Below are 50,436 nucleotides of genomic sequence, written 5' to 3'. Positions count from 1 at the left end.
GCAGGCTGCAGCAGCACGTCGTCGAACGTCAGTGCGCTATCGCCGGTGATGGAAGTAATGATCTTCGCCAAGGGTCGGGCCCTTCCCTTCTGAGCATCAGAAAAACGGAAGCCCGTGAGCGGAACGACTCGTCGCCGGCTCACGGGTTGGCGAGGGTGATTACCACTGGAGTTGGGGATTGGGAAGGGTGGTTATCTGCAGGGCTGGTGCGCGCTGCCCCCCACCCTTAATCCCTCCCCGCAAGGGGGAGGGAGACGCAAACTGTGATGCCAGTGCCTTGGTCTCCCTCCCCCTTGCGGGGAGGGGACAGGGGTGGGGGTCCACAGCCACCGGCCCAACTGCCTTCCATAGACACGCGCCCCAGATTGGCTCCGCCCACCGAGAGCGCTACAGTATCCCCCGCGGACGCGCCTCGACGGTGCGAAGACCACGCACCGGGGAGGACGTCGCCGAGGGAACAAATCACGAACGAGGAGGAGTAGATGGCAAACGACAACGGCAGACAAGCCGGGCCCCGGTGCATCGCGCTGGTGGGGCCGTTCGCGAGCGGCAAGACTTCGCTGCTCGAAGCAATCCTCATGCGCACTGGGGCCATTACCCGACAAGGCCACGCCAGGGACGGCAACATGGTGGGCGATGCCGCACCGGAAGCCCGCTCGAACGGCATGAGCGTCGAGGTCAACGTCGCCGAAACCGATTTCATGGGCGACCGCTACAGCTTCATCGACTGCCCCGGTTCGGTCGAGTTCCAGTATGAATCCCTCGCCGTGCTCGCCGGCTGCGACATGGCAGTGGTGGTGGCGGAAGCCGACCCCAAGAAGGTCGCGGCGCTGCAGTTGATCCTCAGGGATCTCGAAGCGCGGAAACTTCCGCACCTCATCTTCCTCAACAAGATCGACAAGCTCTCGGGCCAGGTGCGCGACATTCTCCAGATGCTACAACCGGCGAGCCGGGTGCCGCTGGTGCTCAGGCAATTGCCGATGACCAAGGGTGGCGTGGTGACCGGCTGCATCGACCTGGCGCTCGAGCGGGCGCATGTCTACCACGAAGCCAAGGAAAGCGAGATCGTGGTACTGCCCGATGGCGAGAAGGCAGACGAGGTCGCGGCGCGCACGGCGATGCTCGAACAGATCGCCGATTTCGACGACGTGCTGATGGAGCAGTTGCTGGAGGATGTGCAGCCGGAAAAGGACCTGATCTTCAAGGACCTGGTCGAGGAAATGCGGGCGGGCAAGATCTGTCCGGTGTTCATCGGCTCGGCCGAGCACGGCAACGGCATCACCCGGCTGCTCAAGGCGATCCGCCATGAAGCGCCGACGGTGAAGGAGACCCGCGCCCGGCTGGGGCTCGCCGACGGACCCGGCAGCGTCGTCCAGATCATGAAGACCATGCAGACCGCGCGCAGCGGCAAGATGTGCGTGGCGCGCGTGCTGAGCGGCACCGTCGCCGACGGCGCGGTGCTCCGTTCCGCCGACGGTCGTGAAAGCAAGGTGTCGGGCGTGTTCCGGGTGATGGGCCAGGAAACACAGAAGCGCGACACGGCCAAGGAGGGCGAAACCGTTGCGCTCGGTAAGGTCGAGGCGGCCCGCACCGGTGACACGCTGTCTGCCGGGCGCATGGTGCCCGACCTGATGCCGCCACCCCAGAGCAGGCCGATGATGGCGATCGCCGTCTCACCCAAGGAGCGCAAGGACGACGTGCGGCTGTCGACGGCGCTGCAGCGCATCCTCGAGGAGGACCCTTCGCTGCACCTCACCCATGTGCCCGAGACCGGCGAAACCGTGCTCGAAGGCCACGGCGAGATGCACCTCCGCGTCGTTATCGAGCGGCTCACCGGGCGCTACGGCGTGCCGGTCACCACCTCGGTGCCACGCATCCCCTATCGCGAGACGATCCGCAAATCCGCCAATGTGCGTGGCCGCCACAAGAAGCAGTCGGGCGGGCACGGGCAGTTCGGCGACGTGGTGCTGACCATCAAGCCGCTGCCGCGCGGCGGCGGGCTGGGATTTGACGAAAAGATCACCGGTGGCGTGGTGCCACGGCAATATATCAGCTCGGTCGAGGCGGGCGTGCGCGAGTACTTCGGCATGGGCGGCCCGCTGGGCTTTCCGGTGGTCGATGTGGCGGTGACGCTGACCGACGGCTCGTACCATACGGTCGACAGCTCCGACATGGCGTTCCGGCAGGCGGCGCAGATCGGCATGCGCGAAGGCATGCCGCAATGCGAGCCGGTGCTGCTCGAGCCGGTGATGGAGGTGACGGTGCACTGCCCGAGCGAGGCCACCGCGCGCATCAACGCCATCCTGCCGCGTCGGCGCGGCCAGATCGTCGGCTCCGACACCCGCGACGGCTGGGACGGCTGGGACGACATTCACGCCTATGTTCCGGCCTCGGAGATGCAGGACCTGATCATCGAGCTCAGGTCAGCGACGGCTGGAGTCGGCAGCTTCGAGCAGTCGTTCGACCATCTGGCGGAGATCGGCGGACGGTTGGCCGAGGAGGTGGCGAGCAAGTATGGGCGGCAGGTCGCTTAGGCCGGCCCTATGTTGACAGCGTCCACCTGCGTTGCTCCGATGGTTCGGGGGCGCAGGTGGACAAGCAATTCTTCGTCTACATGATGGCGAGCGGCAAGCGCGGCACGATCTATACGGGCGTCACGTCCGACCTGATTGGCCGCGTCTGGCAGCACCGAAACCACGCGATCGCTGAAAGTTTTACTGCGCGATACGATGTCACGCAGTTGGTGTGGTTCGAGGAGCACGGGAACGCCGAGTCGGCGATCACGCGTGAGAAGCGGATCAAGGAATGGCGCCGGGCGTGGAAGGTGGAGCTGATCGAAGCGACGAACCCGCGATGGGATGACCTGTGGGACGAGATTGTGGGGTGACTCTTCCCCTGCTGCGTCTGCCAGTGTCTCGCTATTCCACCACCCACCGTCGTCATCCCGGCGAAAGCCGGGACCCACTGCTCGAACGGTAGGGCATACGCGGACCGGGCCGGTCCATCACGGCAGGGTCGGATGGTTTCGCGCTCGTTGCGCAGTCAGAGCACTGGGTCCCGGCTTTCGCCGGGATGACGGCCGGTGGGTGGGGTGGCGCAAGCGCTCAACAGCATCGGCCCGTAGCAGTGGCGCAGAGCGACTCTAAGCCTCGATGCCCACACCCTTCACCGGCTCCGGCAAATCCAGCGACTCGATCTTCTGAATCAGCGGCTCGATCCGCTCCACCGCATCGATGTGGCGCTGTTCCATGACGAAGTTCACCGTCATGTATTCGCGGCCGGGGCAGAAGGTGGCGATGTTCGAGGCCGGGTGATAGGCGCCGCAATAGATCGGCTCCATCATCCACTGGGTCACCGGGCCGAGCGTCCGGTGCGGCGGCACCAGGGTCAGCACGGTGTCGACGCGCCCCGAAAAGCGCCAGAAGCGCTCCCCGTAAAGGAACGGGAACCAGCTGTGGAGCTTCCTGTGCATCGCAAACAGCGCCAGCACCTGGGTCTGGAACGAGGTGATGTCCTTGCTTTCGATCTGGCTCACCACATCATCGACCGAGCGCACATACTCGACGAAGTCCTCCTTGTAGGGGAACTTCGCCTGCAGCGCCCGGACTCGGAAGAAATCGTCATCGGCATCGGTGCGACGGGTATCGAGCATCGTATAGGCGGCGGCGATCACCGCCTCGTTGAGGCGACGATCGGTATCGGAATGCAGCGCGTGGGTGACGATGGCGAAGTAGAGCGAGCGCTGCCGCACGCCGAGCCGGCTCGCCAGCCGGCGCAGCCGGTCGCGGCGCAGCGGCAAGGTCTTGAAGCCGAACGGCTTGTCGGGTGGCGACATGATGTGGGCGAAGAACAGGTGCAGCGACACGCCGATGCCGGCCTGCAGCGCGCCCTTGATGCGGTCGCCAAGGCTGACCTTGTTGTCCTTGTTGGACTGTATACCGTGCCCGGCGGTCTGCGAACGCGACAGCAGCGCCGAGTCCGATCCCTCGAGCACGCAGTGCGCGGCGCGCACCTGGATCACCGAGATGCGGCCCTCGGCATCCGGCCCGTCCTTCAGCGTCGCCGCCATGAAGCGGAACAGCGGCAGATCGGGGTGATCGAAGATATCGGCGCTTTTGCCGAGCCACTTGTCCGGGTAGCCGTCGAAGCTATCGACCAGCTCGACCGAGGTGATGGCGTCGAGCTGGCTCTCGGTGAACGGGTGCCCCGGACGGGCGCCGACGAAGCCGTGGGTCAGCTGCGGCGCCAGCGCCACCACCTGCGCCACCAGGTCCTTGAGCTTCTGCTTGTCGAACTTCTCCTTGGAGAAGGCGGTAAAGAAGATCGTGTCCTTGCCGGTGTACAGGAACCACTGGAAATTAGTGAACAGCGCCTGTGGATTCTTCTGGACTGCTGCAAAGGCAAGGTCGAGCGCCTCGGCATGATTGCTGGCGAAGCTCGACGACGAAAAGCTCTTCATGATTCAACCCGAACAAAGTGTGATCACAATAAGCCACGTGTGGGCTCGCAGGGTCAATCGCTTAGGACTCGAGCGATTAATGCCTCTGCTACGTGTTGCGTTGCGGCCCCACGCACCGTAAAGCTCACGCCGATAGTTTCAATCCTAACATTGCCTCGCCAGTGAGGCTTCCCCCGTGCGCATCATCCCCCTCGTCCTTGCGGTCGCGCTGTTCATGGAAAACATGGACTCGACCGTCATTGCGACCTCGCTGCCGGCGATCGCGGCGGATATCGGGGCCGAACCGATTTCGCTGAAACTGGCGCTGACCGCCTATTTCGTGGCGCTCGCCATCTTCATTCCGCTATCCGGCTGGATAGCCGACCGGTTCGGGGCCAAGAACATCTTTCGCCTCGCCATCGTGGTGTTCATGGCCGGCTCGATCTGCTGCGCCTTCTCGGATTCGCTGCTGACCTTTGTTCTGTCGCGGTTTCTCCAGGGCATTGGCGGTTCGATGATGACGCCGGTGGCGCGGCTGGTGCTGGTGCGCGCGACGCCGCGCAACGAGCTGGTGTCGGCCATGGCCTGGCTGACCATCCCGGCGCTGATCGGCCCGATCACCGGTCCGCCGCTCGGTGGCTTCCTCACCACTTATCTGAGCTGGCACTGGATCTTCTGGATCAACATCCCGATCGGCATCATCGGGCTTATCCTCGTCACCAAATACCTCAACGCCGCCGATGGCCGGAACGAACGGCCGGTGGACGTGCCCGGGCTGATCCTCTCGGCCATCACCTTTGCCGGCATCATGTTCGGGTTTTCGGTGATCAGCCTGCCCGCCATTCCCACTATCGCCGGATACGGCTCGATCGTCGTCGGGGCGATCGCCGGGCTGCTTTATCTCAGGCATGCCAAGCGTACGGCGTTCCCGATCCTCGACCCGAAAATGTTCCGGCTTCCGCTGTTCAGGAATGCCATCATCGGTGGCTCGCTGTTCCGCATCGGCATCGGCGCGTTCCCGTTCCTGATGCCGCTGATGCTGCAGCTGACCTTCGGGCTGACGCCGTTCGAATCCGGCCTCACCACCTTCATCGCGGCGATCGGGGCGATCCTCTCGAAGTTCGGCGCCGAAAAACTCTACGCGGCCTTCGGCTTCCCGCGCACGCTGATGGTCACGGCGGTGCTCGGCTGCACCTTCCTCGCCATCAACGGCTTGTTCACCCCGGCGGTGCCGCACTGGGTGCTGATGGGGGCGCTGCTGTTCGGCGGCCTCACCCGCTCGTTCTTCTTCACCGGCGTCAACGCGCTGGTGTTTGCCGACGTCGACGAGGCGCATGCCAGCCAGGCGACGGCGATCAACGCGGTGAGCCAGCAACTGAGCGTCGCGGCGGGCGTTGCGGTAGCGGGCGGCGCGCTGGAGATCGCCTCCAATATGCATGGCGGCGAACTGGTGCTGGCCGACTTCCACATTGCCTGGTTCGTCGTCGCCGCGGTCGCCATCTGCAGCGCCATCCCGTTCATGCGGCTGCCACCCGATGCCGGTAGCGACGTGTCGGGCCACAAGCTCAAGCCCATCACCAAGCCGGTTCCGGCAACACTCTGAAAGCTCCGATGTCCGCGCTTCGCCTGACCCCGCTGATCCTCGCCGTGGCGCTGTTCATGGAAAACATGGACTCTACGGTGATCGCGACCTCGCTGGCGGCCATCGCGCATGACATCCAGACCGAGCCGATCGCCCTGAAACTGGCGCTCACCACCTACATGGTGGCGCTGGCGATCTTCATCCCGATTTCGAGCTGGATGGCCGACAAGTTTGGCGCGAAACGCGTTTTTGCCTGGGCGATCGTGGTGTTCATGCTCGGCTCGGTGTGCTGCGCCATCTCGGATTCGCTGCTGACCTTCGTGTTGTCGCGGTTCCTCCAAGGCATGGGCGGAGCGATGATGACGCCGGTGGCCCGGCTGGTGCTGGTGCGGGTGACGCCGCGGCAGCAACTGGTCGATGCCATGGCATGGCTCTCGATCCCGGGCCTGGTCGGCCCGATCGTCGGCCCACCGATCGGCGGCTTCATCACCACCTTTGCCAGCTGGCACTGGATCTTCCTGATCAACGTGCCGATCGGCATCGTCGGTATCATCCTCGTCAACAAATACCTGCCGGAGTGGCATCGGAACGAACCACGGAAGATGGACTTCACGGGCTTCCTGCTCGCGGGGCTCTGCTTTGCCGGCCTCGTGTTCGGTATTTCGGTACTGACGCTGCCGGCGCTCCCGGCGAGCTTCGGCTATGGCTCGCTGCTGCTCGGCGTCGTGGCGGCGGTGGCCTACTGGTTCCACTTCCGCCGCACCGAGTATCCGCTGCTCGACCTCAGGATTTTCCGCCAGCCGCTGTTCCGGTTGACGATGATCGGCGGCACCATCTTCCGGCTGGGCACCGGGGCAATGCCGTTCCTGTTTCCGCTGATGCTGCAGCTCGCCTTTGGGCTCAATCCGTTCGAAAGCGGCATGGTGACCTTTGCCTCGGCTGTCGGCGCTTTCACCATGAAGTTCATGGCCGAGCGCTTCATCGCGCGCTGGGGTTTTCGTCGGGCGCTGGTGATCGCCTGCACCGTCACCGCCGGTGGCGTGCTGGCCATGGGGCTCTACACCCCGGATACGCCGACGCCGCTGATGCTGGCGCTGCTGGTCATCACCGGGTTCTTCCAGTCGCTTTTCTGGACCACGACCAATGCCTTCATCTTCGCCGACGTCGCCGACAAGGACGCCGGGCAGGCCAATGTGCTGAGCCAGGTGAGCGTGCAACTGTCGCTGGCCTTCGGCGTGGCGGTCGGCGGCGGCATCTTCGAGGGCGTCCACCTGCTGCATGGCGGCGCCCCGCTGCTCAGCGATTTTCACGTCGCCTTCTGGGTGATGGCAACGGTTACCTTGATCGCCGCGCTGATCTTCCTGCGCGTCCCGAAGACCGCGAGCATGCACAGCCACCAGGCCGAGGGCGGCGCGCCGGCCGAGTGATCAGGCCCGTGCGCCGGCGATCAGGCGCTCGGAAAAGCGGACAAGCTCGGGGCCAATGACACCCCAGTCGTAGGCGTCGAGGCGGCATACCGACGGCCGCTCGGCGGTTCGGACCCAGGCCGCTGCATCGCGCAGGACGGCGCCCGTCAGCTCGCCGTCGTAGAGATAGACCCACTGACCGCCCACCGCGTCGCGCAATTCCGACAGGCCGCCGAGCGCCGGCGCGATCACCGGCCGGTTGCGCGAGAGCGCGAAGAGCGCCGAGCCGCTGTTGAGAATTTGGCGATACGGCAGGATAGCCGCGTGGCTCGAGTCGACGATCCGCTCGAATTCGATCTCGTCGAGAGGAGCGGAGCGGAGATCGAAATGCAGCGCCGCAGCGGCGGCGCCCCGTCGGCGCAGTTCTGTCCCAAAACCGTCCGCGGCAAAACCTGCCACGCCGAGCTCGGTCTCGACATCCAGGTGGCGCGCCGCCTCGACCAGCCGCTCGAGGTTCTTGTAGGGCCTGATCTGGCCAACGAACTGCAACCTGGTTGTCCCCTCGGGTCGCCGCCAAGGCGCGGGTGGCGTGAGGGCGCCGGTGCGATAGTCGCCATGGCGGGTTACCAGGTGAGGCAGATTGCAATGCTCGGGGTGATCCGCCGCGAAAGTCTGGCGCGATTCCCGCGACAGAAAGACCAGCCCGTCGAGTTCGTTGGTGAAAGCCCGCCAGAGCTTGGGGTCGCCCGCTTTGCGATCGTGCGGAATGAGATTGTGCACCACCCAGATCCAGCGCACGCCGAACAGCCGCCGCGACGTGGTCATCAAGGCGATGCGGGCCCAGCTGAGCAGGCGCGACCTGAGATCGGGCGAGGCGTAGAAATCGTCGGGCCAGTGGAGGATCATGAGGCGACCGGCAAGGACTGGTGCGATGCGCCAGTTCAGCGTCGCCACCTCCCAGCCCGCCTGTTCGAATGCCGCGGCGAAGAGTTCCACGTAACGATTGTGCGGCGAGCTTTTCGGACGGATGGCAACCTTCACGCGCCGACTAGTCCGGGCTGTTGCCTTTGAAGCCGCGCGCCAGGAGGTAGGTCTCGGCGGAATCGGCGCGGCTGGCCTTGGGCTTGGCGTGGATGGTGGTGGTGAAGTGCCGCTTCAGCAGGTGCAGCAATTCATGCTCGGTGCCGCCCTGGAACACCTTGGCGACAAAGGTGCCGCCCGGCGCCAGCACCTTGATGGAAAAGTCGGCGGCGAGTTCGACCAGTTGCATGATCCGGATATGGTCGGTCGCGCGGTGCCCGGTGGTCGGCGCCGCCATGTCGGACATCACGATATCGGCCTTGTGCCCACCCAGCGCATTGATCAGCGCCGCGGGAGCGTCGTCGTCGTTGAAGTCCTTCTGCAGCAGGATGACGCCCTCGATTGCATCCATCTCGAGGTAATCGATGCCCACGATCAGCGGCTTTTCCGCAGTCGTGCCGACGATGGGCGCTGCCACCAGCGACCAGCCGCCGGGGGCCGCGCCGAGATCGACAACGCGCATGCCCTTCTTGAACAGGTGGTAGCGCTCGTCGAGTTCCTTGATCTTGTAGGCGGCACGCGAGCGCAGCCCTTCGGTCCGGGCCTTGGCGACATAGGGGTCGTTGAGCTGGCGTTGCAACCACAGGGTCGAACCAATCTTGCGGCCCTTGGCGGTCTTGACGTGAACCTTGAGACCCGTCGCCGATTTGCGTCCGGCGCCCTGCCCTGTTCCCTTCGGCATCAGCGGCTCCTGCGGTTGCTGGCGCGACCGGCCCGGTCGGCGTCGATGAGTGAAATGAGAATGCCCTCACGCAGGCCGCGGTCGGCGACGCGCACCCGCTCGGTCGGCCATTCGCGGCGGATCGCCTCGAAGATGGCGCAGCCGGGCAGCACCAGGTCGGCGCGATCCTTGCCGATGCAGGGATGCGCGACGCGGCGGTCAAAGCTCATGCCGAGCAGCGCCGTCATGGTGGCGTCGACATCGGCGCGGGTCATCCACAGGCCGTCGACCTTCTGGCGCTCGTAGCGCTCGAGCCCGAGATGGAGGCCAGCCAGCGTGGTGACGGTGCCGGAGGTGCCGATCAGGTGCACCGGGTGCTCGGCGATCATCTGGCGCAGCTTTTCGCGGCCGCGGAACTGGCGAAGCTGGCCGGCGACGAACCCCACCATGTCCTCGAAGGTCTCGGGCGTGACGTTGACCCCGCCGAACTTCTCGGCGATCGACACCACACCGACCGGCAGCGACTGCCAGGAACGGATCGACGACGACATGCGGCCCTGGCGGCGCGGCCGGCCGCCGCGGAAATCCAGCCAGGCGAGTTCGGACGAGCCACCCCCGATGTCGAACATCAGGGCGCCCGACGATGCCTCCTCGATCAGGTCTGCGCAGCCGGTGACGGCGAGCGAGGCCTCGGTCTGGCGGTCGACGATCTCGAGCACGAGGCCCAGTTCGCGCTCGACCCGGGCGATGAACTCGGGGCCGTTGGCGGCGGAGCGGCAGGCTTCGGTGGCGATCAGCCGCATGCGGGTCGGCTCATGCTCACGCAGCTTGTTGCGGCAGAGGCGCAACGCCTCCATGGTCCGCTCCATCGCTGCATCGGACAGCCGGCCGGTGGTCGACAGTCCCTCGCCCAGCCGGACGATGCGGGTAAAGCCGTCGAGCACGCGAAAGCTGTTTTCGTGCGGGCGGGCGATCAGCAGCCGGCAATTGTTGGTCCCGAGATCGAGCGCCGCATAGAGCGGCCCTCGCGACCGGCGCGAAGAGGGATTCCCTGCGGGGTGCGTCCGCCGCTCCGCTCCGCCAGATCCGGGTTGCCCCCCAGGATTCGCGGTGGTCTGGGCGGGGGTGTGGCCCTGCCCGTCACGGTGCCGCTCCAGGCTCTCGGCCCCGGCTGCGGCGGCGGACCGATCTTGATCGGTCAACCTTGCTCCATTTCCCCGCGCGGTCGCCGACTGCCGGCCGAAGCCGTGGGCGCCCGACACGGGCATATTTCAGTGTCGCCGCTGAGGGTAGAGGATGATCGGGGGCAACGCAACGCCCTGAATCTGCCGCAAACTTGAACGGCACCTGACGGACGCGAGAAGGCTGAAGAATGCCGCAAAAGGGGTGTTGATCAGATGATCGATTGCCGCTAGAAGGCGCGCACCAAATGCTGACGGCCACGCCGCCGGCATCCAGGCGCAGCGCTTGGGGAATAGTTCAATGGTAGAACTGCGGACTCTGACTCCGTCAATCTTGGTTCGAATCCAGGTTCCCCAGCCAGCCCTCTCTCTCGACTAGATCAGCGGCGTAGACCTCGGGTCGGCTCACGTAGGTGCCCCATGTCGCGTCCGCTCCATGCACGCGACAGATTTTGACTCCTGAGATGCCGCTTGCCGGGCCGATCGCCGACATGCTGGCGCCGGACGAGCTTGGGCATGTCGAGGCGGCAGGCGCGTACTGGAGGGTAGCTCCCCAACTTCTGGAATTGCCGATGCTGGTCCACCGCAAGCGGAAAGCTTGCGGCGCTGGGATGTGAGGCGTCCGGATCGGATCAGCATGCCAGTTTCCGACTGCCGAAGCCCTGCAAGCCTCTGAACGAAGCATCGCATTGGCGCGAGGCCCCGAGTGAGCAGCCCCCCGCGTGTCCGCGGGTAAGGCAAATTCCGCCGTGCCCCAAACTAGCGCACCCGCCTCTGCCAACCTGTCGCATCCACAGGTCCGGGCATCCCCCTTGACCAATGTCGTTATAACGTCATAACTCTATGACGTCAGGCGAGCATAGCGCTCACTGGCAGCACAGGGAGAATTCAAACATGCAGCTGTTCCAGGCTTTCACGCGCACCGCGGGGGCGGTCGCGGTCCTGCTTTCGAGCACCGCACTGGTCCAGGCCGCGGATGTGTCGTTCCTCACCCACTGGGCCCCGGATACGGTGGCCAAGCTGGAGGCGGCGGCCGCGACCTATACCGAGGCGCACCCCGATACCAAGATCACCGTCCGCGCCGTGCCGTTCGGCGACCTGCTGACGACGCTCCGCACTTCGGGTGGCGGCGCCGGTGGGGCGACCATTGCCGGCATCTATGACGCATGGCTACCGGATCTCGCCAAGGACCAGTTGGTCGCGGCGGTGCCCGATGCCATTGCGGCCGACACCAAGGCCAACTGGCCGGCCGGCGTGATCGGCGCGGCCTCGATCGACGGCGTGCTCTACGGCATCCCGAACGAGATCGACGTCTACGCGCTCAATTACAACAAGAAGCTGTTTGCCGAAGCCGGTATCACTGAGGCGCCCAAAACCTGGGACGAGTTCCTCGCCGCGGCCGAGAAGCTGACCGACAAATCCAAGGGCCAGCAGGGTTTTGGGCTGATCAACTCGTGGGCGGCGGGTGTGCTGCACCCGTTCTCGTCGCTCCTGGTTTCGAACGGTGGCGACCTGGTGGTCGACGGCAAGCCGGTGCTCGACAGCGAAGCGGCCAAGCAGACCTTCGAGCTCTACGAGAAGTTGATCAAGTCGGGTTATTCCGACCCCGCAATGGCCACCGCCGACGCCAACACCACCGGGCCGTTCCTCGACAGCTTCGTGTCGGGCAAGACCGGCATGATCATCATGGCGAACTGGTGGGAATCGGCGCTGAAGGCCGGCATGGGCGACAACTTCGCCGATATCGCCACCGCCCCGATCCCGGTGGGGCCGTCGGGCGATACGGCGCGCTCGATCTCCTACTCGTGGATGACCGTGGTCAATGCCAAGGCTTCGACCGAGGAACAGGCGGCGGCCTGGGATTTCCTCAACTGGCTCAATGGGCCGGAATCGGGTCCGAACGGCGCCTCGGCGATGGGCGACATCCTGATGTCGATGGGCATCCTGCCGTCGCGCACCTCGGACGGCACGGCATTCGCCGACCGGCTGTCGAGCGATCCGTTCCTCAAGGGCTATACCGAGACCTTGGCCAACGCCAAGCCGTTCCCCGTGGTACTGGGCGGCCAGGAATTCTCGGAATCGCTGCAGAAGACACTGGAAGCCATGCAGTTCGGCCAGCTCTCGGCCGCTGACGCGCAGGCTACGGCCCAGGCCGACGCGACCGAGATCCTCGAGCGCAACGCGAAGTAAGTGTCGGGGCGATCTCGCCCCGATTGACCAACAACCCACGGTGTCATCCCGGCGAAGGCCGGGATCCATCCCGAGATTTCACAACCGCAGCGGATGTGGAAGGACCTCAGGATGGGCCCCGGCCTTCGCCGGGGTGACACCGGTGGATGGGAACCAGTATGCCCTCGACCAACACCCAGCACCGATCAGCGGTCTTCATGCTCGCGCCCGCGACCGGGTTGCTGGCGGTCTTCATTATCATTCCGATGCTGCTGACCATCTGGCTGAGTTTCCAGAACTGGTCGACGCAGACCGGGTTCGAGACGGCGAGCTTCGTCGGCATCCAGAACTTCATCGATATCTTCGCCAACAATTCGGTGGGCCGAGACTTCAAGGCGGCGCTGGTCAACACTGCGCTCTACACGGTCGGCTCGGTGGCGATCATCCTGCCGCTGTCGGTGCTGCTGGGGCTTTTGGTGCACCAGAAGATCGCACCGGGCGGGGTGTTCCTGCGCACCGTGCTGTTCTCCACCTACATGGTGCCGATGATCGCGGTGGCGCTGGTGTTCTCAAAGCTCTATTCACCGACCGAAGGGCCACTGAACCAAATCCTCGGGTGGGTCGGCATCCCGCCGCAGACTTGGCTGAGCGCGCCGCAGACGGCGTTGTTCTCGATCGTCATCCTCAATGTCTGGCAGCAGGTCGGCTACTTCACCGTGCTCGCCGTAGCCGGGCTGACGCAGATCCCGGATTCACTGTACGAAGCCGCCAAGATCGACGGCGCCAACCCTATCCAGCGCTTCTTCGCCATCACCCTGCCGCTCCTCGGCAACACGCTGCTGTTCTCGTCGGTGATCGCCATCATCAACGCGGTGCAGGTGTTCGAGCCGGTGGCGCTGATCACCCAGGGCGGACCGGTGAATGCCACCAACGTCCTCACCTATCATATCCGTCGCGTCGGCATCGAACGCGCCCAGGGCGGGCTCGGCTCGGCCATGGCGGTGACGCTGATGCTGGCGCTGGTCGTGGCGATCGCGCTGCTGTTCGCCTTCGCCCGCTCGCGGGAGGCAAAGTCCGCATGACCACCGCAGTTGCAGACCGCCGCCGGCTCGAAGGCCCCCGCTTCAAGGCGACGCCGGCCAGCGCATTGCTGGTGCTGGCGATCATCGTCGTCGCCGTGATCGCTGCGTTTCCACTGGCCTGGATGATCCTCACCAGTCTCAAGACGCCGCAGGAGACCATGCAGGTCCCGCCGGTGTGGCTGCCCGGCGCACCCAATCTCGACGCCTATACGCAGGTCGCCGAGGTGGTGAGCCTCGGACGCTCGTTCCTCAACTCGGCAGTGATCGCTGTGGTGACGACGGTGGCTATCATCGTCACCAGCCTGATGGCCGGATACGCCTTCGCCAAGTACGAGTTCCGTTACAAGGAAGCGCTGTTCGCGCTCCTGATCGCGACGATGTTCCTGCCGCCGATCGTGACGCTGATCCCGCTCTACCGGATCACCGGCTATCTCGGGCTCAACGCCAGCCTTGCCGGGGTGATCGTCCCCAACCTCGCCAATGCCTTCGGCATCTTCCTGATGCGGCAGTTCATCAAGGGCGTGCCGGACGAGCTGATCGAAGCGGCACGGGTCGATGGCGCCTCAGAGTTGCGGGTGCTGTTCCAGATCGTTGCGCCGGCGGTGATGCCGGCCATTGCGGCGCTGGTGCTGTTCGCCTTCGTCTACCACTGGAACAGCTACCTGTGGCCGCTGACGGTGCTGCAGGGGAGCGCCGACCAGTACCCGATCGTCATCTCGCTCTCGCGGCTCCTCAGCTACAACCGCGGCGCCATGAACACCGGCCTCGTGATGGCCGGCGCGACCCTCGCGGTGCTGCCGCCGGTCCTGCTGTTCGTGATCCTGCAGCGCTTTTTCGTCGATTCCGTCGTCAGTTCGGGGGTGAAGGGATGAGCACAATCCTCGCCATCGATCTCGGCGGCACGCGGTTCCGCGCTGGCATCGCCGAGTTGGGCGACCCGGCAGCAGTGCGCGCGGTGGGCGAATGGGCCGCGCCGCAAACGCTGGCGGCATTCCTCGATTTGTTGCGGCAGCAACTGAGCGCGCACCAGGCGACGCGGCTGGGTCTCGGCATTCCCGGGCTGGCGCAGGGGACGGTATGCCGCTGGGTGCCGAACCTCGGCTATCTGGATGGGCTCGACCTCGCGGCAGAGCTGCCAGGTGTCTCGGTGGGGCTTGGCAATGACGCGCAGTTCGCGCTTCTGGCCGAGGTCTCGGCCGGGTCGGCCAAGGGACTGGAAGATGCGATCCTCCTCGCCATCGGCACCGGCATCGGCTCGGCGGTGCTGGCAGGCGGACGGATCGTCGCCGGCAATGGCGGCGCAGCCTGTTCGTTCGGCTGGGCGGTGGCGGACCTTTATGACCCCGGCGAGGACCGGAGCGGTTGGCTGGAGCGGCAGGCCTCGGGCCGGGCGCTCGACGCGGCGGCGCGAGGCGTCGGGCTGCCGGATGGTGCAGCGCTGGTGCGGGCGGCGCGCGGACGCGATGCTGCAGCGATCGATGCTCTGCGACCCGGCATGCAAGCACTTGGTACGGCGCTGGCAGGCGCAGTTGCACTGCTCGCACCCGAGGCCATCATTTTCGCGGGTGGCGTTGCGGCATCGCTGGATGTGCTGCGGCCGCTGCTGCTGCCGGCGCTGCACCGGCAACTGCCGCCGCATCTGAGATCAATCGATATCCGCCCCGGACAGTTCGGGCCGCAGGCGGGACTGGTGGGTGCGGCATTTGCCGGCGCCTATGGGCCGAACTGGAGGAATGGGCATGGATGAACCAAACGGTCTCATAAAGCCCGATCGGCGGCGGCCGGAGCCGCTGTGGCATCAGGCCGAAATGGCGCTGCGCGAACTGGTCGAGCGCGGCGAATGGAGCTCGGGCATGCAGATTCCCAACGAGGATCGGCTCGGGGAGATGTTGGGAATTTCGCGCATCACGCTGCGCCACGCGCTGCGCAACCTCGAGGAAGCGGGGCTCCTGCGGCGCGAGCATGGACGCGGCACGTTCGTGCGGTCGGCCACGGTCGTCGCCGGCGTGCGCGGGCTGACCAGCTTCACCGACGAGATGAAGTCGCTGTCGCTGCAGGCCGGCACCCGGCTGATCGAAGCCAATCGCGTGCCGGCCGATGAAGAGATGGCCGATGCGCTGGAGATCGCGATCGGCGATCCCGTCGTGCAGCTCAAGCGCCTTCGGCTCGGCAACGGCATGCCGATCGGTATCCAGGCCAGCCACCTGCCCGAGGTGCGCGTGCCGGGGCTGCTGGAGGACGCTGCAAACGTGCAGTCGCTCTATGGCTGGCTGAAGGAGCGCTGCGGCATTACCCCGGTAAAGGCCAAGGAAGTCTACCGCGTCGGCAGCGTCGCGGCGGCCGATGCCGAACTCATCCAGCTCACGGCGGGAACGCCGGCCTTCGAGGTCGAACGTATCGCCTATGACGCGAGGGGGCCGTTCGAATACGCCCTCTCCACCATGCGCGCGGACCGCTACGAGATCCGCTCCACACTCTACGTGTAACGCTTTGTTCTGAAAGGCAAACCAATGTCCACGCTCTATATCAGCAAGCTCGTGAAGATCGCCGAGGCGGCGGCCTCCGCGAATGCCGAAGCCTTCGACAAGGCCTCGTTCGCAGTTGCGGAAACCCTCGCCAACAAGGGCCTCGTGCACCTCTACGGCTCGGGCCACTCGGTGCTGCCGGTGCAGGAAACCTACCCGCGCTATGGCTCCTATGTCGGCTTCAACCCGCTGACCGACCCGCGCGTCATGTGGCACAACATCCTCGGCGCCGGCGGCGTGCGTGAGCTCCTGTGGCTCGAGCGCACCGAGAACTACGCCGACAAGTTCCTCGACCACCAGCCGCTCAACGCCGGCGATACCATCGTGATCTTCGGCCACTCAGGCTCGAACGCCTCGGGCATCGATACGGCGCTCTACGCCAAGGCGCGCGGGCTGACGGTGATCGCCATCACGGCGAAGTCGAATGCCGGCAAGCCCGCCACCCACTCGTCGGGCAAGCGCCTGCCGCACGCGGCCGACATCGTGATCGACACCGGCTCGCCGGTGGAGGATGCGATCGTCGACATCAAGGGCTGGTCGCGTCCGGTGGCGGGTTCGTCGACCGTGCTCGCCATGATGATGATGCATGAGCTCCTGGCCGAGAGCGCGCAGAAGCTCGCCGACCGCGGCATCGAGCTGCCGGTTTTTGCGTCCCCGACCATCCCGGGCGTGACGCTGCACGACACCGACATCATCTACGGCCAGTACCGCGAGCGCATGCTGGAAGCGCAACAGAAGCACCTGCCGCAGTTCAAGAAGTCGATGGCCAAGGAAGGCTGATCGGACGTCCCGGGCGGAAGCTGACCCTGACGCCCGGGACGGTTTTCATGGGCCACCGGATGCGCGGTGGTCCTCCCCTGCGAAGCGGGGGAGGGGGACCAGCGAAGCTGGTGGTGGGGGCGGCCGCCGACACCGGCGCTTCCCGCCGCCCCCTCCACCGCCTTCGGCGGTCCCCCTCCCCCGCTTTACGGGGGAGGACCACCTCGACATCGAGCCCCATGTCCAGAACTACCGCTTACTTTGGCGCCCGCGTCTTCGATGGCGAGACGTGGCACGACGATGCCGCGCTCGTCGTCGCTGACGGCGTCGTGCAATCCATCGGCGATGCTCCCGCTGGCGCCACGCGCGTGCCCCTCGATGGCGGGGTGCTGGCGCCCGGGCTGATCGACCTGCAGGTGAATGGCGGCGGCGGGCACCTGGTCGGACCAGGAACGACGGCGGACGACCTGACGATGGTTTGCGCGACGCACCGTGCGTTCGGCGTTACCGGGTTGCTGCCGACGCTCATCACCGACACGGCCGTGGTTACCGATGCGGTGCTGGCAGCGGGTGCCGAAGCGGCGCGGCGGCGCGTGTCGGGCTTTCTCGGACTGCATCTCGAGGGGCCGCATCTGTCGCTGGCGCGCAAGGGTGCGCATGATCCGGCACTGATCCGGCCAATGGATGAGGCGGACCTGGTGCGGCTGGAGCGAGCACGTGGCGCCCTCCCCCACCTGCTGCTGACAGTGGCTGCCGAGACGGTGACGCCGGAGCAGATTGCCAGGCTGGTGCGTGCCGGGGTCGTCGTCAGTATCGGGCATTCGGATGCCTCGTTCGAGGTAACCTCGGCGGCGATCCGTGCCGGAGCAAGCATGGCAACGCACCTGTTCAACGCGATGAGCCAGATCGGCAATCGCGACCCCGGCGTGGTCGGCGCAGCGCTGCACCATGGCAGCGTGTGGGCCGGGCTGATCGCCGATGGCATTCATGTGCACCCGGCGACGCTGGGTCTGGCGCTGCGCGCCAAAACCGGACCGGGGCGGATCTTCCTCGTCTCGGATTCGATGTCGCAGGCCGGGACGGACTTGACGAGCTTCGAACTCAACGGCCGGACGATTTATCGCAAGGACGGGGCGCTGCGGCTCGGCGACGGGACGCTGGCGGGGGCAGACCTGACGCTTGATGCGGCAGTGCGGTACCTGCACCTCGAGTTCGGGCTGGAGCTGGGTGAGTGCCTGAGGATGGCCTCGCTCTACCCGTCGGAGGCGATCGGGGCGAAGGGGTCAGGGCGGCTGGTGCCGGGAGCAGCGGCTGATCTGATCTGGATGGTTGAGGGTCTGACGCCTCGGGCTCTGCCCGAATAGCCCCCCAAACTCGGTGTCATCCCAGCGAAAGCTGGGACCCAACTCGCCACAGCGCAAGCGGAGGCATGGGTCCCAGCTTTCGCTGGGATGACAGCCGGTGGGTGCGGCATCACCGGCGGTACTTCACGGACTGGCCTACTCCCGAAAACTATAACGCGGGGCGGTTTCGGGCTGCAGCAGGATGGCGCGCAGGTCGCTGTCGCCGGCGGCATAATCCACCGTTTCGGCCGGCGGCCTCGACATGGCCTGGACGCCGATCCAGCCGGCAACGAGCACACCGACCAGAATGCCGGCGCCGGTGAAGCGATATTTGCGGGCGCGCTTGGCGATCCGTCCGGGCAGCAGGAGCAGCCAGAGCACTGGGATCAGCAAGAGGAGAAAGAGCAGTTCCATTCTGGGAACCTCGCACTCATTCCGCCGTACCCTACCCGATCGTGGTTAAGGATTGGTGTGGAGCACGCTCCTGCCCCTTGCGCAACCTGCGGTTGCGATACCCCTCATCCGCCCTGCGGGCACCTCCCGGCGAGGGCTACGCCCTCGTCCGGTGACCTCAAGGGGAGAAGGAAGAGCGAGCCATAGACGCCGGGCGTTGCCGCTGCTACGCATAGGCGTCTAGTAAAGCGGTTTACAAGAAACAATGACAAGCAAATTCAAGACGGTGTTCGGCGACAAAAAGCCGGTGATTGCCATGGTGCATCTGGGGGCCCTGCCGGGCTCGCCGCTGCATGACTACGAGGGGGGCGTGGAGGCCATCGTCGAGGGGGCCCGCAAGGACCTCATGGCGCTGCAAGCCGCCGGGTTCGATGCCGTGATGTTCGGCAACGAGAATGACCGGCCCTATGAATTCAAGGTCGATACCGCTTCGACCGCGACGATGGGCTACGTGATCGGGCGGCTGCTCTCGGAGATTACGGTGCCGTTCGGCGTGAACGTCCTGTGGGACCCGGAGAGCTCGATCGCGCTGGCGGCGGCGACCGGTGCGCGGTTCGTGCGCGAGATCTTCACCGGCACCTATGCCTCGGACATGGGGCCGTGGACGCCGGATGCCGGCAAGGCGATGCGTTATCGCGACCGGCTGGGCCGGCAGGATCTGGCGCTGCTCTACAACGTGTCGGCCGAGTTCGCCTATTCGCTGGACCAGCGGCCACTGAGCGACCGGGCGCGCAGCGCGGTGTTCTCGTCGATCCCCGATGCGATCCTCGTCTCGGGCGCCATCACCGGCGAAGCGGCGAAAATGGTCGACCTCGAAGCCGTGAAGAAGGCGCTGCCGACCACCCCGGTGCTGGCCAATACCGGCGTGAAGCATGCGACGGTGGCCGATGTGCTCGATGTGGCCGACGGCTGCATCGTCGGCTCGTCGCTGAAGGTCGATGGCGACACCTGGAAGGCGGTCGATGCCGACCGGGCAGCCGAATTCATGCGGCTGGTCCGCGCCGCGCGGGGGTATTGATGAGTTTGAAGCAATGGGTGACCGACCTGATGCTCATTCCCGGGCTCTCCGGGTATGAGGGCCGGGTCCGCAAGTACCTCAAGGCAGCGATGGCGGGGCTCGGGATCACCTCGACCACGGACCGACTGGGCAACCTGATTGCGACGCTGCCGGGCGACAAGGGATCCCCGAGCGTCATGCTGTTCGCCCATATGGACCAGCTCGGGCTGATCGTGCGGAAGATCGAAGCGAACGGCATGGTCCGCGTCGAGCGGCTGGGCGGCGTGCCGGAGCGAGCCCTGCCTTCGACCGAGGTGCTGTTCTGCATCGGCGAAGGCGCTGACGTGCCGGGGCTGATCGCGCACAAGAGCCACCATGCGACGGCGCAGGACGAAAAGTACAAAGTGCTGCCCTATCCCGAGCTCTATATCGACGCCGGGTTCAAGTCGGCGGCCGAAGTGCTGGCGGCAGGGATCGACGTGGGCACGCCCATCGTCTATGCGCCCAAGGTGACCGAACTCGCCAACGGGCGGATTGCCGGCACGGCGGTCGACGATCGCGCCGCCTGCGCGGTGATGATCGAGGTGGCGAAGGCGCTGGTCGAGGTGAAGAAGCGACCGACCATCCATTTCGTCTTCTCGGTCCAGGAGGAGTTCAACCTGCGCGGCGCGGTGACGGCGGCGCAGGTGCTGATGCCCGATGTGGCGATCCAGCTCGACCTGATCCTTGCGACCGATACGCCAGACATGGCGGCGCGTGGCGACGTGAAGCTCGGCGGTGGGCCGGCGATGTCACTCTACTCGTTCCACGGGCGCGGCACGCTGAACGGCACGCTGCCGCATCCGGCGATGGTGAAACTGTTCGAGGACAGCGCCGCGGCAAAGAAGCTGCCGCTGCAGCGCAGCGCCCATATCGGGGCGCTGACCGACCTCAGCTACGTACAACTGGTCGGCCAGGGCGTGGCCTCGATCGATGTGGGCTTTCCGATGCGCTACTCGCATTCGTCGCTCGAAGTCTGCGACCTGGCCGACCTCGAGCAGCTGACGACGCTGCTGGTGGAAGCGCTGCCGCGGATCGACAGCAAGTTCAGCCTCGACCGGGACGATTACATCGGATGAGGCACTATCTCGGCATCGATATCGGGACGTTTGAATCGAAGGGTGTGCTGGTGGATGCGGAGGGGCGGATCGTCGCCAGCGCCGCCCGACCGCACAAGATGCTGGTGCCGCAGCCCGGCTGGGCCGAGCACCGGCCGCGCGAGGACTGGTGGGGCGACTTCTGCTTTCTGAGCAACAAGCTGATCGCCGACAGCGGCGTCGCGCCCGCGGACATCGTCGCGGTGGCGGCGAGCGCCATCGGCCCCTGCATGCTGCCGGTCGATGCCGAGGGCGAGCCGCTGATGAACGGCGTGCTCTACGGCGTCGACACCCGGGCGGCCAGGGAGATCGAGGAACTGACGGCACGGATCGGCGAGGATGTGCTGCTGAGCCGCTGCGGCAACGCGCTGACCAGCCAGTCGATCGGGCCGAAGATCCTGTGGCTGAAACGGAACCGGCCGGAGCTCTACGCCAAGACCGCCAGGATCCTGACCTCGACCACCTACATCGTGCATAAGCTCACTGGCCGCTATGTGATCGACCACTACTCGGCGGCGAACTTCTCGCCGCTCTACGACGTCGAGAAGCTCGAGTGGACCGACGAGCTGGCTGACGACATCATCGGGCTCGACAAGCTGCCCGAGGCGATCTGGACCACCGATATCGCCGGCACGGTGACGGCCGAGGCGGCGGCGGAGACCGGGCTGGCGGTCGGCACGCCGGTGACGACGGGGACGATCGATGCTGGCGCCGAGGCGCTCAGTGTCGGCGTGCTCGACGACGGCGACATGCTGCTGATGTATGGCTCGACCATTTTCATCATCGAGATCACCCCGGTGCGGGTACCCGATGCGCGGCTCTGGTATGCGCCGTGGTTCTTCCCGGGCAAGCACGCGGCCATGTCGGGGCTTGCCACCTCGGGGACGCTCAGCCACTGGTTCCGCGAACAGTTCGGCAAGGAGCTGGATCCCGCAACTGCCGTGATGGCGCTGGCGCTGGAGGCCGAGGGCTCGCCGCCCGGCGCCAACGGGCTGGTGATGCTGCCCTATTTCTCGGGCGAGCGGACGCCGATCCACGACACCGAGGCCAAGGGCGTGCTGTTCGGGATGAACCTGACGCATAGCCGCGGCGACATCTACCGGGCGCTATTCGAGGGCATCGCCTTTGGCACGCACCATGTGTTCGAGACCTATGCCGATGTCGGGCAGCCCCCCAAGGCGATCCTCGCGGCCGGCGGGGGCACCAAGAACAAGGTCTGGTCGCAGGCGACATCGGACGTCTCGGGCCGCACGCAAATCGTGCGGCAGAAGACAGTGGGAGCGTCCTACGGCGATGCGTTCATCGCGGCCTTGGCGATCGGCGATGTGCAGCCGGACGACATCCGGAGCTGGAACCCGGTCGATCACGAGATCACGCCGGACGAGAACCTTCGCGAACTCTACGAGCGGCGATACCGGGTGTTCCGGGAGCTCTACGAGCGGAACAAGGATCTGATGCGGGAGCTTTGAGATGCCCCGCCCACCGGCGTCATTCCCGCGAAGGCGGGAACCCAGTGCGGACTCTCCGTCTCATTGATCTTGGAAGCATCCCACTAGTTTCCCGCCTTCGCGGGAATGACGCCGGTGGGTAGACGCGCTTGGGAAATCAATCCGCGCCCTCGACGGCTCTACCCCTTCACGCTGCCGGCCGTTAGCCCGCGGATGATGTAGCGCTCCAGCAGCACGCCAACGACGACCAGCGGGGCGATGGCGGCGGTGGAGAGGGCGGCCATGCTCCACCAGTTGATGCCCTGCGAGCCGGTCTGGCTGGCGACCATCACCGGCAGGGTCTTGGCTTCGGAGCCGGTGAGGAGCGCTGCGAAGAAATATTCATTCCAGCAGAGGATCAGCGAGAGGATGAAAGCCGCCACCATGCCCGGAAGCGCCATCGGCAGGATGATGCGGAAGAAGGTGCCCCAGGGCCCGAGGCCATCGACCTGCGCGGCTTCATCGAGTTCGATCGGGATGGTGTCGAACTGGTCCTTCATGATCCAGATGACGATCGGCAGCACGGTGAGGGTGTAGAGCAGCACCAGCCCTACGATGCTGTCGAGCAGCGCCAGCTCGCGGTAAAGCACGAGGAAGGGCAGCGCCAGCACCACCGGCGGCAGGATCAGCTGGCTCAGGAAGAAGAAGCCCAGATCCTGGTTCTTCATCCAAAGGAACTTGTACTGGAAGCGGCTCAGGCCATAGGCGGCGAGCGAGCCGATCAGCACGGCGAGAAACGAGGCGCCGAAGGCTGTGTAGATCGAGTTGAGGAAGCGATCGAGGAACTCGTCGCGCACCGTCGACACCTGCCCGATGGTATCGGGCGACAGGCCAAGCGAGCGCCAGCCGAGCCAGTTGGGCTGGAAATCGACCCACGGAATCAGGTGGCCGAGTTGCACATCCTTGGCCACCTTCATCGAGGTGGTGATGGTCCAGTAGACCGGGAACAGCGAGACGAAGGCCCAGGTGACCAGCGCGGCGTAGATGCCGACCTTGCCGGCAACGTGCTTCAGGCGCCGGGTGGCGGCGCCGCTATCGGCTGAAGCCTGGGCGGAGAGGGTTGCTTCGGCGGCCATCAGGTCATCCTCTGCATGTGCTTGCGCAGGAATCTCAGCAGCAAGGTGACGAAGATCACGATCACCACAAGGTAGAACATCGCCAGCATGGTGCCGTAGCCGACATTCGAGCGATCGCGGTACTCGCGATAGATAAAGCTCGAGACGCTGTCGGTGGCGCCACCGGGACCGCCCGAGGTGACGGTGATGATGATATCGGCGAGCTTGAGCTTGAAGATGATGCGCAACACGATCGCGGTGATCGAGACGGGCAGCATCAGCGGGAAGATCACCTGCCAGAAGCGCTGCCAGGGCGATGCGCCATCGACCTTGGCGGCCTCGATGACTTCCTTGGGCATGGCCTGGAGACCGGCGAGCAACAGGATCATGACGAACGGGATCGACACCCAGGCATCCATCGCCTCGATCCACAGCCGGGCGACCCAGGGGTCGGTGAAAAAGCTCGGGTTGTTGAAGCCCAGCCAGCGGGCGAAACGGGCCACCGGGCCGAAGCGGTATTCGAGCATCGACTTGCCCACCATCCAGCTGACGGCAACCGGCGACAACATCAGCGGGATGAGGAAGACGACGCGCCAGAATTTTCGCGCCCGGATTTCGGCGTTGAGCAGCAAAGCGAGACCGAATGCGATCGCGTACTCGACGAGCACGAAGAACACATAGATCACCATGTTGCGCATGGCGTTCCAGTAGAACGGGTCGCGGACCAGTTGCACCAGGTTATCGAAGCCGTTGAACTTCTGGCCGGTGAACGAGGCGAGGTTCCAGTCGGTGAAGGCGATCGAGAGCCCGAACAGCGTCGGAAAGATCGCCATGGCGGCGGTGAACAGCGCCGCCGGCAGGATGAACAGCGCCTTGAGCCCGGCATCGCCGCGCACCATCACCTGGCCGACACCGAGCGCCACGGACCAAAGCAGGAAGGCATAGAGCGTCGGCCGCCAATCCTTGAGCCCCAGCGGCACGATGCCGGCGGAATTCAGCGCTTGTAGCAGGCCGACGGCGAGGAAGAGTATGGTGGCGGCGGCAATGAGCGCCCTCCCCCCATCCTTGCGGCGACGCGAGATGGCGCCGTAGCTCGGTGTTTCAGTCAACGCCATCCATGCCTCTTGGACAGTTCGCGATCGGAACTAAATCGGCTGGTGACGGTCCGCCACCAGCCGTGGATTGTCAATCAGAGCGGCGAGGCCTCACATGCCGAGCGAGGCCTTGTAGAGCTTGATCTGGTTGTCGCGACCGATCTGGTCGGTGATCTTCTCCCAGGCCGCGGCGATGGCGTCGGCGGTCTCCTGCGCGGAGGCGTATTGGCCGTTGATGCCCTTCACCAGCTCATCCTCGGCGATCGAATAGTACTGGAAGATGCCGGGGATACGCGGCTCGATGGCGCCGTTCGGATGGTTGTAGCTGTCGAGGTTGGAGCCGAGGTAATCCTCGACAAAGGCGCGATCGTAACCGGCCGCTTCCCACTCTTCGTACTGGAAGTGCGAGTTGCGGTAGGGCTGGAAGCCGGAGGGATAGGCCGAGGTCCACAGCGAAATGTCCTTGCCACCGAGATGCGCCGCGGCAGACCAGGCGGCCTTGCGCTTCTTTTCGTCGGCCGAGACACGGCTCGTGACGTAGACGCCCCAACCCAGGTAGGCGAGGTTGGGAGCGAAGTTCTCCTTCTCCTCCCAGGCGCCGGCCTTGTGGTTGTAGACCTTCTTGGCCCCGGGGTTGATCGCGAAGCCAACCACGTCGCCGACCACCGAGGTATCGGAGGTGCGGGCGTTGGAGCCGACGTCGCCCCACCAGGTGAGCGCCGCGCCGGTGCCGCCGAGGAACTGGCTGAACGCCGTGGCATTCGGATCGGCATTGAGCTGATCGGGCGGATAGGCATTGGCCTTGACCAGATCGAGCACATCCTGGATGGCCTGGACCCAGCCCGGATTGTTGACGCGCGGCTTCATGGTGTCGGGGTCGAACAGCCAGGCCGGATCGTCCGGGTGCTTGCAGTAGGCGGTGGCACGATCCTCGAGGAAGTAGAAGCCGAAGCCGCCCCACTGATACTTCAGCGGATCGAGGAAGCCGTAGGCCGGCGCACCGGTGAGCGGATCGTTCTTGCCGGCGAGCGCTGCGGGCAGCGCGTTGAGATCTTCCCAATGCGTCGGCACTTCGGCGAGGCCGGAGATCGAGCCGTCGCCGAAATAGTCCTTGCGGTAGGCGAAGGTGTGCGTGTCGCCATCGAGGTTGATGCGGTAGGTCTTGCCATCCCAGGTGCCGACCGGCGCCTTGAGATAGTTCACCAGGTCATCGGCCTCGATCTGGGTAGCGACCCAATCGGGCATCTCGTCGAGCAGGCCACGGCCGGCGGTATCACCCTCGAACGGCGCGCCCATCTCGATGATGTCGAAATCCACCGTGCCGGTGGCGATCGACTGCTGCAGGCGGGCGTTGTAATCGGCCTGGGCCAGGTCGATCCAGTTGATCTTGGCGCCGGTATAGGCCTCCCAAGGCTTCAGGAAGCCGCGGAACAGGAAGTTGTGCAGGTTCTGGTTGTTGAGCCCCATGAACGTGAGCTCGACGCCGGCGAACTCGCCTTCGGCGACGTTGGCCTTGGTGGCGCCGAGGCAGAGTTCACCGACCTTCTGCCAATCGGCATCGGTGGGCGAGCCCTTGCCGACGCCGGGGATCTGCAGGATCTGGGCGCGCACGCTGTCCTGAGCGAAGGCGCGGCCGGCGAAGGTGGTGCTGAGCGCGGTGCCTGCGGCGAGCGCCGCAGCGCCCTTCATGAAGCTGCGGCGGCTCGCCTGGATAGCCGCAACCCGGTTGTAGAGTTCGAGTTTCACGTCCGTTCTCCCTCAAAGCGCCGCTTCCAGCGGCGTTGTCGCCTCCGCGCCGGCGCTCGATGGGAAACTGAACGTGCAGGTCGGGCGGCGCAGTCCTGCGCAACCCAAGTCCCTCAACTCCTGCCTACGTCCCTCCCCAGGGAGCGCACCCTTATCTGCGGGATGCTGACGAATGGTATGAAGCTGACATGTTAGAAGTCAACACGTTGGCGGAGGGGCGGCGCGCCCCCAACGCACAAAGTGGGGGTTGCATTCATTAGTGAACAGTTTCTGCTTTCACCAGTGAATGCGCAGTTTCGGCAGGAGCGCCTCGCGGCTTTGCTGCCTCGGTGGGCGCTCCAACTGTTTTGCCGGGCGCGCGTTCGAGGCGGGAAAGTCTGCAACTCTTCCCTGAAAGCGCTTCAGGCCTCGGGCGGCAGCACGCCTTTCTTGAAGATGAAACAGCCGTAGAACCGCCGCTCGCCGGTCTGGATCACCACGTAAGACTGCTTGGCTGCTTCATAGAAGGCGAAGCGCTCGATCGACCCCATCGGCGAAGGCTTGCCTTCGGCCTTGTCAATCGCCGCCTGCACCTCCTGCTGCACCGGCGGCACCTCGTCGGGCTGGCCGACAATCTCCATGCGCAGCGCAGGATGCGGCACGAAGCTATCGAGCGGCAGCAGCGACAGGATCGCCTCGGCAGCGCGGCCCGCAGTGACATTCTCGAGCTTCAGCAGCTTGCCATAGACAGTCTGGCGGGCAATCGAATCCGAGGGGAAGTTCATGTCGGCGATAACAAGGTCGTCGCCGTGGCCCATGGATTTGAGCGCGTGCAGCACGTCGGCATTCAGGATGGGATCGAGCCCCTTGAGCATGGTGTCCTCCTCCAAGGATCATGGGTGATTAGCATGGGGCGGGCGGGTGTGCATCCCGTCGCAGCGTGCGCATTTCCAGCCTCTCATCAGCCCCCCGCAAGTTTCGTGGCTGCAACGCCGCAGCTCGGCGCCGTGCTCAAGACAATGCCGATTCGACAACGCGTCAGCGGCAAAGCTTTGAGCTTGCACGCGAAAAGTCTCGCCAAGCAAAGCCGCTTGATCATTCAGCGGCTCTAGCTATGGTGCACGGCGCAGTCGTCAGTGTGGACCGTCGACAATGCCCGGCTCCTCGGCGCCGGGACTTTGAAGGTTATGTGGTTATGCGGCGCAGACATTTCGGTCTCCGCGCATGCCGGTTTGTTGCGAACTGGCGTGCGGCGAATGGAGGCCACGGGCGATGACAGCGGCCGGGGGGCGGCTGGCAGTGCTGATGGCGACCTACAACGGCGCCAGGTATATCGACGAGCAGTTGCGCTCGGTCGATCAACAGGCTTGGCCCGCGATTGACGTCTGGGCGTCGGATGACGGCTCGACCGACGGCACATCCAACGCGCTGGAGCGCTGGGCGGTGTACTGGAGCAAAGGCGCGTTCACGCGTCTGCCCGGCCCGGGAAGCGGCTTTGCCGCCAACTTCCGCTCGCTGCTGGTCAACCCTGAAGTCGATGCCGATTATGTGGCGTTCTGCGATCAGGATGACGTGTGGCTGGCGGAAAAGACCCAGGTCGCCGTGGCGGCGCTGGAGCCGCATGGCTGCCGACCGGCGCTCTATTGCGCGCGAACCATCATTACTGACGCCGAGGGGGAGGAACTGTCCCGTTCGCCGCTGTTCCGCCGCCCGCCGGATTTCGCCAATGCACTGGTGCAGAACATTGGCGGCGGCAACACCATGGTGCTCAACCGGGCGGCGCACGAGTTGGTGCGCAAGGCGGCTGCGCTGACGGATTTCGTGAGCCATGACTGGTTCGCCTACCTGATCGTTGCCGGTGCGGGCGGGTACGTCACCTACGACGAGACCCCCCATGTGCGCTACCGGCAGCACGGCAGGAACCTCGTCGGCTCGAACCAGGGTTGGGGGCCCCGGCTCAGCCGGATCAAGGCGGCATTCGGGGGCCGCTTCATGCTGTGGAACGACGGCAACGTGGCGGCGCTCGATGCATGCCGTGACCTGCTCACGCCGGCAGCAGCGGAGATCTTCGATCGATTCCGCCAGGCGCGGACGGGCCCCCTGCCCGACCGGTTGGTGAACCTCTGGCGCTCCGGCGTCTACCGGCAGACCGCGCTGGGGCAGGTGTCGCTCTACGCCGCGGGCCTGCTCGGCAAGCTCTGACTCGGTGGCAGATCATGGGTATTGCGGCTAAGGTCCGCCGGCGGAAGGAAACTGCAAAAAGATGACTATCCTGGTGACCGGCGGCGCCGGCTTCATCGGCTCGAACTTCGTGCTCGACTGGCTGGCTGCCAACGACGAGCCGGTGGTGACGCTCGATGCGCTGACCTATGCGGGCAACCTCGCCAATCTTGCCCCGCTGAATGGCGACAGCCGGCACCAGTTCGTGCGCGGTTCCATCGGCGACGGAGCCCTGGTCGGCCGCTTGCTGCGCGGCAATGAGGTGCGGGCGGTCATCAACTTTGCCGCGGAGAGTCACGTCGATCGGTCGATTTCCGGCCCTGCCCCGTTCTTTGAAACCAATGTCATGGGCACGCTGCACCTGCTCGAGGCCGTGAAGGCGTATGCCGCGGGGCTCGATCAAGAGAAACGGCAGGGCTTCCTGTTCCTCCACGTCTCGACCGACGAGGTCTATGGCACGCTGGAGCGCGACGAAGCGCCGTTTGCCGAGACCAACCCGTATAAGCCGAACAGCCCCTATGCGGCATCCAAGGCCTCGTCGGATCACCTGGTGCGGGCCTATCGCGAAACCTATGGGCTCGCGACCATCGTCACCAACTGCTCGAACAATTACGGGCCGCTGCAGTTCCCTGAGAAACTGATTCCGCTGATCATCCACAACGCCTTGAACGGCAAGGCTTTGCCGATCTATGGCGACGGGCTGCAGGTGCGGGACTGGCTGTATGTCGGCGACCACTGCGCGGCGCTGCGCCGGGTGCTCGATGCCGGCGTGCCGGGCGAGACCTACAATATCGGTGGCGACAACCAGAAGACCAATATCGAGGTGGTACGCACCATCTGCGCGTTGCTCGACGTCAGGCGCCCGCGAGCCGACGGCGCGAGTTACGCTGCGCAGATCACCCACGTAACCGACCGGCCGGGACATGACCGGCGCTACGCGATCGATCCCACCAAGCTCGCCGGCGAACTCGGCTGGCGCCCGGCGGAAGCGTTCGAGGGTGGGCTCGCAAAGACCGTAGACTGGTATCTCGCCAATGAAGCCTGGGTCGCCGACGTGACCAGCGGCGCCTACCGCGAATGGGTGGCGAGGCAGTACGGATGAAACTGCTGATCCTTGGGCGCGACGGCCAGGTCGGCACGGCGCTGACCCAGTTGCTGGCCCCGCTCGGCACCATCGTTGCACTCGGTCGAGATGGTGCGGACCTCGCGAATCCCGACGGGCTGGCGAGAGTGGTCGACCGCGAGCAGCCCGACGTGATCGTCAACGCCGGCGCATACACCGCCGTCGACAGGGCCGAGAGCGAGACCGAACTGGCGCAGCTGGTGAACGCCGATGGGCCGGGCGCCCTGGCCCGGGTCGCGGCGGAACTCGATGCCTGGCTGATCCACTATTCCACCGACTATGTATTCGATGGCGAGAAGTCGGAACCCTATGTCGAGGATGACGCCACGGCGCCTCTCAATGTCTACGGCGCGACCAAGCGTGCCGGCGAACTGGCGATCGGTGAGGCCGGCAGCAAGCACCTGATCTTTCGCACCAGCTGGGTACACGCGCCGGGCCGCAACAACTTCATCGCCAAGATCCTGAGCCTGGCGCAGAGCCGCGACGAACTCAAAGTGATCGACGACCAGATCGGGGCGCCGACCAGCGCTCGGCTGATTGCCGAGGTCACGGCCCGCGCGCTCGAGCAGATCGCCAGCGACCGGCCGCTGCCGAGCGGCATCTACCACCTGGCAGCAGCGGGCGAGACGAGCTGGCACGGCTATGCGAGCTATGTCATCGGCGAAGCGAGGAGGCGTGGAGTGCCGCTCAGGGTACCGCCGGAGCGGGTGCTGCCGGTGCCGTCGACCGCCTTCCCCTCGCCGGCGAGGCGCCCGCACAATTCCCGCCTCTCCACGCACAAGCTGCGCACCGCGCTCGGCATCGACCTGCCCGACTGGCAAGCCGACGTGCTGGGAACGCTCGACAACCTTCTTCCGGAGACCACCCGATGACGCGCCGCGGCATCATCCTTGCCGGCGGCGCCGGCACGCGCCTCCATCCCGCGACGCTGACCGTCTCCAAGCAGCTTCTGCCGGTCTACGACAAGCCGATGATCTACTACCCGCTATCGACGCTGATGAGCGGCGGCATGCGCGAGGTGCTGGTGATCTCGACGCCCGAGGATCTGCCACGCTTCCGCACGCTGCTGGGCGACGGCCGGCAATGGGGGATGGAGCTGAGCTATGTGGTGCAGCCCAGCCCTGACGGGCTGGCGCAGGCGTTCATCCTGGGGGCCGACTTCGTCAATGGCCGCCCGTCGGCGCTGATTCTCGGCGATAACATCTTCTTCGGCCACGACCTGGCAAAACTGCTGGAGGGCGCCGACCGCGAAGTGCACGGCGCGACGGTGTTCGCCTATCACGTGCACGATCCCGAGCGTTACGGCGTGGTGGAGTTCGACCACGCGGGCGCTGCGATTTCGATCGAAGAAAAGCCCAAGGTACCGAAATCCAACTATGCCGTGACCGGGCTCTATTTCTACGACGCCGAGGTGGTCGAGCTGGCGCGTGGTCTGAAACCGTCGTTGCGCGGTGAGCTGGAGATCACCGACCTCAACCGGCTCTATCTCGAACGTGGAGCGCTCAACGTGCAGCGCATGGGGCGCGGCTTCGCCTGGCTCGACACCGGCACGCATGACTCGCTGCTCGAGGCCGGCCAGTTCATCGCCACTCTGGAGAAGCGACAGGGCTTCAAGGTCGCCTGCCCTGAGGAAATCGCCTGGCGCAACGGCTGGATCGACGACGAAGCGCTGGCGCGACTCGCAGAACCACTAAAAAAGAGCGGCTACGGCATGTATCTGACGGCGCTGCTGCGCGAGGGGCGAGGCTGATGAACGTCCAGAAACTGAATATCGATGGGTTGATGGTGTTCGAGCCGCGCGTCTTCACCGACGAGCGTGGCGCCTTTTTCGAGAGCTTCAACGAAGCAGCGTTCAGGGAGGCGACGAGCTTTTCTGGCGCCTTCGTGCAGGACAACCACTCGATCAGCCACAAGGGTGTGCTGCGGGGTCTGCACTACCAACTGCGGCCACATGCTCAGGGCAAGCTGGTGCGGGTGGTTGCAGGCGCGGCGTTCGACGTTGCGGTGGACATTCGCAGGGGTTCACCGACATTCGGCAAATGGTCAGCAGTGAAACTCACCGCAGAGAACCGCAAACAATTTTGGATTCCGGCTGGGTTTGCACATGGCTTCCTCGCACTCGAGGACGGAACCGAGTTTCTGTATAAGACCACCGATTTCTGGCACGCCGAAAGCGAGCGGAGCGTCCGCTGGGATGACCCTACGATCGGCTTGCAATGGCCAATGGATGGGAGGCCGGTGGTTTCGACGAAGGACGCAAAGGCGCCGCTACTGTCTGACGCGAAGGTGTTCGATTGACTGCTGCGCACGACGATAGCGAGGCCGAGGAACTCGCCCGGTTGCTGGACGAGCCACCTCCCGCGGTCCTGATTTCCCAAGAAGAGGAGATCGTCCGCCTCCGCGAGGAATTGGATGGCATCCGACAGAGTGCTGCGTGGCGCATTTCTAGAGTGGTGGACCGGATCGTTGGCCTGCCGGCGACGATTGCACAGTATTTTGGTATGCGTGTCAGAGTAACTCCGCTGCACGACGTCAGGAAGTACGCAAACGGCATGGTCGACGATTGGGAGGTCATCGGCCCCGATCCACAGGTTGAGCTGCACTGGGCAAACGGCAGACCCTTACCCAACGCGAGGTATCTGTTCGCCGTCAACTCAACTGAAATGCGCAACGAAACGATGAATCTCTATCTGGACCGTGGGGACGGATTCACGGAACGCGATCACGTGACGCTCCGCTACCGGCGCCTGGGTCGCCGCCAGCAGGCAGCAAGGTTCATCTTGCCAAAGGAGGCCAAGCGCCTTCGGCTCGATCCTCACGAAGACACACCGCTCGTTCAACTCCACGCGCCGCGGCTGCGTCGTTTGTCGGCACTCGAGTATTACGCCCGCTCGCTGGCATGGCGCATCGATGACTACGTTGCACAGGGTCACTCGAGACGTGCTGTACTGGGCTACGTGGTGAAGCTGGCCCGCGAGCGCGGACTGCGTGCGATGGCTGCAGAACTGCGCGAGGAGGGCAGCGCGCCGGCACCTGAACGTGGTGGTGCAGACGTGAAACGGCGGCCGCTGTTGCATGCCGTAGGCCAGGCCAAGTCGCTCATTCGTAACGCGCCGATCTCGCCCAAGGTTAAGCAACGACTGCGGGCGCGTTTGCTTTCCAGTCCAGCAATTAGAAGCCTCAGTGTAGCAGAGATCGCAAGCAGACCAGATAGTGGCCGAGTGCAGCTTGGTGAGGGGGATCTGGCGGTCGCGCTCGGCCCCTCAGTGTATACCGACTACGTCGCCCAAGTGTTGTCGCTGCCCTCACCAGCCACCTCGCTGGGAATCTCCTACGTGCCCAAGCTGCCAGAGGACGCCGACTTCAGCCGTGCAGCGTTGTCCGTGGTGGCATTCTATCTACCGCAGTTTCACCCCATCCCGGAAAATGATGCCTGGTGGGGCAAGGGGTTTACAGAGTGGACCAATGTTACCAAGGCCGTGCCGCAGTACGTCGGTCACTATCAGCCGCACCTGCCGGGCGAACTTGGTTTCTACGATCTCCGCCTGCCGGAGATAATGCGGCAGCAGGCGGAATTGGCGCGAGCCTATGGCGTCCGAGGCTTCTGTTTTCACCACTACTGGTTCGGCGGCAAACGTCTTCTTGAGCGGCCGGTACAGCAACTACTGAAGGATCGGAGCATCGAAGTCGAGTTCTGTCTGTGCTGGGCGAACGAGAACTGGACGCGACGCTGGGATGGCCAGGAGTCTGACATCCTGCTTGCCCAGAACCATTCGCCCGAAGACGACCTCGCCTTTATTGACGATATCGCCCCCGCACTAAAGGATCCTAGATACATCCGTGTTGACGGGCGAGCGGTTCTCATCGTCTACCGAGTGAGCCTCCTTCCCGACGCTGCCGCAACCGCGAGCCGGTGGCGGGCTCGCGCAAAAGAGCTGGGGGTTGGAGAGCTCTACCTGGTTTGTGCGCAGACATTCGGCATCGAGGACCCGCGTCCATATGGTTTCGATTGTGCCATCGAGTTTCCTCCCCACATGGCTATCTCGGGCGACATTCGGGACCAACTCCAGATCGTGAACCCGCAGTTCTCGGGTCAAGTCTATAGTTACGAGGACATGGCGTCGTCGTATCTGGCTAGGCCTCAACCTGATTACCCGGTAATCAAAACAGTGTCGCCGGGTTGGGACAACGAGGCCCGAAAGCCGGGCCGCGGACACAATTTTCACGGCGCGAATCCGGCATCCTACGCACGCTGGCTCAGGCGAGCGGGTGAGGCAACACTCAAACGCGTGGAGGAAGGGACCAAGCAGCCGCCGCTGGTTTTTGTCAACGCGTGGAACGAGTGGGCCGAGGGTGCTCACCTCGAACCGGATAGGAAGTTCGGATACGGAAACCTGCACGCGACGGCGAACGTGGTCAGAAACACTATTCCGATGTCGGCCGAGCTTCGCGATCTTGTTCTGAAGAGCCAAGCCGCCTTTGCCAAGCACTCCGACACGGCGCTGGTTCTACACCTCCACTATACCGACCTCATCGAAGAGATTCTTCCGTTCCTGCACAGCGCGGCAGAAGCAGATTTATTCGTAACGCTGCCGGCAAGCGCCCCGGCCAGTATCGCCCGACGGCTTCTGGAAGAGTTTCCGAACGCCCGCCTGGACTGCTACGCCAACCGCGGACGCGACGTATACCCATTCCTTGAGCTGCTGCAGATAATCCATAAGCTTGGGTACGGTTATTGTTGCAAGGTGCACGGCAAGAAGTCGATGCACAGATCTGATGGTCATCAGTTGCGAGCCGGTGCATTCCGCTCGCTGCTGGGATCCCCAGCCGTTGTTGCTAGGCACCTGACGCTGTTGCGCGAGGATCCGACCGTCGGGCTCATAGCGCCGCCTGCATCGGTCCTGGAGCTTGCTGAGCCTTCTCGGGTGACATTCAACAGAAGGTGGCTGGAAACCCTTGGCGCTCGTATCGGACTCGACGACGTTGCGGAGAATCCGGACAGCCGGTTTATCGCCGGGACGATGTTCTGGTGCCGACTGAATGCTCTCGCACCGCTCCTGGCGCTCAATCTCACGGTTGAGCAGTTTGAGGACGAGGCCGGGCAATCGGACGGAACGCTGGCGCATGCTGTCGAGCGCATCATCGGCTCCGTCTCCGCCAAGTCCGGCCTCAGGATTGTGGAAGCGGCAATCGCTGAAGCTACAGAACCGGGAAACGACCGCGTATGAAATGGTACTTTTGCCTGAACGAAGGCGGCCTGTCGTCTTTCGCTGAACCCACCCTGGTTGCCGTTCATTCTGCGTTGCAGAACACGACGCTCGAGCCACATTTTATTTACGACGGTCCGCCGAACGAACTAACATCTTACCTGCAGGCGCTCGGTGTCACCGTGCATTTCCACCGGAGCACACTCCGAGACCTGATTTCTTCGGCCAAGCAACAGGACGGATACAACCCCACGGTGGCGCACGGCGCTTACTTGCGCCTAGACATTCCTCTGATCGACACCTCGGACGATGTGGTGCTGTATACCGACATCGACGTCATCTTCCTATCCAATCCGGTGATCAATGACCCTCCCGTCATCTTCGCCGTAGCTCCAGAGTATGCGGTCGATACCGGAGTGGCGGTTGAATATCGTCCGGTCATCAACTCCGGCGTTATGGCCATCAACCTGTCCAGTTTTCGCAGCACACGAGGGGACCTGATCCGGTTTTGCGAGCAGAACGACTTCTATTTTCATGGAGACGGTGGATTTTACGATCAGGGAGCACTAAACAAATTTTACGACGGGCAGTGGCAGTATCTACCACAATCGATGAACTGGCGGCCATTCGCCGCCGATCCGTCGCCCCCTGTCATCATTCATATGCACGGCACCAAGCCGTTCGAACTGCATAACCTGATCTCCGGCACCGACGACTATCGCCCAGTCGCGCGAAGCTTCTATGAAATGAACCGCGCCCACTACATTATGGCGATCGGACTCTACCGGCGTTTCCTGCCGCCTGATGCCCGACGTCTGCTCGATCGCCATCTCCCATGGGTACGCCGCGCCACACCAAGGGCAGGCGACAAAACCGACGGGCCGATGAACTATAAACCCGACTTATTCTCTTTCTACTTCAATGGGCAACGGATTATCGCGTCCCATTTCTACGACACCCCCTATTTGGAAGAGTACTGTCAGATCATCCTTCGTTACGCCCTCCGCGGAACGGAGGCGCACATCCTGGAATGGGGCTCGGGATTTACGACGCTGGTCGCTTCGTCGCTGCTCCTAGACAAGGGTGCCACTTACTCGATCACCAGCCTCGATGACTATGGCCCCTATCAGGAGAGCGTCCGCGCCAGCTTGGATACCGGCGAGAGAGTGAAGATGGTGTTGGACGACCTCATTGGTCCGGGGAAATCTCAGTCAGATCCCGAGTTGAACTATTCGACGTGGCCATTGTCTACGAAGAAGCGTTACTCGATGATCTTCATCGACGGTCGACGACGCGTCGAGTGTGGCTTCGTTGCGGCGCTCCTCTCAGACGCAGATACGTTTGTTGTGCTGCATGACTTTAGGCGTGGACGCTACCAGGCGATGCTTGGCCTGTTCGAAGTGGTCGAGGAAACCAAGCAGTTCAGGATCATGAAGCTGCGCCCCTCGGTGCATGAGGCGCTGATGCCGGGTCGCGAGGCAGTCGAGAGCGCGCTACATGGCGCGCTCAACTAGCTCACCCGAACGACTTCACCCTGCCCCGCTCTAGTTCCAGCCGCTTGTTGCAGGTCTTTTTCAGTAGCTCTTCGCTATGGCTGGCAAGGACGATGATGCCGGCTTTCTCAGCGAGTTCGTTCATGCGCTGCTTGGCTTTGACCTGGAAGGCAGCATCGCCCGCGCCGATCCACTCGTCCATCAGGAGGATTTCTGGCTCCATCGTGGTAGCTATCGCGAACGCCAGGCGAGCAGCCATGCCTTGGCTATAGCTCCTGAACGGCATGTCGATGAAGTCGCCGAGCTCTGAGAATTCGATGATCTCCTCGGTTCTGCCGGCGATCTGATCTTCGGTCCAACCATTAATCAAGCCGCGGAGCATAATGTTACGGCGACCAGTGGCTTCCTGCCGGAAGCCGATGCTGATGTTGAACAGAGCGTCCACTTTGCCCCTGATTTCGAGGTTGCCGGCAGTCGGCTCGTAAATGCCGTAGAGAACCTTGAGAAGAGTCGTCTTGCCGGCACCGTTGGCACCGACCAGGCCCAGGCGATCGCCAGCTTCAAGTTCGAAACTGACGCCATCAAGAGCAGTGACAAACCTGTGGCGCCCTGCGCCGGTGATGGTGCCGCCGGTGTGTTTTGACACTCGCGTTGCTCGTGGACGAAGCGTGAGCTTCTCACGAACATGATAAGCGAGCCGAAGATCGTTTGCCTTGATCGAGACCATTAGAGGACTAAAGCAACCTGACGCCGTAGCGAGCCCAAGAGAACGATGGCCAGCACCCAGAAGGCGACACCAACCAAAATGCATGCGCTCAGCGCCAGAACCGGGACCGTGCCATCGACAATCGGCTGGCGTACGGCGTCCAGCAGGTAGGTAAAGGGATTCCAGTTGTAAAGGGCACCGCGGAGTCCTCCCTCGCCGCCATGCACCCAGAAAACCGGTGTAGCGAACATGGCGACGCGCATCAGGTTGGACACGATAAACTGACTATCGGGGAAGAAGACTCCCAGGAAGGCGAACACTACGATCATGGCTGGCGAAACGAACAGCACGATGAGGATGCCGACGAGAGACCATAGCCATACCATGGCCGGCGCTGCCCCCATCAGCAGCAGGATACCGGCGCACCCCAGAACCGCATAAGCTGCACGGATCACGTTCTGCAACGTCAGCCGCATGACATAGACGGAGAGAGGGAGCGTGGTGCCGCTGATGAAACTCTCCTCGCGCTGGAACAGGTTAGCTGCTTGGGTGATGTTGTCGTTGATATACGTCCAGACCAGCAGGCCTACGGCAACGTAGATCGCATAATAAGGATCGACCGGACCGGGATTGAAGACGAAGATGAAGGTGCCGGCGAAGGCAAGGTAGTTGATCAGCAGCCACAATGGCCCCAATGTAGTGCGGCGGTGCTGGTCGAAGATGTCTTCGGTGGCTAGCGTGATCCAGACGCGCCGCTGCACATAGCCGCCGACTATGTCGCTGAGCGCGCTGCTGAGAATCTTGAGCATAGTGGCCCCAGGCGATTTCCGCGCGCTAGTAGCACAGGGCGCCGCGGCGGCCAATTGCATCAATGCCACGACTGGGGATAGCCACAACGCAGCCGGTGAAGCGACCGCCGCTACGCACGCCGTCTGCGCCGACTATGCCGGCTGCAGTTCCGGCTTCACCTCTTCGAGCTCGATTAGCGTCCCATCGAAATCCTTGGGGTGCAGGAACACCACCGGCAGGCCATGGGCGCCGAGCTTCGGCTTTCCGTCGCCGAGGACGCGGGCGCCGGCTTCGACCATAGTGCGGATGGCCGAGGCGATGTCAGGTACTTCGTAGCAGACGTGGTGCATGCCGCCGGAGGGGTTGGCAGCGAGGAATTTGCTGACCGGCGAGTTCTCGCCGAGCGGCGTCATCAGTTCGATCTTGGTATTTTCGAGGTGGACGAAGACGACCGTGACGCCGTGCTCGGGCAGATGATGAGGAGGATGCACGTCGGCGCCGAGCAGGTCGCGGTATTTCGCGGCGGCGGCCGCGAGATCGGGGACGGCGATGGCGACGTGGTTGAGGCGGCCGATCATGCGAGGCACCGAGGCATCGACGCCCCCTCCACCGGCTTCGCCGGTCCCCCTCCCCCGCCCTGCGGGGGAGGATCAAGGCGAGATCGCGAACTCATCGGTTACCCAGCCTCCCCTCGATCTGGTTCAGCACCGAGAACGCGGCTTCCAGCACGTTGGTGCCGGGGCCGAAAATCTCGGCCACGCCGGCCTGGCGCAGGAACGCATAATCCTGCTCGGGGATGACGCCACCGACGATGACGGTTACGTCGCCGAGGCCCCTGCCCCTGAGTTCGCCGATGAGTTCGGGGACCAGGGTCTTGTGGCCGGCGGCGAGGGAGGAGACGCCGACGGCGTCGACCTTCAGTTCGGCGACGTGATCGGCGACCTCGGGGGTGGTTTCGAACAGATCGCCCATATGGACGGTGAAGCCGAGATCGGCAAAGGCGGTGGCGATGACCTTGGCGCCGCGGTCGTGCCCGTCCTGCCCCATCTTGGCGATGAACAGGGCCGGCGGGCGCTTCTCCTTTGCCTCGAAGGCAGCGATCCGTTCGGTCAGTTGGGCGTATTGCGGATCGGCGGCATAGCTTTCGGCATAGACGCCGGAGATGACGCGGGTGACGGCCGAGTGGCGGTTGAACACCTGCTCCAGTGCGGCAGAGATCTCGCCCAGGGTGGCGCGGGTGCGGGCGGCGGCAATGCTGGCGGCGAGCAGGTTGCCGTTGGATTTCGCTACGTTCTGCAGCGACAGCAAAGCTGCCGCCACCGCGTCAGGGTCGCGGCTCCGGCAGATTTCGGCGAGGCGCGCCACCTGTTCGTCGCGCACCTTGTTGTTGTCGATCTCGCGGATGGCGATCGGTGGTTCGTTCTCAAGGCGGTAGCGGTTGACCCCCACGATGACATCCTCGCCGCGATCGACGCGGGCCTGGCGCAAAGCCGCGGCTTTCTCGATCTCGAGTTTCGGCGTGCCGGCCTGCACCGCGGCGGTCATGCCGCCTTCGGCTTCCACCATTGCGATCAGCGCGCCGGCACGTTCCACCAGGTCGGCGGTGAGGCTCTCGATGTAGTAGGAGCCGCCGAGCGGATCGACCACGTCGGTGACGCGGCTTTCATGCTGCAGGATCAGTTGGGTGTTGCGGGCGATGCGGGCGGAGAATTCCGTCGGCAGCGCAATGGCTTCGTCGAAGCTGTTGGTGTGGAGGCTCTGGGTACCTCCCAGCACCGCGGCTAGGGCTTCGATGGTGGTGCGGACGATGTTGTTGTGCGGGTCCTGCTCGGTCAGCGACACGCCGGAGGTCTGGCAATGGGTGCGCAGCATCAGCGACTTGGGGTCTTTGGCGCCGAGCTCGGCCATGTAGTTCTGCCATAGGGTGCGAGCGGCGCGGAGCTTCGCCACTTCGAGGAAGAAGTTCATGCCGATGCCGAAGAAGAAGCTCAGCCGGGGCGCGAAGGCATCGATCTCTAGGCCGCGCGCCTGGGCCGAGCGCACATACTCGATGCCGTCGGCGATGGTGTAGGCAAGCTCCTGCACCGCCGTCGCTCCGGCCTCGTGCATGTGATAGCCGGAAATCGAGATCGAGTTGAACTTAGGCATATGCTGGGCGGTGTAGGCGATGATGTCGCCGACGATCCGCATGCTCGGTCCGGGCGGGTAGATATAGGTGTTGCGGACCATGAACTCCTTGAGGATGTCGTTCTGGATGGTGCCGTCGAGCTGGGCTTGTTTGACCCCCTGCTCTTCCGCGGCGACGATGAACATGGCCAGCACCGGCAGCACGGCGCCGTTCATGGTCATCGAGACGCTCATCTGATCGAGCGGGATGCCGTCGAACAGGATCTTCATGTCCTCGACGCTGTCGATGGCGACGCCGGCCTTGCCGACATCGCCGGTGACGCGGGGGTGGTCACTGTCATAGCCGCGGTGGGTGGCGAGGTCGAAGGCGACGCTCAGGCCCTTCTGTCCGGCGGCAAGGTTCCGGCGATAGAAATCATTGCTTTCGCGAGCCGTGGAGAAGCCGGCATATTGGCGGATGGTCCATGGGCGGTTGGCGTACATGGTGGCGCGGACGCCCCGGGTGTACGGGGCGGCGCCGGGAAGCCCCGGGTCGGAGGTGGCGTCCTCGGGGAAGTAGGCGGGGCGGATCGGCAGGTCGCCATAGTCGCGATTCAGCGACTCCACCGGGGTATCGCGCAGGTCTTTCTGGGCGAGCTTTGACCAGTCGGCGAAGGTGGGTTTGCCGGGCATCTGCTACTTCCCCTCACCCGTCTCGCTTCGCTCGCCACCCTCTCCCTCAAGGGGAGAGGGAAGGAAGGGGCCCGATCTCACTACGGCTCCCCTCTCCCCTTGAGGGAGAGGGTGGCGCGAAGCGCCGGGTGAGGGGACGTTTCCCATCATACCGCCTCGAACTCCAGAATCACCTCGTCCACCGCCAGCACGCTGCCGGGCTTGACGCGGACCTTGCTGATCCGGGCGCGCTTTTCGGCCTTCAGCACGTTCTCCATCTTCATCGCCTCGACGATGGCGAGGGTCTGGCCGCCCTCGACGATATCGCCCTCGGCGACGTCGATGCGTACGATCTGGCCGGGCATCGGGCAGAGCAGGAATTTCGAAAGATCCGGCGGGATCTTGACCGGCATCAGCGGCATCAGGTCGGCGACATCAGGCAGCAGCACCTTGGCGACGAGATCGGCGCCACGCCAGCGCAGGCGGAAGCCGCCGGTGACGCGGTCGAGCTTGACGTGATGCAGGCGCCCGTCGACGCGGGCGATGCAGAGGCTGTTGCCGGGCTTCCAGCCGCTTTCGACCAAGAGCTTCCGGCCGTCGGGCGCGGTGAGCCAATACTCGATGCCATCGGCCCGCACCGAAAAATCCCAGCGCCGATCGCCGATGATCACCGCACGAGGTTCGGGCGTCGTCGGGTAGAGCCGCTTGTCGAGGGCGAAAGCCGAGCAGCAGGCGAGCGCCGCCAGATGCGTCAGTGATTCCGCATCCGGCGCTACGCCATTAAAACCGCTTGGGAATTCCTCGGCGATGTAACCCGTGGTGAGGCGGCCGGACCGGAACCGCTCCTGCCCCATCACCGCCGAGAGGAACGGGATGTTGTTGCCGACACCCTCGAGTTCGAACTCGTCGAGCGCCACTTCCATGGCATCGATCGCCGCGATACGGGTCGGCGCCCAGGTGCAGAGCTTGGCGATCATCGGATCGTAGAAGGTGGAGATCTCGCCGCCTTCGGCGACACCGGTATCGTTGCGCACCACGAGCTCGGCGCCGGCCTCCTCGGCAGGTGGGCCGTAGCGGGTGAGCCGGCCGGTCGAGGGCAGGAAGTTGCGGAACGGGTCCTCGGCGTAGATGCGGCTCTCGATGGCCCAGCCGCTGAGCGGCACCTCGGCCTGGGTGAGTGGCAGCTTCTCGCCGGCGGCAGCCAGGAACATCAGCTCGACCAGGTCGAGACCGGTGATCAGCTCGGTCACCGGGTGCTCGACCTGCAGACGGGTGTTCATCTCGAGGAAGTAGAAGTTGCGATCCTTGTCGACGATGAACTCGACGGTGCCGGCCGAGGTGTAGCCCACCGCCTTGGCGAGGGCGACGGATTGCTCGCCCATGGCCTTGCGGGTTGCGGCATCGAGGAACGGCGACGGCGCCTCCTCGATGACCTTCTGGTTGCGGCGCTGGATCGAGCACTCGCGCTCATTGAGCCAGAGCACGTTGCCGTGCTGGTCGCCGATCAGCTGGATTTCGATGTGGCGCGGCTCGGTGACGAATTTCTCGATGAAGATGCGATCGTCGCCGAAGCTGGAGGCGGCCTCGGACTTCGAACGCTCGAAGCCCTCCCGGGCTTCGGCGTCGGTGTGGGCAATGCGCATGCCCTTGCCACCGCCGCCGGCCGAGGCCTTGATCATCACCGGGTAGCCGATGGAGCGCGAGATGGTCACCGCCTCGTCGGCATCGGCGATGAGGCCCATGTGACCGGGCACGGTGGAGACGCCGGCCGCGGCAGCGAGCTTCTTCGACGTGATCTTGTCGCCCATGGCCTCGATGGCTTTGACGGGCGGACCGACGAAGATGATGCCAGCCTTTTCCAGCGCCGCAGGGAAGGCCGGATTCTCCGAGAGAAAGCCATAGCCGGGGTGCACGGCTTCGGCGCGGGTCTCTTGGCAGGCGGCGACGATCCTGTCGATCGAGAGGTAAGAGTCGCGGGCGGCCGAGCCACCGATATGCACGGCTTCGTCGGCGAGCTTCACATGCACGGCATCGCGATCGGCATCGGAATAGACGGCAATGGTGCGGATACCCATGCGCCTCGCGGTGCGGATAACGCGACAGGCAATCTCGCCGCGATTGGCGATGAGGAGGGAGGAGAACATTCAGGGGGTGCCCATATCGGGGTATGAGTTCGGGGCTTCCCCCCTCCCAACCTCCCCCGCAAGGGGGGAGGTGCCGATCGAGTTTGTGGCTGGGTCTGTACCAAGTCCACCGGCGGGCACCCTCCCCCTTGCGGGGAGGGTTGGGGAGGGGGACGCCGCGCGCTGGTTGGTTCGGCGTGTCACGAGGATGTCGGAGATGACTGTGTAAACGCCTTCGGGGTTGGTCATGACGTCGTCATTGGTGAGCCGCAGGACATGGAAGCCACGGCCCCGGAGGTAGTCGTCGCGAACGGCGTCGTTGGAGCGTGCGACATCACCGCCGTGGGTCTCTCCATCCAGTTCGATAGCCAGACCAGCATGCAAGCAGGCGAAGTCGACGTAGTACGTACCGATCTGAATCTGCTTGCGGAAGTGATAGCCGCCAGCGCGAAATGGATGGAGCAAACGCCACAAGCGACGCTCGGGAGCGGTCGAGTTGTGACGCAGTTTCCTGGCGAGTTCTATGCTCATCGGCGAGACATCGAGCTTGCGGCTCCCCCCACCCTTGATCCCTCCCCGCAACGGGGGAGGGAGACGCTAGGGGCGCGGCCGGTGGGCTGCACCGGCGCCCTCACAGCGGAATGTTCCCGTGCTTCTTCAGCGGCACAGTCTGCTTCTTGTTCCTCAGCGTTTCGAACGCCCGTGCCACCCGCCGCCTCGTGCCGTGCGGCATGATCACGTCGTCGATGAAGCCGCGCTCGGCCGCGACGAAGGGGTTGGCAAACCTTGCTTCGTAGTCGGCGGTGCGCTTGGCGATCTTGTCCTTGTCGCCCAATTCGGAGCGGTAGAGGATTTCCGTTGCGCCCTTGGCGCCCATGACGGCGATTTCGGCGGTGGGCCAGGCGTAGTTGACGTCGGCCCGGATGTGCTTGCTTGCCATCACGTCATAGGCGCCGCCATAGGCCTTGCGGGTGATCACGGTGACCTTGGGAACGGTGGCCTCAGCGTAAGCGAACAGCAGCTTGGCGCCATGCTTGATGATGCCGCCATATTCCTGGGCGACGCCGGGGAGGAAGCCGGGGACATCGACCAGCGTCAGGATGGGGATCGAGAAGGCGTCGCAGAAGCGGATGAAGCGCGCCGCCTTCTTCGAGGAGTTGATGTCGAGGCAGCCGGCAAGCACCAGCGGCTGGTTGGCGACGACGCCAACAGTGGAGCCGTTGAGGCGGACGAAGCCGACGAGGATATTGCCGGCATGATCCTTCTGGATCTCGAGGAAATCGCCCTCATCGGCGATTTTGAGGATCACCTCGCGCATGTCGTAGGGCTTGTTGGCGCTGTCGGGGATCAGCGTATCGAGGCTGAGTTCGGCGCGATCGATGCTGTCATTGACGGCGACGACCGGCGGCTTGTCGGCGGCGTTCAGCGGCAGGAAGTCGAACAGGCGGCGGACTTCGAGCAGGGTCTCGATGTCGTTGTCGAACGCGGCGTCGGCGACGGAACTGACCTTGGTATGGGTCGAGGCGCCGCCGAGTTCCTCGTGGGTGACGATCTCGGAGGTGACGGTTTTCACCACGTCCGGGCCGGTGACGTACATATAGGAGGTGTCCTTCACCATGTAGATGAAGTCGGTCATGGCTGGGGAATAGACCGCGCCGCCGGCAGTGGGGCCCATGACCACCGAAATCTGCGGGATGGCGCCCGAGGCCTGGACGTTACGCCAGAACACCTCGGCATAGCCGCCGAGCGCCGCGACGCCCTCCTGGATGCGGGCGCCGCCGGAATCGTTGAGGCCGATCACGGGAGCGCCGTTCTGCACGGCGAGATCCATGATCTTGCAGATCTTCTGAGCGTGGGTCTCGCTGAGCGAACCGCCGAACACCGTAAAGTCCTGGCTGAACACGTAGGTGAGGCGGCCGTTGATGGTACCCCAGCCGGTGACCACGCCGTCGCCTGGGACGATGTTCTCGTCCATGCCGAAATCCACCGCGCGGTGGGTGACGAACATGTCGTATTCCTCGAACGACCCCGGATCGAGCAGCACTTCAAGGCGCTCGCGGGCGGTGAGCTTGCCCTTTGCATGCTGCGCATCGATGCGCTTCTGGCCACCGCCGAGACGGGCGGCGCTGCGCCGCTGATCGAGTGCGGCGATGATCTTTTGCATGGAGTCCCCTGGCCTTGGCTTGTCGGCAACATACACCTTCGTCCACGCGGTGAGAGACAGGAATGTGCGGACCTGCTAATTCTGCAAAGTTGCAAACTGCAAAATTGCGAACTTGCGAATGGCCGACCGAAAGATCTTCGCCGGGGCCCGGGTGCGGGCGGCGCGCACCAAGGCCGGGCTGACACAGCGCGAGCTGGCGCGGCGGCTCGAGATCTCAGTGTCCTATCTCAACCAGATCGAGAACAACCAGCGGCCGCTGACGGCCTCGCTGATGCTGACGCTGGCCGAGAATTTTGGGCTGGATCTTGCGGAGCTGACCTCGGAGGGGGCCGATCGAGTGCTGGCCGATCTGCGTGAGGCGATGGCCGATCCCCTCTTCGGCGAGGCAGCGCCAGGGCTGATCGAGCTCAAGTCGGTGGCGGCGAGCGCGCCCGATACGGCACGGGCGATGCTGCGGCTCTACGAGGCCTATCGCAAGGCGAACGAGCGACTGATGGGGGCGGATGCGGCGATGGTCGGCGGGCCGGGGCTGCAGACCAGCTACGAGGAAGTGCGTGACTTCTTCCACTACGCCAACAACTACATCGATCCGCTTGATCTGGCTGCCGAGACCCTTGCGGCGAGCATCGGTCTCGCCCTGCACGGGCGGCTCGAGCGGCTGGCGAGCTACCTGACGGCGCGGCATCGGATCTCCGTGCTGTTCGAGGAGCCGAACGCGCCGGACCAAATGCGACGGTACGAACGGGCGAGCCGCACGATCGTCCTCAACGGGCGACTGGCGCCGGCGACGCAGTATTTTCAGCTTGGCGTGCAGCTGGCACTGATCGAACAGGCGGAACTGATCGACGGGATCGTCGGCCGGGCCGAGTTCAAGACCCGGCAGGCAGCCGATATCTGCCGGCTGGGGCTCGCCAACTATTTCGCCGGGGCGCTGCAGATGCCCTATGGCGCATTTCTCGCAGCGGCGGATCGGACCGGTTACGACGTCGAAGAACTGGCGTTCGAGTTCGGCGCATCGATGGAGCAGGTCGGACACCGGCTCTCGACCATGCAACGGCCGAAGGCGCGTGGAGTGCCGTTCTTCTTTGCGCGGGTGGACGCAGCCGGGACCATCACCAAGCGGCACTCGGCGACGCCGCTGCAGTTTCCGCGTTTCGGCGGCGCCTGTCCGCTGTGGAACGTGCACCGGGTATTCGGCGAGCATAGTGGGCGGATCGCGCGGCAGCTGGCGGAGACGCCGGATGGCAACCGCTACCTCTGCCTCGCCTGGTCGGAGGAAAAACACACCGGCGGGTTTCGCGGGCCGGTGCGGCGCTATGCCTATGCGCTCGGCTGCGAGATAGCGCATGCGGGCAAGCTCACTTACGCGGCCGACCTCGACCTCGGGCGGGGCTTTGAGCCGATCGGCATCAGTTGCCGGATCTGTCCGCGCACCAACTGCATCCAGCGTTCGGTGCCACCGATGGATGCGCGACTGGAGATCGATGTCGACCGACGCGAGGTGGTGCCGTACCGGTTGGGGTGAGGCGCGTGGGCGCCACGGAACAGATCAAAGAGAACCCGCGCCGGAGCGCGGGTTCCACACTTGCACCTGCCGGTGCTTCGATCAGGCGCCGCTGCCCGACACCAGCGAGGTGATGCGGCGAACGGTGACGCGGCGGTTGGCGCGTTCGGCGCCGTCGGTCTCGACCTTGAGGTAGCGCTCGCCATAACCCTGCGTGGTGAGGTTCTCCGGCGGGACGTCGTAGAACTCGCTGAGGAGGTCCGCGATGGTGCCGGCGCGCTCGTCGGACAGCACCAGATTGGACTCATCCGAGCCGACAGCGTCGGTGTGGCCCTCGATGAGGAAGGTCTCACCCGGGTTGCGGTCGAGTATCTCCTTCATCGCCTCGGCGACCTTGCCGAGAGAACCCACCTGGTCGCGGCCGAGTTGGGCCGACCCGGTGTCGAAGGTCAGGTCGCCGATTTCAACGCGACGAACGGTGTCGCGGATACGGGCTGAACGCTTCACTTCATCGACGGTGTAAACCCGCGCGGCTTTCTCCAGCGGCGGCTCGCTGAGGAAGCGCTCGATATCGTCTTCGTCCGAGCGCTCGCTGTAGAGCACGTAATCGTCCACCGGGATCGGCAGGTAGAACGGCGGCAGCTCGTCGCCCGGATCGCGCCAGTCGTCGTTGCGGCGATCGTCGGGCGAGAAGACCAGGATGACGCGGGTGCCGTCGGGCAGCACCTTCACGCGACGGATGATCTCGCCATAGCGGTTCCATACCGTCACGACGCGGGTGCCGTCCGGCCGGATAACCGTCTGGCGGTAGCGGCCGTTATCGAGCTCTTCGTAATAGACCTCGTCGTCGCCGCGGCCGATGCGGTCGCGATCCTTGTAGGGCGTGAAGATGTTGATGTTGATGCCGATATTGATGATCAGCTTGTCACCATCCTTCTTGGCCTCCTGAGCTGCAGGCGGAGCCTCGGGAGCCGGAAGCTGCTCGACGCGCTTGCCTTCTGTGGCTACCGCAGCCTCGACTTCCTCGGCCGGCGGGGGAGCCTGGGTCTGAGCTTCGGCATCGGTGGCAGGCGGCGGGGCCTGAGCGGCAGGCGGTTCGGCCGGAGCCGGTTCTTCTGCGCCGGCGTCCACGGCGTCCTTGGCGCTATCGAGCACCGGCGCTGTCGGAGCGTCCGGGTTTTCCTGATCGGGCACGACCTCGAGCGGTTGGCCCGACTGGTCCACTGCCGGAGTTTCACCTGGCTGCGCCGGCTCGGCCGGAGCTGCCGGTTCGGCAGGAGCCGCAGGAGCGCCGCCCATCAGGGCAAGACACTCGTCGAGTGACTGGATGCCCAGGCGGTTACACTCGGCAAGAAAGGCAGCCTCGGCCGTTGCCTTTGCATTGGCGTCGCCGCCCGAGCTGGCCGACACGTAGGCCTCGAACGCGGCGATCAGGGCCGGATCACTTGCGGGGGACGGCTGTTCGGCTGGAGCAGGTTGCTCCGCCGGCTGCTCGGCCGGCGCGGGTTCGGCCGGCTGCTCGGCGGCAGGCGGCTGTGCAGCTGGCGCGGCAGGCTGCTCGGCCGGCGCTGCGGGCTCTTCGGCCGGAGGCGGCGCCGGCTCTTCGGCCGGAGCTGGTTCGTCGGCAGGTGCGGCGGGCTCCTCGGCAGGTGCGGCCGGCTCCTCGGCAGGTGGCGCGGGCTCCTCGGCAGGTGCGGCCGGTTCCTCGGTGGGTGGAGCAGGCTCCTCAGGAGGTGGCGCAGGCTCTTCAGCCGGCGGGGCGGGCTCTTCCGCGGGCGCGGCAGGTTGTTCGACGGTCGCGGCGCCGGTCGCGATAGCGATGCATTGTTGCAGGTCGGGGGCGCCGATGCGCTGGCACTCGGCGAGGAAAGCGGCCTCGGCGGCGGCTTTTGCATCGGCGTCGTCGCCACTCTGGGCTTCGACATAGGCGTTGTAGGCCGCTGTCAGCCCCGCATCCTGCCCCAGGGCAGTGAGGGGGAGCAGCGAGAGCATGCAAAGGCTCGTGGTGGTAAGCAATAAGCGCTTGAGCTGCATGGATTTTTCTCCGTTCTTCTTGTGATGCAACAGCCAACCCGCCCTGAACTGGCGCTGGATCGGAACGGGTGCGACCACGATTTGTTCCGGATACGGAGGTAATTGTCGGACCAGTGGCGGCATTGCGTGGGTTGGCGGGGTCGCGTAAACCGCTCGCCGCCAGCACAAGAGCCCGAGACCATGCGCGACAGCCTTATCGGCACCCTGCCCCCTGCCCTCGTCGAAGACGCCGTTCGCCGCGCCCTTGCCGAAGACCTCGGACTTGCCGGCGATCTGACCTCGCAGGCAACGATCCCGGTTGGCTCAGTGGCAACGGCAACGCTGACGGCCCGCGAGCCGGGCGTGATCGCCGGGTTGCCGCTGGCGCTCGAGGTGTTCCGGCAACTGGGGAACGCCGTGTCGTTCGATCCGCAGGTGGCGGACGGCGCCAATGTGAACAAGGGCGACATCGTCGCGGTGGTGGCCGGCGATGCGCGGCAACTGCTGGCCGGGGAGCGGACGGCGCTCAATTTCCTGAATCATCTCAGTGGCATCGCCGCACATACGCATAAATTCGTAGAAGCGGTCGCCGGCACCACTGCCCGCATCTGCGATACCCGCAAGACCACCCCGGGGCTTCGGGCGTTCGAGAAATACGCCGTCCGTTGTGGCGGCGGCGCCAACCATCGCTATGCGCTCGGTGACGCCATCCTGATCAAGGACAACCACATTGCGGTGGCTGGCGGAGCGGCCAAGGCGTTTATCGCGGCCCGCGCCGCGGCAGGACACCTGGTGGCGATCGAGATCGAGGTGACGACACTCGATGAACTCAGCGATGTGCTGGAGGCGGGCGCAACGATCGTCATGCTCGACAACATGGACAACAGCCTGTTGCGCGCCGCAGTGAAGCTGAACGCGGGACGCGCGCGGCTCGAAGCGTCAGGCGGTGTGACGCTCGAGCGGGTGCGCGGCATTGCCGAGACCGGAGTGGACTTCATTTCGTCGAGCCAGATCACCATGGGCGCCAGGCCGCTCGACCTCGGACTGGATGTCGAAATCCGATGACCCTGCCACTGGCCGAACTGATGAATCGCGCCGCCATGGCAGCGTCGGACGTGATCCTCGAGGTCTACCATCGCCAGGTGGTGGCAATGGAAAAGGCCGATGGGTCTCCGGTGACGGAAGCCGACCAGCGCGCCGAGGCGATCATCCTCGAGTATCTGGCCGAGACCGGCCTGCCGGTGCTGGCCGAGGAAAGCGTCGCTGCAGGACGTATCCCGGAGCTCGGGGCGCGCTACTTCGTCGTCGACCCGCTGGATGGCACCAAGGAGTTCCTGAAGCGCAATGGCGAGTTCACCGTCAACATCGCCTATTGTGAGGATGGGCATCCGGTGAGCGGGGTGGTGCTGGCGCCGGCGAGTGGCGAAATTTACTGGGGCGGACCGGATGGCGCGTTCGCTGGACGCTTGGCCGGCGACGCCATAGAGAGCGTGGAGCCGCTGCAGGTGGCCGAGGCCGAGCATCCGTTGCGCATCGTCGCCAGCCGCTCGCATGGGCACGCCGCGCTGGCCGAACTCTGCGACACCCTCGAGGTAGCGCAAGACGTGTCGGTCGGCTCGTCGCTGAAGTTCTGCCTGCTCGCCAAGGGCGACGCGCAGCTTTACCCGCGGTTTACCCCAACTTCGGAATGGGACACCGCGGCGGGTCAGGCAGTGCTGCAGGCGGCAGGTGGTGTGGTACTGGGAATGGACGGGTTGCCGCTCACCTGCGGACACCGGGACGATAAGTTCCTCAACGCCTGGTTCGTGGCCGCAGCCAGCCAGAAACTGGCCTTGCGAGCCCTTGCCGAAATGCTGCGGTTCGTCGACGCCTGACGGAAACCGTTAGTATTCAAACGGTTGGCCATGAAGAAAATGCATGGCAGCCCCTCCCCAGCCCTTGTTGCGCTTTTTTCCGGCTCCATATATAGGCCCGGCATATGCTGGTTCGATATATACCAGCCGGATAGGAAGCCAATGAACGTCAGAACCATCTGCCTTGCCATCCTCTATGATGGCGACGCGACTGGATATGAGATCCGAAAGCTCTCCGTTGAAGGGGAGTATTCGTATTTCATCGACGCCAGCTATGGGGCGATCTATCC

41 protein-coding genes and 1 tRNA gene are annotated in these 50,436 nt (G+C 64.6%); 25 read left to right on the top strand and 17 right to left on the bottom strand.

Annotated elements, in window-relative coordinates:
* The first annotated feature begins 482 nt into the window (after positions 1-482).
* Together VGV07_RS14675 and VGV07_RS14670 are read left to right on the top strand one after the other, a co-directional pair.
* Complete coding sequence (locus VGV07_RS14675) at positions 483-2,534, top strand: elongation factor G (RefSeq protein WP_326869461.1); 2,052 nt, start codon at positions 483-485, stop codon at positions 2,532-2,534.
* Positions 2,535-2,590: 56 nt separating this feature from the next.
* On the top strand, positions 2,591-2,887 hold the full coding sequence (locus tag VGV07_RS14670) for a GIY-YIG nuclease family protein (protein ID WP_326869460.1): 297 nt from the start codon (positions 2,591-2,593) through the stop codon (positions 2,885-2,887).
* Positions 2,888-3,142: 255 nt separating this feature from the next.
* On the opposite strand, the gene VGV07_RS14665 is transcribed toward VGV07_RS14670, so the two are convergent.
* Positions 3,143-4,459 (bottom strand): hypothetical protein, encoded by a 1,317-nt coding sequence (locus tag VGV07_RS14665; protein ID WP_326869459.1) that lies wholly within the window; start codon positions 4,457-4,459, stop codon positions 3,143-3,145.
* Between the two features lie 175 nt (positions 4,460-4,634).
* Between VGV07_RS14665 and VGV07_RS14660 the strand changes: the two genes are divergently transcribed.
* Positions 4,635-6,041 (top strand): MFS transporter, encoded by a 1,407-nt coding sequence (locus VGV07_RS14660; protein WP_326869458.1) that lies wholly within the window; start codon positions 4,635-4,637, stop codon positions 6,039-6,041.
* An 8-nt stretch (positions 6,042-6,049) separates the two neighbouring features.
* Positions 6,050-7,447, top strand: coding sequence for an MFS transporter (locus VGV07_RS14655; RefSeq protein ID WP_326869457.1), 1,398 nt, complete (start codon positions 6,050-6,052; stop codon positions 7,445-7,447).
* Here VGV07_RS14655 and VGV07_RS14650 read toward each other — a convergent pair whose 3' ends face one another.
* The 3 genes from VGV07_RS14650 to VGV07_RS14640 are packed head-to-tail and all read right to left on the bottom strand — an operon-like array spanning position 7,448 to position 10,369.
* Positions 7,448-8,467: a hypothetical protein gene (locus VGV07_RS14650; RefSeq protein WP_326869456.1), complete on the bottom strand. Its 1,020-nt coding sequence runs from the start codon at positions 8,465-8,467 to the stop codon at positions 7,448-7,450.
* Positions 8,468-8,474: 7 nt separating this feature from the next.
* On the bottom strand, positions 8,475-9,188 hold the full coding sequence (locus VGV07_RS14645; RefSeq protein WP_326869455.1) for an RlmE family RNA methyltransferase: 714 nt from the start codon (positions 9,186-9,188) through the stop codon (positions 8,475-8,477).
* Complete coding sequence (locus VGV07_RS14640) at positions 9,188-10,369, bottom strand: Ppx/GppA phosphatase family protein (protein WP_326869454.1); 1,182 nt, start codon at positions 10,367-10,369, stop codon at positions 9,188-9,190. Before VGV07_RS14640 ends, VGV07_RS14645 begins: the two co-directional genes overlap by 1 nt.
* A 266-nt stretch (positions 10,370-10,635) precedes the next feature.
* On the opposite strand from VGV07_RS14640, the gene VGV07_RS14635 reads away from it, so the two are divergent.
* From VGV07_RS14635 to nagA, 8 genes are all read left to right on the top strand, one after another.
* Positions 10,636-10,709 (top strand) — tRNA-Gln (locus VGV07_RS14635).
* Between the two features lie 533 nt (positions 10,710-11,242).
* The gene (locus VGV07_RS14630; protein ID WP_326869453.1) at positions 11,243-12,538 is read left to right on the top strand and encodes a sugar ABC transporter substrate-binding protein; all 1,296 of its coding nucleotides are present in this window, start codon (positions 11,243-11,245) and stop codon (positions 12,536-12,538) included.
* Between the two features lie 158 nt (positions 12,539-12,696).
* Positions 12,697-13,599 carry a sugar ABC transporter permease gene (locus tag VGV07_RS14625; protein ID WP_326869452.1) on the top strand — a complete coding sequence of 301 codons (903 nt, stop codon included), beginning with the start codon at positions 12,697-12,699 and terminating at the stop codon, positions 13,597-13,599.
* Positions 13,596-14,471 carry a carbohydrate ABC transporter permease gene (locus VGV07_RS14620; RefSeq protein ID WP_326869451.1) on the top strand — a complete coding sequence of 292 codons (876 nt, stop codon included), beginning with the start codon at positions 13,596-13,598 and terminating at the stop codon, positions 14,469-14,471. Before VGV07_RS14625 ends, VGV07_RS14620 begins: the two co-directional genes overlap by 4 nt.
* Positions 14,468-15,346: an ROK family protein gene (locus VGV07_RS14615; RefSeq protein ID WP_326869450.1), complete on the top strand. Its 879-nt coding sequence runs from the start codon at positions 14,468-14,470 to the stop codon at positions 15,344-15,346. The genes VGV07_RS14620 and VGV07_RS14615 overlap by 4 nt, the downstream gene beginning before the upstream one ends.
* Positions 15,339-16,085, top strand: a complete 747-nt coding sequence (locus VGV07_RS14610) for a GntR family transcriptional regulator (protein ID WP_326869449.1) — start codon at positions 15,339-15,341, stop codon at positions 16,083-16,085. Before VGV07_RS14615 ends, VGV07_RS14610 begins: the two co-directional genes overlap by 8 nt.
* A 24-nt stretch (positions 16,086-16,109) precedes the next feature.
* Positions 16,110-16,904: a sugar isomerase domain-containing protein gene (locus VGV07_RS14605; RefSeq protein WP_326869448.1), complete on the top strand. Its 795-nt coding sequence runs from the start codon at positions 16,110-16,112 to the stop codon at positions 16,902-16,904.
* Between the two features lie 218 nt (positions 16,905-17,122).
* A complete protein-coding gene (gene nagA / locus VGV07_RS14600; protein WP_326869447.1) occupies positions 17,123-18,247 on the top strand; it encodes an N-acetylglucosamine-6-phosphate deacetylase in 1,125 nt (374 codons plus the stop codon).
* Between the two features lie 135 nt (positions 18,248-18,382).
* Here nagA and VGV07_RS14595 read toward each other — a convergent pair whose 3' ends face one another.
* Entirely contained in the window at positions 18,383-18,640 is a 258-nt protein-coding gene (locus VGV07_RS14595) for a hypothetical protein (protein ID WP_326869446.1), read from the bottom strand.
* 244 nt (positions 18,641-18,884) lie between these two features.
* Between VGV07_RS14595 and VGV07_RS14590 the strand changes: the two genes are divergently transcribed.
* The 3 genes from VGV07_RS14590 to VGV07_RS14580 are packed head-to-tail and all read left to right on the top strand — an operon-like array spanning position 18,885 to position 22,281.
* A complete protein-coding gene (locus VGV07_RS14590; RefSeq protein ID WP_326869445.1) occupies positions 18,885-19,697 on the top strand; it encodes a BtpA/SgcQ family protein in 813 nt (270 codons plus the stop codon).
* Positions 19,697-20,794, top strand: a complete 1,098-nt coding sequence (locus tag VGV07_RS14585; RefSeq protein WP_326869444.1) for a M42 family metallopeptidase — start codon at positions 19,697-19,699, stop codon at positions 20,792-20,794. The genes VGV07_RS14590 and VGV07_RS14585 overlap by 1 nt, the downstream gene beginning before the upstream one ends.
* Positions 20,791-22,281: an FGGY-family carbohydrate kinase gene (locus tag VGV07_RS14580; protein WP_326869443.1), complete on the top strand. Its 1,491-nt coding sequence runs from the start codon at positions 20,791-20,793 to the stop codon at positions 22,279-22,281. The genes VGV07_RS14585 and VGV07_RS14580 overlap by 4 nt, the downstream gene beginning before the upstream one ends.
* A 158-nt stretch (positions 22,282-22,439) precedes the next feature.
* On the opposite strand, the gene VGV07_RS14575 is transcribed toward VGV07_RS14580, so the two are convergent.
* The 4 genes from VGV07_RS14575 to VGV07_RS14560 all read right to left on the bottom strand — a co-directional run bounded on the left by VGV07_RS14575 (position 22,440) and on the right by VGV07_RS14560 (position 27,048).
* Entirely contained in the window at positions 22,440-23,375 is a 936-nt protein-coding gene (locus VGV07_RS14575; RefSeq protein ID WP_326869442.1) for a carbohydrate ABC transporter permease, read from the bottom strand.
* Positions 23,375-24,469, bottom strand: coding sequence for a sugar ABC transporter permease (locus VGV07_RS14570; protein ID WP_326869441.1), 1,095 nt, complete (start codon positions 24,467-24,469; stop codon positions 23,375-23,377). Before VGV07_RS14570 ends, VGV07_RS14575 begins: the two co-directional genes overlap by 1 nt.
* 90 nt (positions 24,470-24,559) lie before the next feature.
* Positions 24,560-26,137 (bottom strand): extracellular solute-binding protein, encoded by a 1,578-nt coding sequence (locus VGV07_RS14565; RefSeq protein WP_414649954.1) that lies wholly within the window; start codon positions 26,135-26,137, stop codon positions 24,560-24,562.
* A 458-nt stretch (positions 26,138-26,595) separates the two neighbouring features.
* Positions 26,596-27,048, bottom strand: coding sequence for an RbsD/FucU family protein (locus VGV07_RS14560; RefSeq protein WP_326869439.1), 453 nt, complete (start codon positions 27,046-27,048; stop codon positions 26,596-26,598).
* Positions 27,049-27,445: 397 nt separating this feature from the next.
* Here VGV07_RS14560 and VGV07_RS14555 point away from each other — a divergent pair, with 397 nt between their 5' ends.
* The 7 genes from VGV07_RS14555 to VGV07_RS14525 all read left to right on the top strand — a co-directional run bounded on the left by VGV07_RS14555 (position 27,446) and on the right by VGV07_RS14525 (position 36,237).
* A complete protein-coding gene (locus VGV07_RS14555; RefSeq protein ID WP_326869438.1) occupies positions 27,446-28,375 on the top strand; it encodes a glycosyltransferase family 2 protein in 930 nt (309 codons plus the stop codon).
* Between the two features lie 61 nt (positions 28,376-28,436).
* Positions 28,437-29,495: a dTDP-glucose 4,6-dehydratase gene (gene rfbB, locus VGV07_RS14550; protein ID WP_326869437.1), complete on the top strand. Its 1,059-nt coding sequence runs from the start codon at positions 28,437-28,439 to the stop codon at positions 29,493-29,495.
* Positions 29,492-30,388, top strand: coding sequence for a dTDP-4-dehydrorhamnose reductase (gene rfbD / locus VGV07_RS14545; protein WP_326869436.1), 897 nt, complete (start codon positions 29,492-29,494; stop codon positions 30,386-30,388). Before rfbB ends, rfbD begins: the two co-directional genes overlap by 4 nt.
* The gene (gene rfbA / locus VGV07_RS14540) at positions 30,385-31,266 is read left to right on the top strand and encodes a glucose-1-phosphate thymidylyltransferase RfbA (RefSeq protein ID WP_326869435.1); all 882 of its coding nucleotides are present in this window, start codon (positions 30,385-30,387) and stop codon (positions 31,264-31,266) included. The genes rfbD and rfbA overlap by 4 nt, the downstream gene beginning before the upstream one ends.
* Positions 31,266-31,814, top strand: coding sequence for a dTDP-4-dehydrorhamnose 3,5-epimerase (gene rfbC / locus VGV07_RS14535; RefSeq protein ID WP_326869434.1), 549 nt, complete (start codon positions 31,266-31,268; stop codon positions 31,812-31,814). The genes rfbA and rfbC overlap by 1 nt, the downstream gene beginning before the upstream one ends.
* The gene (locus VGV07_RS14530; RefSeq protein WP_326869433.1) at positions 31,811-34,744 is read left to right on the top strand and encodes a glycoside hydrolase family 99-like domain-containing protein; all 2,934 of its coding nucleotides are present in this window, start codon (positions 31,811-31,813) and stop codon (positions 34,742-34,744) included. The genes rfbC and VGV07_RS14530 overlap by 4 nt, the downstream gene beginning before the upstream one ends.
* Positions 34,741-36,237 carry a hypothetical protein gene (locus VGV07_RS14525; protein WP_326869432.1) on the top strand — a complete coding sequence of 499 codons (1,497 nt, stop codon included), beginning with the start codon at positions 34,741-34,743 and terminating at the stop codon, positions 36,235-36,237. Before VGV07_RS14530 ends, VGV07_RS14525 begins: the two co-directional genes overlap by 4 nt.
* A gap of 1 nt (position 36,238) precedes the next feature.
* Here VGV07_RS14525 and VGV07_RS14520 read toward each other — a convergent pair whose 3' ends face one another.
* The 7 genes from VGV07_RS14520 to VGV07_RS14490 form a co-directional block, all read right to left on the bottom strand.
* Positions 36,239-36,943 carry an ABC transporter ATP-binding protein gene (locus VGV07_RS14520; RefSeq protein WP_326869431.1) on the bottom strand — a complete coding sequence of 235 codons (705 nt, stop codon included), beginning with the start codon at positions 36,941-36,943 and terminating at the stop codon, positions 36,239-36,241.
* A complete protein-coding gene (locus VGV07_RS14515; protein WP_326869430.1) occupies positions 36,943-37,731 on the bottom strand; it encodes an ABC transporter permease in 789 nt (262 codons plus the stop codon). The genes VGV07_RS14520 and VGV07_RS14515 overlap by 1 nt, the downstream gene beginning before the upstream one ends.
* Positions 37,732-37,863: 132 nt before the next feature.
* Complete coding sequence (mce, locus tag VGV07_RS14510) at positions 37,864-38,289, bottom strand: methylmalonyl-CoA epimerase (RefSeq protein ID WP_326869429.1); 426 nt, start codon at positions 38,287-38,289, stop codon at positions 37,864-37,866.
* A 91-nt stretch (positions 38,290-38,380) separates the two neighbouring features.
* The gene (scpA, locus tag VGV07_RS14505) at positions 38,381-40,510 is read right to left on the bottom strand and encodes a methylmalonyl-CoA mutase (protein ID WP_326869428.1); all 2,130 of its coding nucleotides are present in this window, start codon (positions 40,508-40,510) and stop codon (positions 38,381-38,383) included.
* A gap of 146 nt (positions 40,511-40,656) precedes the next feature.
* Positions 40,657-42,633, bottom strand: a complete 1,977-nt coding sequence (locus tag VGV07_RS14500; RefSeq protein ID WP_326869427.1) for an acetyl/propionyl/methylcrotonyl-CoA carboxylase subunit alpha — start codon at positions 42,631-42,633, stop codon at positions 40,657-40,659.
* Entirely contained in the window at positions 42,634-43,143 is a 510-nt protein-coding gene (locus tag VGV07_RS14495; protein WP_326869426.1) for an endonuclease domain-containing protein, read from the bottom strand.
* A gap of 100 nt (positions 43,144-43,243) precedes the next feature.
* Positions 43,244-44,776, bottom strand: coding sequence for an acyl-CoA carboxylase subunit beta (locus tag VGV07_RS14490; RefSeq protein WP_326869425.1), 1,533 nt, complete (start codon positions 44,774-44,776; stop codon positions 43,244-43,246).
* A 118-nt stretch (positions 44,777-44,894) separates the two neighbouring features.
* Here VGV07_RS14490 and VGV07_RS14485 point away from each other — a divergent pair, with 118 nt between their 5' ends.
* A complete protein-coding gene (locus VGV07_RS14485; RefSeq protein ID WP_326869424.1) occupies positions 44,895-46,301 on the top strand; it encodes a helix-turn-helix domain-containing protein in 1,407 nt (468 codons plus the stop codon).
* Positions 46,302-46,382: 81 nt separating this feature from the next.
* On the opposite strand, the gene VGV07_RS14480 is transcribed toward VGV07_RS14485, so the two are convergent.
* Complete coding sequence (locus VGV07_RS14480) at positions 46,383-48,272, bottom strand: OmpA family protein (RefSeq protein WP_326869423.1); 1,890 nt, start codon at positions 48,270-48,272, stop codon at positions 46,383-46,385.
* A gap of 222 nt (positions 48,273-48,494) precedes the next feature.
* Here VGV07_RS14480 and nadC point away from each other — a divergent pair, with 222 nt between their 5' ends.
* Both nadC and cysQ read left to right on the top strand, forming a co-directional pair.
* Positions 48,495-49,358: a carboxylating nicotinate-nucleotide diphosphorylase gene (gene nadC, locus VGV07_RS14475; protein ID WP_326869422.1), complete on the top strand. Its 864-nt coding sequence runs from the start codon at positions 48,495-48,497 to the stop codon at positions 49,356-49,358.
* The gene (gene cysQ, locus VGV07_RS14470) at positions 49,355-50,167 is read left to right on the top strand and encodes a 3'(2'),5'-bisphosphate nucleotidase CysQ (protein ID WP_326869421.1); all 813 of its coding nucleotides are present in this window, start codon (positions 49,355-49,357) and stop codon (positions 50,165-50,167) included. Before nadC ends, cysQ begins: the two co-directional genes overlap by 4 nt.
* The last annotated feature ends 269 nt before the right edge of the window (positions 50,168-50,436 follow it).

Source organism: Devosia sp. (genome assembly GCF_035944845.1).
GTDB lineage: Bacteria > Pseudomonadota > Alphaproteobacteria > Rhizobiales > Devosiaceae > Devosia_A.
This window is presented reverse-complemented; position numbering and strand designations above follow the sequence as displayed.

Bases quoted from the DNA above. Each gene is read 5' to 3' on its own strand.
- VGV07_RS14675 (WP_326869461.1), top strand. From the start codon at position 483: ATGGCAAACGACAACGGCAGACAAGCCGGGCCCCGGTGCATCGCGCTG.
- VGV07_RS14665 (WP_326869459.1), bottom strand. From the start codon at position 4,459: ATGAAGAGCTTTTCGTCGTCGAGCTTCGCCAGCAATCATGCCGAGGCG.
- VGV07_RS14655 (WP_326869457.1), top strand. From the start codon at position 6,050: ATGTCCGCGCTTCGCCTGACCCCGCTGATCCTCGCCGTGGCGCTGTTC.
- VGV07_RS14645 (WP_326869455.1), bottom strand. From the start codon at position 9,188: ATGCCGAAGGGAACAGGGCAGGGCGCCGGACGCAAATCGGCGACGGGT.
- VGV07_RS14630 (WP_326869453.1), top strand. From the start codon at position 11,243: ATGCAGCTGTTCCAGGCTTTCACGCGCACCGCGGGGGCGGTCGCGGTC.
- VGV07_RS14625 (WP_326869452.1), top strand. From the start codon at position 12,697: ATGCCCTCGACCAACACCCAGCACCGATCAGCGGTCTTCATGCTCGCG.
- VGV07_RS14620 (WP_326869451.1), top strand. From the start codon at position 13,596: ATGACCACCGCAGTTGCAGACCGCCGCCGGCTCGAAGGCCCCCGCTTC.
- VGV07_RS14615 (WP_326869450.1), top strand. From the start codon at position 14,468: ATGAGCACAATCCTCGCCATCGATCTCGGCGGCACGCGGTTCCGCGCT.
- VGV07_RS14610 (WP_326869449.1), top strand. From the start codon at position 15,339: ATGGATGAACCAAACGGTCTCATAAAGCCCGATCGGCGGCGGCCGGAG.
- VGV07_RS14605 (WP_326869448.1), top strand. From the start codon at position 16,110: ATGTCCACGCTCTATATCAGCAAGCTCGTGAAGATCGCCGAGGCGGCG.
- nagA (WP_326869447.1), top strand. From the start codon at position 17,123: ATGTCCAGAACTACCGCTTACTTTGGCGCCCGCGTCTTCGATGGCGAG.
- VGV07_RS14595 (WP_326869446.1), bottom strand. From the start codon at position 18,640: ATGGAACTGCTCTTTCTCCTCTTGCTGATCCCAGTGCTCTGGCTGCTC.
- VGV07_RS14590 (WP_326869445.1), top strand. From the start codon at position 18,885: ATGACAAGCAAATTCAAGACGGTGTTCGGCGACAAAAAGCCGGTGATT.
- VGV07_RS14585 (WP_326869444.1), top strand. From the start codon at position 19,697: ATGAGTTTGAAGCAATGGGTGACCGACCTGATGCTCATTCCCGGGCTC.
- VGV07_RS14580 (WP_326869443.1), top strand. From the start codon at position 20,791: ATGAGGCACTATCTCGGCATCGATATCGGGACGTTTGAATCGAAGGGT.
- VGV07_RS14575 (WP_326869442.1), bottom strand. From the start codon at position 23,375: ATGGCCGCCGAAGCAACCCTCTCCGCCCAGGCTTCAGCCGATAGCGGC.
- VGV07_RS14570 (WP_326869441.1), bottom strand. From the start codon at position 24,469: ATGGCGTTGACTGAAACACCGAGCTACGGCGCCATCTCGCGTCGCCGC.
- VGV07_RS14565 (WP_414649954.1), bottom strand. From the start codon at position 26,137: ATGAAGGGCGCTGCGGCGCTCGCCGCAGGCACCGCGCTCAGCACCACC.
- VGV07_RS14560 (WP_326869439.1), bottom strand. From the start codon at position 27,048: ATGCTCAAGGGGCTCGATCCCATCCTGAATGCCGACGTGCTGCACGCG.
- VGV07_RS14555 (WP_326869438.1), top strand. From the start codon at position 27,446: ATGACAGCGGCCGGGGGGCGGCTGGCAGTGCTGATGGCGACCTACAAC.
- rfbB (WP_326869437.1), top strand. From the start codon at position 28,437: ATGACTATCCTGGTGACCGGCGGCGCCGGCTTCATCGGCTCGAACTTC.
- rfbD (WP_326869436.1), top strand. From the start codon at position 29,492: ATGAAACTGCTGATCCTTGGGCGCGACGGCCAGGTCGGCACGGCGCTG.
- rfbA (WP_326869435.1), top strand. From the start codon at position 30,385: ATGACGCGCCGCGGCATCATCCTTGCCGGCGGCGCCGGCACGCGCCTC.
- rfbC (WP_326869434.1), top strand. From the start codon at position 31,266: ATGAACGTCCAGAAACTGAATATCGATGGGTTGATGGTGTTCGAGCCG.
- VGV07_RS14525 (WP_326869432.1), top strand. From the start codon at position 34,741: ATGAAATGGTACTTTTGCCTGAACGAAGGCGGCCTGTCGTCTTTCGCT.
- VGV07_RS14520 (WP_326869431.1), bottom strand. From the start codon at position 36,943: ATGGTCTCGATCAAGGCAAACGATCTTCGGCTCGCTTATCATGTTCGT.
- VGV07_RS14515 (WP_326869430.1), bottom strand. From the start codon at position 37,731: ATGCTCAAGATTCTCAGCAGCGCGCTCAGCGACATAGTCGGCGGCTAT.
- mce (WP_326869429.1), bottom strand. From the start codon at position 38,289: ATGATCGGCCGCCTCAACCACGTCGCCATCGCCGTCCCCGATCTCGCG.
- scpA (WP_326869428.1), bottom strand. From the start codon at position 40,510: ATGCCCGGCAAACCCACCTTCGCCGACTGGTCAAAGCTCGCCCAGAAA.
- VGV07_RS14500 (WP_326869427.1), bottom strand. From the start codon at position 42,633: ATGTTCTCCTCCCTCCTCATCGCCAATCGCGGCGAGATTGCCTGTCGC.
- VGV07_RS14495 (WP_326869426.1), bottom strand. From the start codon at position 43,143: ATGAGCATAGAACTCGCCAGGAAACTGCGTCACAACTCGACCGCTCCC.
- VGV07_RS14490 (WP_326869425.1), bottom strand. From the start codon at position 44,776: ATGCAAAAGATCATCGCCGCACTCGATCAGCGGCGCAGCGCCGCCCGT.
- VGV07_RS14485 (WP_326869424.1), top strand. From the start codon at position 44,895: ATGGCCGACCGAAAGATCTTCGCCGGGGCCCGGGTGCGGGCGGCGCGC.
- VGV07_RS14480 (WP_326869423.1), bottom strand. From the start codon at position 48,272: ATGCTCTCGCTGCTCCCCCTCACTGCCCTGGGGCAGGATGCGGGGCTG.
- nadC (WP_326869422.1), top strand. From the start codon at position 48,495: ATGCGCGACAGCCTTATCGGCACCCTGCCCCCTGCCCTCGTCGAAGAC.
- cysQ (WP_326869421.1), top strand. From the start codon at position 49,355: ATGACCCTGCCACTGGCCGAACTGATGAATCGCGCCGCCATGGCAGCG.